At 73.5% G+C, this 57,111-nt stretch carries 45 protein-coding genes and 1 tRNA gene (2 of these 46 cut by a window edge); 18 read left to right on the top strand and 28 right to left on the bottom strand.

Annotated features, from left to right (window positions below; translation table 11 throughout):
- Positions 1-172 carry the 5' portion of a SurA N-terminal domain-containing protein gene (locus ACZ4WZ_RS12755; protein ID WP_467888939.1) on the bottom strand. Its footprint begins 455 nt before the window's first position, so the window shows 172 of its 627 coding nt (coding positions 1-172); it begins with the start codon at positions 170-172; its stop codon lies off the left edge, out of view.
- A 177-nt stretch (positions 173-349) separates the two neighbouring features.
- On the opposite strand from ACZ4WZ_RS12755, the gene ACZ4WZ_RS12750 reads away from it, so the two are divergent.
- Positions 350-2,752, top strand: a complete 2,403-nt coding sequence (locus ACZ4WZ_RS12750; protein WP_467888937.1) for a YfhO family protein — start codon at positions 350-352, stop codon at positions 2,750-2,752.
- Between the two features lie 40 nt (positions 2,753-2,792).
- Here ACZ4WZ_RS12750 and ACZ4WZ_RS12745 read toward each other — a convergent pair whose 3' ends face one another.
- Together ACZ4WZ_RS12745 and ACZ4WZ_RS12740 are read right to left on the bottom strand one after the other, a co-directional pair.
- Positions 2,793-4,307 (bottom strand): protein kinase domain-containing protein, encoded by a 1,515-nt coding sequence (locus tag ACZ4WZ_RS12745; protein WP_467888934.1) that lies wholly within the window; start codon positions 4,305-4,307, stop codon positions 2,793-2,795.
- Positions 4,304-4,951 (bottom strand): hypothetical protein, encoded by a 648-nt coding sequence (locus ACZ4WZ_RS12740; protein WP_467888932.1) that lies wholly within the window; start codon positions 4,949-4,951, stop codon positions 4,304-4,306. Before ACZ4WZ_RS12740 ends, ACZ4WZ_RS12745 begins: the two co-directional genes overlap by 4 nt.
- A gap of 285 nt (positions 4,952-5,236) precedes the next feature.
- Here ACZ4WZ_RS12740 and ACZ4WZ_RS12735 point away from each other — a divergent pair, with 285 nt between their 5' ends.
- Positions 5,237-5,980 carry a hypothetical protein gene (locus ACZ4WZ_RS12735; RefSeq protein WP_467888929.1) on the top strand — a complete coding sequence of 248 codons (744 nt, stop codon included), beginning with the start codon at positions 5,237-5,239 and terminating at the stop codon, positions 5,978-5,980.
- A 25-nt stretch (positions 5,981-6,005) separates the two neighbouring features.
- Positions 6,006-6,875, top strand: a complete 870-nt coding sequence (locus tag ACZ4WZ_RS12730; RefSeq protein WP_467888927.1) for a hypothetical protein — start codon at positions 6,006-6,008, stop codon at positions 6,873-6,875.
- Between the two features lie 14 nt (positions 6,876-6,889).
- Here the strand turns inward: ACZ4WZ_RS12730 and ACZ4WZ_RS12725 are convergent, their stop codons facing one another.
- Together ACZ4WZ_RS12725 and mfd are read right to left on the bottom strand one after the other, a co-directional pair.
- On the bottom strand, positions 6,890-7,444 hold the full coding sequence (locus tag ACZ4WZ_RS12725) for a GNAT family N-acetyltransferase (RefSeq protein WP_467888924.1): 555 nt from the start codon (positions 7,442-7,444) through the stop codon (positions 6,890-6,892).
- A 166-nt stretch (positions 7,445-7,610) separates the two neighbouring features.
- Positions 7,611-11,171 carry a transcription-repair coupling factor gene (mfd, locus tag ACZ4WZ_RS12720; RefSeq protein ID WP_467888922.1) on the bottom strand — a complete coding sequence of 1,187 codons (3,561 nt, stop codon included), beginning with the start codon at positions 11,169-11,171 and terminating at the stop codon, positions 7,611-7,613.
- A gap of 254 nt (positions 11,172-11,425) precedes the next feature.
- On the opposite strand from mfd, the gene ACZ4WZ_RS12715 reads away from it, so the two are divergent.
- Positions 11,426-12,823 (top strand): DUF2079 domain-containing protein, encoded by a 1,398-nt coding sequence (locus ACZ4WZ_RS12715; protein ID WP_467888919.1) that lies wholly within the window; start codon positions 11,426-11,428, stop codon positions 12,821-12,823.
- A gap of 99 nt (positions 12,824-12,922) precedes the next feature.
- Here ACZ4WZ_RS12715 and ACZ4WZ_RS12710 read toward each other — a convergent pair whose 3' ends face one another.
- Together ACZ4WZ_RS12710 and ACZ4WZ_RS12705 are read right to left on the bottom strand one after the other, a co-directional pair.
- On the bottom strand, positions 12,923-15,496 hold the full coding sequence (locus tag ACZ4WZ_RS12710; RefSeq protein WP_467888917.1) for an ABC transporter permease: 2,574 nt from the start codon (positions 15,494-15,496) through the stop codon (positions 12,923-12,925).
- Complete coding sequence (locus ACZ4WZ_RS12705; RefSeq protein ID WP_388939220.1) at positions 15,493-16,269, bottom strand: ABC transporter ATP-binding protein; 777 nt, start codon at positions 16,267-16,269, stop codon at positions 15,493-15,495. The genes ACZ4WZ_RS12710 and ACZ4WZ_RS12705 overlap by 4 nt, the downstream gene beginning before the upstream one ends.
- A 390-nt stretch (positions 16,270-16,659) precedes the next feature.
- Between ACZ4WZ_RS12705 and ACZ4WZ_RS12700 the strand changes: the two genes are divergently transcribed.
- Positions 16,660-18,378 carry an MDR family MFS transporter gene (locus tag ACZ4WZ_RS12700; protein ID WP_467888914.1) on the top strand — a complete coding sequence of 573 codons (1,719 nt, stop codon included), beginning with the start codon at positions 16,660-16,662 and terminating at the stop codon, positions 18,376-18,378.
- Positions 18,379-18,441: 63 nt separating this feature from the next.
- A complete protein-coding gene (locus ACZ4WZ_RS12695) occupies positions 18,442-19,275 on the top strand; it encodes a hypothetical protein (protein WP_467888912.1) in 834 nt (277 codons plus the stop codon).
- Between the two features lie 48 nt (positions 19,276-19,323).
- Here ACZ4WZ_RS12695 and ACZ4WZ_RS12690 read toward each other — a convergent pair whose 3' ends face one another.
- The 4 genes from ACZ4WZ_RS12690 to ACZ4WZ_RS12675 all read right to left on the bottom strand — a co-directional run bounded on the left by ACZ4WZ_RS12690 (position 19,324) and on the right by ACZ4WZ_RS12675 (position 25,076).
- The gene (locus ACZ4WZ_RS12690; protein ID WP_467888909.1) at positions 19,324-19,791 is read right to left on the bottom strand and encodes a hypothetical protein; all 468 of its coding nucleotides are present in this window, start codon (positions 19,789-19,791) and stop codon (positions 19,324-19,326) included.
- Between the two features lie 698 nt (positions 19,792-20,489).
- Positions 20,490-21,362 carry a cellulose-binding protein gene (locus ACZ4WZ_RS12685; protein ID WP_467888907.1) on the bottom strand — a complete coding sequence of 291 codons (873 nt, stop codon included), beginning with the start codon at positions 21,360-21,362 and terminating at the stop codon, positions 20,490-20,492.
- A 124-nt stretch (positions 21,363-21,486) separates the two neighbouring features.
- Positions 21,487-24,072, bottom strand: a complete 2,586-nt coding sequence (locus ACZ4WZ_RS12680; protein WP_467888905.1) for an SUKH-4 family immunity protein — start codon at positions 24,070-24,072, stop codon at positions 21,487-21,489.
- An 8-nt stretch (positions 24,073-24,080) separates the two neighbouring features.
- Positions 24,081-25,076, bottom strand: coding sequence for an SMI1/KNR4 family protein (locus ACZ4WZ_RS12675; protein WP_388939230.1), 996 nt, complete (start codon positions 25,074-25,076; stop codon positions 24,081-24,083).
- Between the two features lie 228 nt (positions 25,077-25,304).
- On the opposite strand from ACZ4WZ_RS12675, the gene ACZ4WZ_RS12670 reads away from it, so the two are divergent.
- Both ACZ4WZ_RS12670 and ACZ4WZ_RS12665 read left to right on the top strand, forming a co-directional pair.
- The gene (locus ACZ4WZ_RS12670) at positions 25,305-25,868 is read left to right on the top strand and encodes a YwqJ-related putative deaminase (protein WP_467888901.1); all 564 of its coding nucleotides are present in this window, start codon (positions 25,305-25,307) and stop codon (positions 25,866-25,868) included.
- A 5-nt stretch (positions 25,869-25,873) separates the two neighbouring features.
- A complete protein-coding gene (locus ACZ4WZ_RS12665) occupies positions 25,874-26,383 on the top strand; it encodes an SUKH-3 domain-containing protein (RefSeq protein WP_388939233.1) in 510 nt (169 codons plus the stop codon).
- 46 nt (positions 26,384-26,429) lie between these two features.
- Here the strand turns inward: ACZ4WZ_RS12665 and ACZ4WZ_RS12660 are convergent, their stop codons facing one another.
- Positions 26,430-27,683 (bottom strand): histidine kinase, encoded by a 1,254-nt coding sequence (locus ACZ4WZ_RS12660; protein ID WP_467888897.1) that lies wholly within the window; start codon positions 27,681-27,683, stop codon positions 26,430-26,432.
- A 239-nt stretch (positions 27,684-27,922) separates the two neighbouring features.
- On the opposite strand from ACZ4WZ_RS12660, the gene ACZ4WZ_RS12655 reads away from it, so the two are divergent.
- The 5 genes from ACZ4WZ_RS12655 (at position 27,923) to pth (ending at position 32,135) form a co-directional block, all read left to right on the top strand.
- A tRNA-Gln gene (locus ACZ4WZ_RS12655) sits at positions 27,923-27,994 on the top strand.
- 108 nt (positions 27,995-28,102) lie between these two features.
- Complete coding sequence (glmU, locus tag ACZ4WZ_RS12650; RefSeq protein ID WP_467888895.1) at positions 28,103-29,551, top strand: bifunctional UDP-N-acetylglucosamine diphosphorylase/glucosamine-1-phosphate N-acetyltransferase GlmU; 1,449 nt, start codon at positions 28,103-28,105, stop codon at positions 29,549-29,551.
- A gap of 133 nt (positions 29,552-29,684) precedes the next feature.
- Positions 29,685-30,662: a ribose-phosphate diphosphokinase gene (locus ACZ4WZ_RS12645; protein WP_361600702.1), complete on the top strand. Its 978-nt coding sequence runs from the start codon at positions 29,685-29,687 to the stop codon at positions 30,660-30,662.
- 198 nt (positions 30,663-30,860) lie between these two features.
- A complete protein-coding gene (locus tag ACZ4WZ_RS12640) occupies positions 30,861-31,445 on the top strand; it encodes a 50S ribosomal protein L25/general stress protein Ctc (RefSeq protein WP_467888891.1) in 585 nt (194 codons plus the stop codon).
- A gap of 99 nt (positions 31,446-31,544) precedes the next feature.
- A complete protein-coding gene (gene pth, locus ACZ4WZ_RS12635; protein WP_467888889.1) occupies positions 31,545-32,135 on the top strand; it encodes an aminoacyl-tRNA hydrolase in 591 nt (196 codons plus the stop codon).
- A 91-nt stretch (positions 32,136-32,226) separates the two neighbouring features.
- On the opposite strand, the gene ppc is transcribed toward pth, so the two are convergent.
- Positions 32,227-34,920: a phosphoenolpyruvate carboxylase gene (ppc, locus tag ACZ4WZ_RS12630; protein WP_467889111.1), complete on the bottom strand. Its 2,694-nt coding sequence runs from the start codon at positions 34,918-34,920 to the stop codon at positions 32,227-32,229.
- 396 nt (positions 34,921-35,316) lie between these two features.
- Here ppc and ACZ4WZ_RS12625 point away from each other — a divergent pair, with 396 nt between their 5' ends.
- Positions 35,317-36,288: an acyl-CoA desaturase gene (locus tag ACZ4WZ_RS12625; protein ID WP_467888887.1), complete on the top strand. Its 972-nt coding sequence runs from the start codon at positions 35,317-35,319 to the stop codon at positions 36,286-36,288.
- Complete coding sequence (locus tag ACZ4WZ_RS12620) at positions 36,285-36,959, top strand: TetR family transcriptional regulator (protein WP_467888884.1); 675 nt, start codon at positions 36,285-36,287, stop codon at positions 36,957-36,959. Before ACZ4WZ_RS12625 ends, ACZ4WZ_RS12620 begins: the two co-directional genes overlap by 4 nt.
- Positions 36,960-37,133: 174 nt before the next feature.
- On the opposite strand, the gene ACZ4WZ_RS12615 is transcribed toward ACZ4WZ_RS12620, so the two are convergent.
- Both ACZ4WZ_RS12615 and ACZ4WZ_RS12610 read right to left on the bottom strand, forming a co-directional pair.
- A complete protein-coding gene (locus tag ACZ4WZ_RS12615) occupies positions 37,134-37,529 on the bottom strand; it encodes a VOC family protein (protein WP_467888881.1) in 396 nt (131 codons plus the stop codon).
- Positions 37,526-38,383, bottom strand: coding sequence for a trans-aconitate 2-methyltransferase (locus ACZ4WZ_RS12610; RefSeq protein ID WP_467888878.1), 858 nt, complete (start codon positions 38,381-38,383; stop codon positions 37,526-37,528). The genes ACZ4WZ_RS12615 and ACZ4WZ_RS12610 overlap by 4 nt, the downstream gene beginning before the upstream one ends.
- A 146-nt stretch (positions 38,384-38,529) precedes the next feature.
- Between ACZ4WZ_RS12610 and ACZ4WZ_RS12605 the strand changes: the two genes are divergently transcribed.
- Positions 38,530-39,027, top strand: coding sequence for a MarR family winged helix-turn-helix transcriptional regulator (locus tag ACZ4WZ_RS12605; protein ID WP_125603002.1), 498 nt, complete (start codon positions 38,530-38,532; stop codon positions 39,025-39,027).
- Here the strand turns inward: ACZ4WZ_RS12605 and ACZ4WZ_RS12600 are convergent.
- The 13 genes from ACZ4WZ_RS12600 to rsmI form a co-directional block, all read right to left on the bottom strand.
- Positions 38,986-39,759 carry a LuxR C-terminal-related transcriptional regulator gene (locus tag ACZ4WZ_RS12600; RefSeq protein WP_467888877.1) on the bottom strand — a complete coding sequence of 258 codons (774 nt, stop codon included), beginning with the start codon at positions 39,757-39,759 and terminating at the stop codon, positions 38,986-38,988. The two genes, ACZ4WZ_RS12605 and ACZ4WZ_RS12600, sit on opposite strands and share 42 nt — an antisense overlap.
- Before the next feature lie 461 nt (positions 39,760-40,220).
- Positions 40,221-41,180: a UDP-glucose 4-epimerase GalE gene (galE, locus tag ACZ4WZ_RS12595; RefSeq protein WP_467888875.1), complete on the bottom strand. Its 960-nt coding sequence runs from the start codon at positions 41,178-41,180 to the stop codon at positions 40,221-40,223.
- A gap of 262 nt (positions 41,181-41,442) precedes the next feature.
- Positions 41,443-42,153, bottom strand: coding sequence for a response regulator transcription factor (locus tag ACZ4WZ_RS12590; protein ID WP_388939565.1), 711 nt, complete (start codon positions 42,151-42,153; stop codon positions 41,443-41,445).
- A 133-nt stretch (positions 42,154-42,286) separates the two neighbouring features.
- Positions 42,287-43,948: an outer membrane protein assembly factor BamB family protein gene (locus ACZ4WZ_RS12585; protein ID WP_467888873.1), complete on the bottom strand. Its 1,662-nt coding sequence runs from the start codon at positions 43,946-43,948 to the stop codon at positions 42,287-42,289.
- A gap of 41 nt (positions 43,949-43,989) precedes the next feature.
- On the bottom strand, positions 43,990-45,627 hold the full coding sequence (locus ACZ4WZ_RS12580; RefSeq protein ID WP_467888872.1) for a PQQ-binding-like beta-propeller repeat protein: 1,638 nt from the start codon (positions 45,625-45,627) through the stop codon (positions 43,990-43,992).
- Between the two features lie 189 nt (positions 45,628-45,816).
- Entirely contained in the window at positions 45,817-47,616 is a 1,800-nt protein-coding gene (locus ACZ4WZ_RS12575) for an ABC-F family ATP-binding cassette domain-containing protein (RefSeq protein ID WP_467888870.1), read from the bottom strand.
- Positions 47,617-47,644: 28 nt separating this feature from the next.
- Positions 47,645-48,967 (bottom strand): acyltransferase family protein, encoded by a 1,323-nt coding sequence (locus ACZ4WZ_RS12570; RefSeq protein ID WP_467888868.1) that lies wholly within the window; start codon positions 48,965-48,967, stop codon positions 47,645-47,647.
- A 101-nt stretch (positions 48,968-49,068) separates the two neighbouring features.
- A complete protein-coding gene (locus ACZ4WZ_RS12565) occupies positions 49,069-49,971 on the bottom strand; it encodes a 4-(cytidine 5'-diphospho)-2-C-methyl-D-erythritol kinase (protein ID WP_467888867.1) in 903 nt (300 codons plus the stop codon).
- Positions 49,968-50,879 (bottom strand): 16S rRNA (adenine(1518)-N(6)/adenine(1519)-N(6))-dimethyltransferase RsmA, encoded by a 912-nt coding sequence (rsmA, locus tag ACZ4WZ_RS12560; protein ID WP_467888866.1) that lies wholly within the window; start codon positions 50,877-50,879, stop codon positions 49,968-49,970. Before rsmA ends, ACZ4WZ_RS12565 begins: the two co-directional genes overlap by 4 nt.
- Entirely contained in the window at positions 50,876-52,351 is a 1,476-nt protein-coding gene (locus ACZ4WZ_RS12555) for a ubiquitin-like domain-containing protein (RefSeq protein ID WP_467888865.1), read from the bottom strand. Before ACZ4WZ_RS12555 ends, rsmA begins: the two co-directional genes overlap by 4 nt.
- Before the next feature lie 163 nt (positions 52,352-52,514).
- Positions 52,515-53,450: a TatD family hydrolase gene (locus ACZ4WZ_RS12550; RefSeq protein ID WP_467888864.1), complete on the bottom strand. Its 936-nt coding sequence runs from the start codon at positions 53,448-53,450 to the stop codon at positions 52,515-52,517.
- Positions 53,451-53,459: 9 nt separating this feature from the next.
- Positions 53,460-53,951, bottom strand: coding sequence for a hypothetical protein (locus ACZ4WZ_RS12545; protein WP_467888863.1), 492 nt, complete (start codon positions 53,949-53,951; stop codon positions 53,460-53,462).
- A 161-nt stretch (positions 53,952-54,112) separates the two neighbouring features.
- Positions 54,113-55,009: a 16S rRNA (cytidine(1402)-2'-O)-methyltransferase gene (gene rsmI / locus ACZ4WZ_RS12540; RefSeq protein ID WP_467888861.1), complete on the bottom strand. Its 897-nt coding sequence runs from the start codon at positions 55,007-55,009 to the stop codon at positions 54,113-54,115.
- A 68-nt stretch (positions 55,010-55,077) separates the two neighbouring features.
- On the opposite strand from rsmI, the gene ACZ4WZ_RS12535 reads away from it, so the two are divergent.
- Entirely contained in the window at positions 55,078-56,844 is a 1,767-nt protein-coding gene (locus ACZ4WZ_RS12535; protein ID WP_467888859.1) for a dolichyl-phosphate-mannose--protein mannosyltransferase, read from the top strand.
- A gap of 79 nt (positions 56,845-56,923) precedes the next feature.
- Positions 56,924-57,111: the beginning of a penicillin-binding transpeptidase domain-containing protein gene (locus tag ACZ4WZ_RS12530; protein ID WP_467888856.1), read on the top strand. It continues 1,450 nt past the right edge of the window; the window shows 188 of its 1,638 coding nt (coding positions 1-188); the start codon lies at positions 56,924-56,926; its stop codon lies beyond the right edge, outside the window.

Raw genomic sequence — 57,111 nt, 5'->3', positions numbered from 1 at the left:
GGTTCTGGGCGGTGCGCACGTCGGCGACCTGGGCCTGGAGGGCCGAGGTGCTGATGCGCTCACCCCCGACGACGGCCGCGGTGCCGGGCCGGGTCCCGTCCGAGCAGGCGGTGAGCAGGGGAGCCGCCACGAGCAGGGCGGCGGAGACGGAGAGCGCTGTGCGACGGTGCAAAGGAGCCTCCAGGGCCGGGAGATTGTGCGTCGGTGCACAAGGGCCGTGCGGTGATCGATGGTATGCAGTCAGGGTGGCCCGAGCCACCGGTTCGACCAACGATTCCGGTGGTGTTGGGGTGCGAGTTCACCCCCCGGTCGCCGCGGGGCCCGCCCTTCCTGAGATCGTCGGAGCACCATGCCGACATCGCAGCTCGCCCAGCCCCGGATCCCGTACCGTCCCGATGCGCAGGCGCCGCGGCGCGCCGGGCGCGGGCCGGGGGTGCTCGGGGCGGTGGTGGCCTCGCTCGTCACGGCGGTGGCCGTGTGCGGCGGGGACGCCGTCGCGCGGGTGTTCCCGTACGGACCGCGCCACCGCAGCGTCAACGACCTCGGGAACCAGTTCGTGCCGTTCCACGCGCACCTGTGGGACCTGCTGCACGGCCGGGCCGAGGGCGGTCTCCTCCTCAACTGGCAGTCCGGCTACGGCACCAGCTTCCTGCCCGACTTCGGCACGTACCTGACGAGCCCGTTCGCCGTGCTGGTGGCGCTGTTCCCGCGCGAGGACATCGACCTCGCGGTGTACGTGGTGACCGTGCTCAAGACGGCGGTCGCGGCGGCGGCCATGGCCTGGCTGCTGCGCACCCAGCGGAGCGGGCCCTGGTGGGCGGCGGGGCTGCTGGGCGCCTCGTACGCGCTGTGCGGCTGGTCGGTGATCGAGGCCGCGTACAACCCGATGTGGCTGGACGGGCTGGTGGCCTTCCCGCTGCTGTGCCTGACCGGCGAGTGGGCGCTGCGTTCGCGGCGCCCGGTGCTGGCCGTGCTGGTCGTGGCGGTGAGCTGGACGGCCAACTTCTACACCGCGTACATGGCCACGCTGGGCGCGGCGCTGGTGCTGGTGGTGCGGGTGGTGCTGACCCGGGAGGGGCCGCGCGAGCGGGCCCTGGCGGTCGGGCGGGCGGTGGTGACCACCGTGCTCGGGATCGGCCTCGCGGCGCCGGTGCTGCTCCCGCTGTTCCTCAGCTCGAAGCAGGCGTACCCGGGCTGGTCCAGGGAGTTCGGGCCGGTGCCGTGGCCGGACCTGTTCGCGCGGCTGCTGCCGGCGACGTACTCCTTCAACTCCCCCGCCGTGTTCGTGGGCACCGGGACGCTGCTGCTCCTGGCGGCCCTGCCCTTCCACCGGGCGCTGCCGGCCCGCACCCGCTGGTGGTGGGCGGGGCTGGTGACGGCGGTGGCGCTGTCCCTCCAGTGGGAGCCGACCCATCTGGCCTGGCACCTCTTCGCGACCCCGAACGGCAGCGCGTACCGGCAGACCTTCGTGCTGGCCGGGATCGCGGTGATCGCCGCCTGGACGGGTCTCGCCGCGGGCGTGCCCGGTGTACGGGCGCTCGCGGCGGGCGCCGGCCTGCTGACGGCGGCCGCGCTGTGGGCGAGCGGCAGCGCCCTGCCGACGGCGTGGGGGTACGCGCTCTTCGCGGGCGGGCTGGCGCTGAGCGCCTGGGCCTGGCGGGCGCTCGGCCACCGGCGGCTGCTGCCGGTGGCGGCGGGCCTGCTCACGGCGGTGCTGGTGGCGCAGGCCGCGGCGACGACGGCGTACGGCGACCGGCGCAAGCTGGCCGGGCTGGACGACTACCCCTCCTGGGACCGGGCGCACACCGCGCGCGCCCGCGCCCTGGCCGGTGCCGGGGGCTGGCCGGCGTACCGGACCGACGCGGGCCGGCCGGCGCTGACGGGCAACGACCCGATGCTGCTGGGCGGGGAGGGCGGCGCGTACTACAGCAGCCACACCCCGGACGTGTTCACGCGCACGATGACGGCGCTCGGCGCGGGCTGGACCTCGCGCGGGCGCAGCGTGCAGAGCCTCGACAACCCGGTGACGGACGCGGTGTTCGCGGTCGGCGCGCGGCTCGCGCCGGACGGCACCGTCACCCGCCCCGAGGCCCTGCCGCTGGTCACCGTCCGCCCGGCGGAAGCGCCCGTGGCGTACGGCGAGTCCCCCTTCGCCAACCAGGAACTGCTGCTGGGCGCGCGGGTGTACGAGGACCCGGTCGCGCCCGGGATCTGCCGGGCCGGCACCGAGGCCTTCCTGTGGGCGCCGGAGTACAACGCCACGGCCCGCCTCGCCGGCGGCCGCCCCTTCAAGCTGAACGGCAATCCCCCGAAGAACCGGGCGGCGCTCCAGTCCCTCGGGCTCTCGCGCGGGCCCGCCTCGAAGCTCGTCTTCGACCGGCCCGCGCCCGCCCGCTGGGCGCTGTCCTGCCTGGACGGGGCCCGGCTGGGGGCGGCGGTCTCCGCTCTGCGGGCGAAGGCCGCCACCGGTGTACGGGTCTCCTCCGCCGGGCTGAGCGCCACCCTGCCCCCGGGCAGCGCCGGGACGGCGGTGGTCGCGGTCCCGGCGATCGCCGGCTGGAGCTGCGACGGGCGCCCGGCGCGGGCCCGCCTCGGCCTGCTCGCGGTCCCGCTGGACGGCCGCACCACCACCGTGAGCTGCGAGTTCAGCCCGCCGGGGCTGGCGGCGGGGGCGGGTGTCGCGGGGGTGTCCGTCCTGGTGGTGCTGGGGGCGGCGGTGCTCCGGCGCCGTCAGCGGGGCGCCGCGGTGTAGCTCCTCCCCCGCTCCCGGCCCGGCGTGCCGCTCGCGGCGGTCAGCGCACCTGGCCCAGCCATTGCAGGGTGCGCCGGATCTCCACCGGCAGGGGGTGCGCCGGGCCGTGGATGCGGTCCGCGTCGTAGAGCAGGCGGACCAGGGTGTCGTGGGCCGCCGGCCGGTCGCCGAGGGAGAGCAGCAGGTGCGCTATCCGGCGGCGGACCTCCAGCGGCAGGCCCGGGTCCGGGTTGGCGTAGTGGTTCTCGAACAGGGGCAGCAGCGAGCGGTACTCCGCCAGGGCCGCCGCCGGTTCGCCCAGCTGCTCCAGGCACTGCGCGGCGTCGTAGCGGAAGCGCAGCGACTGCGGGTCCCCGGCCGGGAACTGGCCGGCCAGGCGGCGCAGTTCCGGCAGGGCCCGGCGGTACTGGCCGTCGTCCATCAGCGTGGCCGCGTACTGCTTGCGCAGGCTGCGGACCACCGGGGAGTGCTCGCCGTGCTCGGCGGCGGCCGCCGGGAGGATGTCGCCGAGGATGTCCACGGCCTGGGTGAGCCGGCCCTGGTCCAGCAGCTTGCGGGCCTCGTCCACCGCGCCCGGGACGTCGGGGCGGGGCGGCGCCGGGGGCGCGGTCGGGCGCGGCGGGACGGCGGCCGCCCGGTCGGGCCAGGGGGCCTGGGGGCGCAGGAAGGGACGGGTGGGGTCGAGGGGGCCGGCCGGGAGGCGGCTGCCGGGGACCGGGAGCAGCGGCGCGAGGGCCTCGTAGACCTCCTGCGCGGAGCCGGGGCGGTCCTGCGGGTCCTTGGCGAGGAGGCGCAGCAGGACCGCCTCCAGCTCGGCGGGGATCTCGGGGCGCAGCGGGCGCACCGGCGCCGGGGGCTCGTAGAGGTGCCGGTGCAGGACGCCGAGGGCGGTGGTCCCGGCGAAGGGGACGCCGCCGCTGAGGAGTTCGTACAGCAGCACGCCGAGGGCGTACAGGTCGGTGTACGGGCCGACGGCGCCGCCCATGGCCTGTTCGGGGGCCATGTAGGCGGGGCTGCCGATCGGGGTTCCGGTGCTGGTGAGGCGGGTGGTGTCGGTGTCCATCACGGAGGCGACGCCGAGGTCGAGGACGAGGACCGTCCCGTCCGGGCGGACCATCACGTTGCGCGGCTTCAGGTCGCGGTGGACGATCGGCACCGCGTGCACGGCGGAGAGCACCGCGCACAGCTGCGCCACCACCGCGACCGCCCAGGGCCAGGGGTAGGGGTCGTGTGCGGCGAGGTGGTCGGCGAGGTCGGAGCCCTCGACGTAGCCCATGACCAGGTACAGCTCGTCGCCGTCGTTGCCCGCGTCGTGGACGGTGACCAGGCCGGGGTGGTCGACCTGGGCGGTGACCCGGCACTCGCGCACGAAGCGGCGGCGCAGCTCCTCGGCGACGGTGCCGGGTCCGGCCACCTTGTCGGGCCGCAGCAGCTTGACGGCGACGCGGCGGTCCAGGCGGCGGTCGTAGGCCGTCCATACCTGGCCCATGCCGCCCTGGCCGAGGACGGTGGCGAGCTGGTAGCGCTCGCCGATGAGGCGTTCGGGCTCGGTCACTGCTGGGGGTCCTGGATCGCCGTGGTGTTCGGGTCCTGATAGGGGCCGCCGGGCTGCGGGGGCCGGGCCGGGGTCTGCTTGCGCAGCAGCTCGCTGAGCTCGTCGAGTTCGGCGCGGACCTGTCCGATGCGGGGCGGCGCGGGCTGCTGCGGGGGCACCGGCGGCCGGGCTCCGGGGGGCCCGTCCGGCGGGTAGCCGTAGCCCGGGGTGGTCTGGTGCGGCGGCTGGGGCTGGTGGTGCTGTGCGTACGGGGGCTGCGGCGCGGGCGGGTACCAGGGCGCCGGAGCCAGTGCCCTGGCCTCGTGGTGCCTGATGTCGGCGACGACGTAGTAGACGCAGACCGCGAAGCCGGTGAAGATCGAGCCACCCGCGCCGAGGTCGCTCTGCCAGCCGCTGGTGTCGGCCGTCGGGTCGAGCCCGATGAAGGTGATCCACACGACCGACAGCACCAGGGTGAGCACCAGCAGCGCCCAGTCGCGGGGCTTGCGGGTGAGGATCGCGAGCCGCAGCAGCGCACCCCAGGCGAAGAAACCGCAGCTGAGTACGGGGAGCGCCGTGAACAGCACGCGCAGCGTCATCGCGGCCCCGGAAGTGGGCCGGTGGCCGTGGGGGCCTTGCTGCGGCGGGATGCCGGGGCCGTGCATCGGTGCTCCTGACGGGCCGTGCGGAAAGGGGACGGCTCGAAGCGTATACAGCGTTTCCGGCCGCCCGTGAGGGGATGGACCCAACCGTTGCAGGGTCGCAGCACGGTCGTCCGGGCCGGACGCCGCCGTCCGGCGGCCCGCCGTGCGGACCCCGTACGCGCCGCTCCCCCGGGCGTCCCGCCCACGGCCGCGGTCACGGGCCGCGCGACCTGGAAGAAGTCCCGGCTCCAGCGCGGCCGGATAGCGTCCGGGCTCCTTGAACGCCGATCCCGGGGGGACCGACCCATGCGCACCACCTTGCCCGCGGCCGCGGCCGCACTCGCCTGCGCGGCCCTGCTGACCGTCACCGGCTGCGTCCCGGGGTCCGGCGCGGCGGAGGCGTCGCCTCCCCCCGCACCCGATCCGCTCGCGGGCAGGGATCCGGCCGCCGTCCTGCGCGCCGCGTACGAGGAGACCGGCAGGACCGGCACCAAGAACGCGCTCGTCACGCGCACGGCCGGCGACCGCCGGATCGGCGCGGAGCTGACCTTCGAGGGTGATGGCGGGTGCTGGGGCAAGGTCACGGTCACCGGGGCCGGGTCGGGGGAGATCCTGATGGCGGACGGCAGGCTCTCCTTCAGGGGTGACGCCGGCTTCCTCCGCGACCAGTTCAGGGACGGACCCGTCAAGTCGCCGGACGGCGACCAGGGCTGGATCGACGTCAGACCGGCGGACCCCTCGGTCGCGCACCTCGTCGCCCTGTGCGAGGCGGCCCGGCCCGAGGAGGCGTTCCCGGCGGAGCCGGCCGGCATCCGCCGCGAGCAGGACACCCGGCAGAACGGCAAACCGGTCGCGGTCTTCACGTCGAAGGGGCCCGGCGGGACCGAGATCACCGACCACGTGCTGCTGGACGCCGTGCCGTACCTCGTCAAGCACGCGCAGGGCGGTCCGGACTCCGGGTCGGTCGAGTACACCGGCGTGCGCCGGCCCGCCACGGCCCCGTCGGGTGCCGTGTCACAGGCACCGCCTAGGCTCGGACCCGAGTCCTAGTCACCGCTCCACGGGGGGAACCAAGATGCGCAGCCCGAGTCACGGCCGTGGCCGTACGAAGACCACCGCGTCGGCGCTCGCCGCGGCGGCCCTGATCGGCGGCGGGCTGACGGCGTGCGTGCCCGGCGAGGGCCGCGCCTCCGACATCGCCGGCCGGGCCCGCGCCGCGCAGGCGCCCTCCCCGTCCGCCACCGCCTCGCCCTCGGGCCCGGCGGGCGCCCAGGGCGGGCCCGCGCTCACCGAACTGGCGGGCTCCGAGATCCTCACCCGGGCCGGCGAGGCCACGCGCAAGGCGGAGGCGCTGCACGTCGCGGCCAACGTGCAGTACCAGGGCAAGCCGATGCGGATCGACCTCTCCCTCGACAAGAAGGGCAACTGCAACGGCGCCGTACGCCTCGACGGCATGGGCAAGCTGGACATCATCAAGTCCGCCGAGCTCGTCCACTTCCGCGGCGACGCCACCTACTGGCGGGGCGCGGCCAAGCAGAAGCACGCCCCGCAGAAGCAGACGGACCAGATGGTCAGCATGCTCGCCGACCGCTGGGTGAAGATCCCCGCCTCCGACCCCCGCGCCGCCTCCATGACCAACAGCTGCGACCTCGCCAAGCTGACGGGCGACCTCGGCAAGTCCAGCCCCCTCGCCCGCAAGGGCCAGACCGGCACCATAGGCGGCAAGCCCGCGCTGGCGATCGCCTTCCCGTCCCGGCAGGGCACCCAGACGGACTGGGTCGCCACGCAGGGCACGCCGTACATCCTGAAGTCGACCGTCAGCGGCGACAGCACCGCCGAGGCCCTGTTCTCGGCCTTCGACGTCCCGGTCGACACCACGTCCCCGAAGGACTCCGACGTCCTGGACCTCTCCAAGGTCGGCGGCCCGGCGGGCGAAGCGGTCTGACGGCCGCCCGCACGTCAGGCCCGCGCAGGCCGGACGTGCAGGTGGCCGTTGAGCGGGTACTCGGGCGGGGCCGCCGGGAGGGTGGCGCGAAAGAGGTAGCCGCACTTGCGCGCGACGCGGCAGGAGGCCTCGTTGTCCTCCTGGTGCAGGAGGTCGAGGCGCTCCAGTCCGCGGCCCGCGAAGGTCTCGAACGCCCAGTCGGTCAGGGCCCCCAGCGCGCGGGGGGCGACGCCCCGGCCCCGGGCGTGGGCGGCGGTCCAGTAGCCGACCTCGGCCGAAGGGCCGCCGGGCACGGGCCGTTTGAGGACGACGCCGCCCGCCAGGGGGCCCGTCTCGCCCTCCAGTACCGCGAAGCCGAACCGCAGGCCCGCCTCCCAGTCCCGGCGCCGGCCCTCCACCCAGCGGCGCCCGTCCCCCTCCCCGTCGACCGGGTCGGCGGTCCGGTGCCGCAGGACGGGATCGGCGTACGCCTCCACGAACGCGGGGACGTCCTCCTGCCGCCAGGGGCGCAGGAACAGGGCGGGGAAGTCCGCCGTCGCGGCGGCCCGGAGGGCTGTCGGCGTGATCACCGGTCGATGATATGCGCGGCTCCAGGAACCGGCATACCGTCACAAAAAGGGCAGAGAAGGCTTGCGGCCCGCTCCCCCGCCCCACCGGGAGCCGGAAGACACGTGACCGCCCGCGCACGGCGCGCGGGCGGTCACGTGCGACAACCGCCGGATCCCGGCCGCCGGGCTACGACCCGAGGATGGTGGTGAGGAACTCCCCGGTCCAGGCGAGCAGTTCACGGCCGACCAGCGGCTTGCCGCCGACCCTCGCCGTCTTCGGGCGCGGAACCAGCACCTGGGAGGTGGCCGGCTTGAGGACCGTCCCCGGGTAAAGGCGCTTGAGGCGCAGCTCCTGCGACTCGCGCAACTCCACCGGTCCGAAGCGGATGTTCGGGCCCTGGAGGGTGATGTCCCCGACCCCGCAGGCGCGCGCCAGCATCCGCAGGCCCGCCACCAGCAGGAGGTTCTCCACCGGCTCCGGCAGCTTGCCGTAGCGGTCGGTGAGTTCCTCCCGTACGGCCTTGATGTCGGCCTCGGAGTTCGCCGCCGCGATGGACCGGTAGGCCTGGAGGCGCAGCCGCTCGCCGGGTGCGTAGTCGTGCGGGACGTGCGCGTCGACCGGCAGCTCGATCTTCACCTCCAGCGGCGGCTCCTCCTCGGCCCCGCCGCCCTCGACGGCCGCCCGGTAGTCGGCCACCGCCTCGCCGACCATCCGGATGTACAGGTCGAAACCGACGCCCGCGATGTGCCCGGACTGCTCGCCTCCGAGCAGGTTGCCCGCCCCGCGGATCTCCAGGTCCTTCATCGCCACGTACATGCCGGCGCCCATCTCGGTGTGCTGGGCGATGGTGGCCAGACGCTCGTGGGCCGTCTCCGTCAGCGGCTTCTCCGGCGGGTACAGGAAGTACGCGTACCCGCGCTCGCGGCCTCGTCCCACACGGCCGCGCAGCTGGTGCAGCTGGGAGAGGCCGAAGTTGTCGCCGCGCTCCACGATGAGGGTGTTGGCGTTGGAGATGTCGATGCCGGATTCGACGATCGTGGTGGAGACCAGGACGTCGAACTTCTTCTCCCAGAAGTCCACCACCACCTGCTCCAGGGCCTGTTCCGACATCTGGCCGTGGGCCGTGGCGATCCGCGCCTCGGGCACGATCTCCCTCAGCTTCGCGGCCGCCCGGTCGATGGACTCGACCCGGTTGTGGATGTAGAAGCACTGCCCCTCGCGCAGCAGCTCGCGCCGGATGGCCGCGCCGATCTGCTTCTCCTCGTACGGGCCGACGAAGGTGAGGACCGGGTGGCGCTCCTCCGGCGGGGTGGTGATCGTCGACATCTCGCGGATGCCGGTCACCGCCATCTCCAGGGTGCGCGGGATCGGGGTCGCGGACATGGTCAGCACGTCCACGTTGGCGCGCAGCTTCTTCAGCTGCTCCTTGTGCTCGACGCCGAACCGCTGCTCCTCGTCGACGATGACCAGGCCCAGGTCCTTGAACTTCGTCTCCTGCGAGAACAGCCGGTGCGTTCCGATGACCACGTCCACCGAGCCCTCCTTGAGCCCCTCCAGGGTGGCCTTTGACTCGGTGTCGGACTGGAAGCGGGACAGCGCCTTCACCTTGACCGGGAACTGGCTGTAGCGCTCGGAGAAGGTGCCGAAGTGCTGCTGCACGAGCAGGGTGGTGGGGACCAGGACCGCCACCTGCTTGCCGTCCTGCACCGCCTTGAAGGCCGCCCGGACCGCGATCTCCGTCTTGCCGTATCCGACGTCGCCGCAGATCAGGCGGTCCATGGGAACGGACTTCTCCATGTCCTCCTTGACCTCGGCGATGGTGGTGAGCTGGTCGGGCGTCTCCGCGTACGGGAAGGCGTCCTCCAGCTCGCGCTGCCAGGGGGTGTCGGGGCCGAAGGTGTGGCCCGGGGCCGCCATGCGCGCGCTGTACAGCTTGATGAGGTCGGCGGCGATCTCCTTGACCGCCTTCTTCGCCCGCGCCTTGGTCTTCGTCCAGTCGGCGCCGCCGAGCCGGTGCAGGGTCGGGGCCTCGCCGCCCACGTACTTGGTGACCTGCTCCAGCTGGTCGGTGGGGATGTACAGGCGGTCGCCGGGCTGGCCGCGCTTGGCCGGCGCGTACTCGACGAGCAGGTACTCGCGGGTGGCTCCCTGCACCGTGCGCTGCACCATCTCGAGGTAGCGGCCGACACCGTGCTGTTCGTGCACGATGTAGTCGCCGACCTCCAGGGTCAGGGGGTCGATGGACTTGCGGCGCCGGGTCGGCATCCTGCCGAGGTCCTTGGTGGCGGTGCGCTGACCGGTCAGGTCGGTCTCGGTGAGGACGGCCAGCTTCAGCGCCGGGTCGACGAAGCCGTTGTCGAGGGAACCGCAGGCGACGTGGACGATCGAGGGCTCCAGCGCCGGCAGCCGCGCCTCCAGCCGGGCCGCGATCCCCTCTCCGCCGAGCACCTCGACGGTACGGGCGGCCGGGCCGTGGCCCTCGGTGAGGTAGACGGTGCGCCAGCCGTCGGCGATCCAGCCCTTGGTGTCGGCGAGCGCGCGGGCGGTGTCGCCCCGGTAGGCCTCGGGGGCGCGCATGCCCAGCTTGAGCACGTCACCGCCCACCCCCGCCGCGTCAGCGGCATGTGTCAGCGTCTCGTCGGCCGCGAAGGGGGACACCGACCACCACATCATGCCGAGCTCGCGCGCGTGCTCGCGTACGTCCGCGATCCCGCGCAGCGAGGCCGCGCCGACGTCGATGGGGGCCTCGCCGCCGCCGGCGGTGGCCGCCCACGAGGCCATCAGGAACTCCTGCGAGGTCGCCACCAGGTCGGCGGCACGGGTGCGGACCCGCTCCGGGTCGCAGACCACGGCCATCGCCCCGGCCGGCAGGACGTCGATCAGCAGCTCCATGTCGTCGACGAGGACGGGGGCGAGGGACTCCATGCCCTCGACCGCGATCCCCTCGGCGATCTTGTTGAGCAGCTCGCCCAGCTCGGGGTGCTCCTCGGCCAGCGCCGCGGCCCGCTCGCGCACCTCGGGGGTGAGCAGCAGCTCCCGGCAGGGCGGGGCCCACAGGCCGTGCTCGGCGATCTCCAGGGAGCGCTGGTCGGCGACCTTGAAGTAACGGATCTCCTCGACCTCGTCGCCCCAGAACTCCACGCGCAGCGGGTGCTCCTCGGTGGGCGGGAACACGTCGAGGATGCCGCCGCGGACGGCGAACTCGCCGCGCTTCTCGACCAGCTCGACACGGGCGTACGCGGCCGCCGCGAGGGCCTCGGTGACCCCGCCGAGGTCGGTGGTGTCCCCCTGCCGCAGGCTCACCGGCACCAGGTCCCCGAGCCCCTTGACCTGCGGCTGGAGCACGGAGCGGATGGGAGCCACGACCACCGAGACGGGCCCGGCCGCCGGGTCGTCCTTGCTCGGGTGCGCGAGCCGGCGCAGCACCGCGATCCGGCGGCCGACGGTGTCGCTGCGCGGACTGAGCCGTTCGTGCGGCAGCGTCTCCCAGGCCGGGTAGTCGACGACCTCGTCGGGGGGCAGCAGGGAGCGCAGCGCGGCGGCGAGGTCCTCCGCCTCCCGCCCGGTGGCGGTGACCGCGAGCACGGTCCGTTCGGTACGGGCGGCCAGGGCGGCGATCGCGAAGGGCCGGGCGGCGGGCGGGCCGACGAGGTCCACGTGCATGCGGTTGCCGTCCCCGGCCGCGGTGACCGCCTCGGCGAGGGCGGGGTCCCGGGTGACGGCGTCGAGCAGTCCGTGCAGGCTCATGAGACAGGCTTTCCATCCGGTGGGAGGCGAGGGGCCTCGGGGGGCAACGCGAAGGGCCCGACACGTGAACGGGCCGGGGGTTCCCACCCTATGACGCCGCCCCCTCGGCCGCGCGGGGCATTCCGGCCCCGCACGGGTGAGGGGCCGGGACGGAGCCGCCCGCGCCGGGGGCCGGAGCGGCGGGGCGGAGTCGCACGGTCCCGGGGGCCGGGGGCGGAGGGAGGCATTCCGGCCGGGGATGAGAATCTGTCCGGATGCCGATATCCGGAAGCATCCCGGGCGCCGGCGGGCCGGCCGGGCGGGCCGCGCCCCGGGCGCCGTACGCGCTCACCGCCGCCCTGTTCCTCGCGTACTGCGTGCTCTCGGTGACCCGCTACCGGCGCATGGAGGAGGCCTCCTGGGACCTCGGGATATTCGAACAGGCAGTCAGGGGCTACGCCTGGCTCCAGGCGCCCGTGGTGGACCTGAAGGGCCCGGGCTTCCACGTCCTCGGCGACCACTTCAGCCCCGTCATCGCCCTGATCGCCCCGCTCTACCGGCTCTTCCCGACCCCCCTCACCCTCCTGGTCGTCCAGGCGGCCCTGCTCGCGCTGTCCGCGCTGCCCGTCACCCGCGCCTCGGCGAAGCTCCTCGGGCGGGCGCGCGGGCTCGCGCTCGGGGCGGCGTACGGACTGTCCTGGGGGATCCAGCGGGCCGTCGAGTTCGACTTCCACGAGATCTGCTTCGCCGTACCGCTGCTGGCCTTCGCCCTGGAGGCGCTGCTCGCGCGCCGCTGGCGGGCCGCCCTCGGCTGGGGGCTGCCGCTGCTGCTGGTCAAGGAGGACCTCGGCGTCACCCTGGCGGCCCTGGCCCTGGTCGTCGCCTGGCGGGCCCGGCGCGCCGACCCGCGGGCCGCGCGCCTCGCGGCGGCCGTCGCCGCGGCGGGGGTGGCCGCCGCGGCCCTGGTCTTCACCGTGGTGATCCCCGCCTTCGCCACCGACGGCTACGCCTACTGGGAGAAGCTCGGGGAGGACGGCGGCGGCCCGCTGCGCGGCCTCGGCACGAAGCTGACCACCCTCGGCTGGGTCCTGGTCCCCACCACCGGGCTCCTCGCGCTGCGCTCCCCGCTGCTGCTGGTGGCCGTACCGACCCTGGGCTGGCGGTTCCTGTCGGGGGACCCGCACTACTGGTCCACCGGCTACCACTACAGCGCGGTCCTGATGCCGGTCCTCGCCCTGGCCCTGGCCGACGCCCTCGACATCGCCCGGCACAGCGGCCGCCCGCGGGTGCGCGCGTACGCCGCCCAGCTCCCCGGCGCCGTGCTCGCTGCCGCCCTGGCGCTGAGCGCGACCAGCATGCCGCTGGCCCGGCTCGGTGAGCGCTCCGCGTACGAGAAGCCCGAGCGGGTGGCCGCCGTCGAGCGGCTGCTGGCGAAGATCCCGGACGGGGTGCGGGTGGAGGCGGACAACGGACCGCTGACCCGGCTGACCTCGCGCTGCCAGGTGTTCTGGATCGGCAACACCAAGGGGGTGCTGCCGGCCTTCCTGGTCTTCGACAACTCCTCCGGCTGGGCCGGCGACCCCGTCGCCTACGCCGAGTGGCTCCATCCGGGGTCGCGCTTCGCGCCGGCGGGCGAGGCGGGCGGGTACGTACTGCTCCAGCGGATCCTCTGAGCCCCCCCCCCGGAAGCACGACGCCGGCCCCGGAACGTCCCCTCGGACGGTCCGGGGCCGGCGCGTTCCCCCGTACTGCTCCCCCGTACGACCGCCCGGCTACTCGCTGGCGATCGCGTTCAGAACGTTCATCCGCCCCGCCCGGAAGGCCGGGACCAGTGCGGCGAACAGGCCCACCAGGGCCGAGCCGGCGAACACGCCGATGATGGTCGGCCACGGGATCTCCAGCACCTTCAGCCCCTGGAGGGCGAGGAGCTGCTGGGCGGTGGCGCCCCAGCCCATGCCCAGTCCGAGGCCCAGCAGGGCACCGAAGAGGGCGATGACCACCGACTCCAGGCGGATCATGCGGCGCAGCTGGCGGCGGGAGAGGCCGATGGCGCGCATCAGGCCGATCTCGCGGGTCCGCTCGACCACCGAGAGGGCCAGGGTGTTCACGACACCCAGGACCGCGACGATGATCGCGAGGGCGAGCAGCCCGTAGACCATGTTGAGCAGCTGCCCGACCTGGTCCTTGAGGTCCTGCTTGTAGTCGGTCTGGTTGAGCACCTTGTACTGCGGATACTCGGCCATGGCCGCCTTGAGCGCGGTGTACGCGCTGTCGGCCTGCCCCTTCTCCGCCTTTGCCAGCAGCATGAACGGGCGTGCCAGCCGGTCGGCCGGGACGTTGGCCTCGGCGGTCGCGGTGCTGATGTACTTGACGCCCTTGTCGAGGTTGCCCTCGTCCAGGGTGATCGCGGCGACCTTCAGCCGGACGGTCTTGCCGCCGTCGAAGGCGACGGTCAGCTCGTCGCCGACCTTGACGCGGTGCTTGTCGGCGTATGCCGAGCCGACCGCCATGGAACCGGGCGCGTACGCGTCCTTGTGCTCGCCCGCGGTCGTCTTGCGGCGCACGTCCTGGGCGTACGTCGGGTCGGTGGCGCTGAGACGGTCCCGGGCGGAGGTGCCGTCCGGAGCGGTGATCTTCGCCTCGACCTCGCGGTACGCGGTGACGTGGCCCAGGCCCTTGGTGGCCCGCATCGCCTGCTCGGCCTGCGGCATCATCGGCTGGCCGGTCTGCGAGGCGACGATGTAGTCGGCGCCGACGGTACGGTCGAGCTCGTCGGTGGCGGAGGCCACCATGGAGGAGCCGACCACCGACAGACAGGCGACCAGCGCCAGTCCGATCATCAGCGCGGCGGCCGTGGCACCGGTACGGCGCGGGTTGCGCAGCGCGTTGCGCTCGGCGAGCCGGCCGACGGAGCCGAAGGGCCGCAGCACGGGCGCGGCGAGCGCCCGGACCACCACGCCGGCCAGCAGCGGGCCGATCACGATGAAGCCGATGAGGCTGAACAGCACTCCGACGGCCAGCCACAGCGAGCCCTCGGAGGCCTTCTCGGCGGCCGCGGCGAGGAAGAGCGCCGCCGCGCCGGTCCCGGTGAGGACCAGGCCGAGGACGGCGCGGACCACACCGGCCTTCTTGTCGCCGGGGGTGCCGGCGTCGCGCAGGGCGGCCATCGGGGAGACCTTGCCGGCCCGGCGGGCCGGGACGTAGGCGGCGACCACGGTGACGACGGTGCCCAGCACCAGGCCGACCACGGGGGTCGTCCACTTGACCGTCAGGTCGGCGGTGGACAGCTGCATGCCCAGCGCGCCCATGAGCTTCATCAGGCCCACGGCCAGGCCCACGCCGGCCGCGACGCCGGTGAGGGAGCCGATGACGCCCAGCAGGAAGGCCTCGAGGAGGACGGAACGGTTGATCTGGCCGCGGTCGGAGCCGATGGCGCGCATCAGGCCGATCTCGCGGGTGCGCTGGGCCACCAGCATGGAGAAGGTGTTGAAGATCAGGAAGATGCCGACGAGGAAGGCGATGCCGGCGAAGCCGAGCATCACGTACTTCATGACGTCGAGGAAGCCCATGTCCTTCTTGCCTGCGGCGGTGGCCTCCTTGGCGGTCTGCAGCTTGTAGGTGTCCGCGCCGACGGCGGCCGCCACGTTCTTCTTCAGCTGCTCGTGGCTCACGCCGTCCTTGGCGGTGACGTTGATGTGGGTGAAGGTGCCCGGGGCGCCGAGCAGCTTCTCCTGGGCGGTGGCGGTGTCGAAGTAGACGACGGCCGCGCCCGGGTTGGTCACGGTGAAGGTGGCGATACCGCTGATCTTCGCCCGGATGTCACCGGTGACGGCGATGGTGCGCAGCTCGTCCCCGAGCTTCAGGTGGTGCTTGTCGGCGGTGTCGGCGTCGACCATCACCTCGGTGGGGCCACGGGGGGCGTGGCCGGAGGTGATCTTCATCGACTTGAGCTCGTTGTCGTTCCAGCTGGCCGCGATGGTCGGGGCTCCGGTCGTCGACCCCATGTTCTCGTTCTTGGAGTTCACGACCGTGACGGCCAGCGAGACGACGCTGCCCTCGGCGGACTTGACGCCCTCGGCGCCGCGCGCCTTCTCCAGCGCCGAGCCGGGCAGCCCCTCCGGCTTGCCGCGGCTGGAGATCTCCTCCCCCTCCTCGTCTCCCTTGGGGGTGACGGTGACGTCGGAGCTGGTGACGGCGAACAGCTTGTCGAAGGTGGTGTTCATGGTGTCCGTGAACACCAGGGTGCCGCAGACGAAGGCCACCGAGAGCAGCACGGCGACGGCGGAGAGCGCCATCCGGCCCTTGTGCGCGAAGAAGTTGCGCCGCGCGGTCTTCATGACGGTCACGAGGTCCGCCCGCGCGCGTCGAAGTCCTTCATCCGGTCCAGGACCTGGTCGGCGGTGGGCGCGTACATCTCGTCGACGATGCGGCCGTCGGCCAGGAAGATGACGCGGTCCGCGTAGGAGGCGGCGACCGGGTCGTGGGTGACCATCACGATGGTCTGGCCCAGCTGGTCGACCGACTGGCGCAGGAAGCCCAGCACCTCGGCGCCGGCGCGGGAGTCCAGGTTTCCGGTCGGCTCGTCGCCGAAGATGATCGCGGGGCGGGCGGCGAGGGCGCGGGCGACCGCGACGCGCTGCTGCTGACCGCCGGAGAGCTCGGTCGGGCGGTGCTTGAGGCGGCCCGCGAGGCCGACCGTCTGGACGACCCGGTCCAGCCACTGCGGGTCCGGCTTGCGGCCCGCGATGTCCATGGGGAGGGTGATGTTCTCCAGCGCGTTGAGCGTCGGCAGCAGGTTGAAGGCCTGGAAGATGAAGCCGATCTTGTCGCGCCGCAGCTGCGTGAGCTTCTTGTCCTTGAGGCCGGTGATCTCGGTGTCCTCGAGGTGGATGTGCCCGCTGGTCACCGTGTCCAGCCCCGCGAGGCAGTGCATCAGCGTGGACTTGCCGGAGCCGGAGGGACCCATGATCGCGGTGAACTGGCCGCGGTGGATGTCCACGTCCACCCGGTCGAGGGCGACGACGCGGGTCTCGCCGGAGCCGTAGGCCTTGACGACCTGGCGCGCCCGGGCCGCGACGGAGTTCTGTCCCCCGCCGCTCCCCTGCCTGGTCTCGGTCATCGCCGTAGTCACGGTGCTGTCTCCCCTGTTGGTGTTCGTGCGCTCCGCGTGTGCGGTGCGGTGGCGCTTCTTCCGCGCGTTCGCGCATCTGCGCTGGTGGGCGCGGAGTCGTCGTCGCAGTCTGCTGTGCGGGAGGTGTCCGGCGCGCTGGTGCCCATCGCCGTATCCGCCGGGGGGTTAACCCCACCCCGCCCCCCGGCGGCCCCGCTCGTATGAACCAGTTAAGGGCCTCGCGGGACCTTCGTCCTCCTCCGCCGGGACGAACGTCCCGTGGACCCAAATGCTGAGCTACCCCTAGGGGTTGTCCACCCTGCGGCGGACCCGGGGTAGGGGACACCGACGGATCCGGCGGCCTCGAGACGGGGATACCGTCCGGCGCGGCCCGGTGAGATGGTGTTCCCCGCAGACGAGGGGAACGTGGTGGAAGCAGGAGAAAACGGCGCGGAAGCCGCCGCGGAAGGGGCGGCGGAGCCCACCGGCCCGACCAGAGGAAAGGTTTCCGCAGGCCGTCCCGGCCCCGGACCGGCCTCGGGGCGGGCCTCGGGGCGGACCTCGGGGCGGTCCTCGGGGAAGGGCGTGCCGGCCGGCTCCCCGGAGGGCTCCGGACCCGACGGCGGCGTGCGCGGGCGGCCGCCCGCCCGGGTGGTGGTCTCGCTGATGCTGAGCATGGCCCTGGTCGCGCTCGACAGCACCATCGTCTCCACCGCCGTCCCGCAGATCGTCGGGGACCTCGGCGGGTTCTCCCTCTTCTCCTGGCTGTTCTCCGGCTACCTCCTCGCCGTCACCGTCACCCTCCCCCTCTACGGCAGGCTCAGCGACACCTTCGGCCGCAAGCCCGTCCTGCTCTTCGGCATCGCCCTGTTCCTCGCCGGCTCCCTGCTGTGCGCGTCCGCCTGGAACATGGCCGCCCTCATCGCCTTCCGGATCGTCCAGGGGCTGGGCGGCGGAGCCCTGCAGAGCACCGTGCAGACCCTGGCCGCCGACCTCTACCCGCTGCGCGACCGCCCCCGCATCCAGGCCCGGATGACCACCGTGTGGGCGAGCTCCGCCCTGCTCGGCCCGGCCCTCGGCGGGATGCTGGCCGCGTACGCGGGCTGGCGCTGGACCTTCCTGATCAACGTGCCGCTGGCCGGGCTGGCCCTCTGGCTGACCGCCCGCCACCTCGTGGAACCCGTACGCTCCCCCGGCCGCCGGGGCCCGGTGGACTGGGCCGGGGCGCTCGCCGTCTTCGCCTGCGGCGGGCTGCTGCTCTTCGCGCTGGTGCAGGGCGGAGTGGCCTGGCCCTGGCTGTCGGCACCCTCACTGGCACTGCTGGGCGCGAGCGCGGCCCTGGCCGCCGTGGTGGTCCGGGTGGAGCGCCGGGCCGAGGAACCGATCCTGCCCGGCTGGGTGTGGCGCCGGCGCACCATCGCAGCGGTGAACCTGGCGATGGGGGCGCTGGGGCTGCTGATGGTCGCCCCGATGGTGTTCATGCCGACGTACGCGCAGTCCGTACTCGGGCTCGGGCCGGTCGGAGCCGGGCTCCTGACCGCCCTGATGACCCTGAGCTGGCCGCTGTCGGCCGCCTTCTGCCAGCACGTGTACCGGCGCCTCGGCTTCCGCGACACCGCCGCCCTGGGGATGGGGCTGGCCTCGGTGATCCTGTTCGCCTTCACCCTGCTCCCGTACCCCGCGCGGCCGTGGCAGCCCGCGCTGCTCATGCTGCTGCTGGGCGCCGCCCTCGGGCTCTTCCAGCTCCCGCTGGTGGTCGGGGTGCAGTCGACGGTGGGCTGGGCCGAGCGGGGGACCACGACCGCCTCGGTGCTGTTCTGCCGCACCGTCGGGCAGAGCGTGGGGGCCGCGCTGCTGGGTGCGGTGGCCAACGCGACCGTCGCCGCCCGGCTGGCGCACACGCCGCTGCCGGGACTGCCGGAGCGCCTCGACGACGTGTCTCGGGCCCTGGCGGAGCCGGGCGGCCTGGCGCCGGCCGCATCGGAACACCTGCGGGGGGCGGTGGCGGCCGCGGTGGAGCACATCTTCCTCGGCGCGACGGCCGCCGGGGTGGCGGCGCTGCTGGTGCTGCTGCTGGTGGCACCGCGCAGGTTCCCGGTCCTGCCCGAGCACGAGTAGAGCTTGTCATGTTCGGTCCCAGTGGGTGACCCTCTTGCCCAGGACCGTTTCCGGGGGGACGACATGACATCCGCACTCTTCGCGCTCGCCTTACTGGCCGCCCTGACCGTCCCGGTGGCCCTGCGCCTGCGCCGCCGGCCGGGCTTCATCACCGGCCGCGACGGCCGGCTCTCCACCTCCACCACCCTGGCGCTCGCCTGGACGGTGATCCTGGTCTGGCTGCTGCTCGCGGTCCTCGCGTACGGGCTGACGGCCGGCGGCGGCATCGCGTACTTCCGCGGCACCGGCTCCGACGGCCCGCTGTCCCCGTTGACCTCGGTGTACCTGCCGCTGCTCGGAGGCCCGTACGTGGCCCTGATCGCCGCCAAGGCGGTCGTCGGCCTCCGGGTGGAGAACGGCAGCCTGGCCAAGCCGGCCCCCCGGCCCACCCCCGGAGGCCGGCGCCCGCTGCGGGACCTGATCGCGAACGACAGCGGCCGGACCGACCTCATGGACCTGCAGTACGTGGCCCTGAGCGCGGTCACGATGCTCTACGTCGTCCTCTTCTTCCTCGCCGACGTCGGCGGCGGGCTCCCCGGACTGCCCTCCGAGGTCTGGGCCCTGACCGGTGCTCCGGCGGGGGCCTACCTGGTGAACAAGATGGCCATCCGCCCCAACCCGGTGATCACCGACGTCACCGTCTCCGCCGGCGGGCTGCTCAGCGTCGAGGGCGGCGGCTTCACCGAACCCCGCCTCACGGTGGACGACACCCCGCTCCAGGTGACCCGGGATCCGGCGACGGGCGCCCTGACGGCGCCGCTCCCGGCGACGGCGAAGCCCCCGTTCACCGTGGTGGCCGTCTCGCGCGGCCTGCGGAGCGACCCGTACCGCTACGAGGCCCCCGTCCCGGGGGCATGACGGGGGCCCGGCACCCTCGGGTGCCGGGCCCCTCGTTCGCCGGGGAGATCAGCCCAGCCGGCGGAAGGTGGACTCGATGTAGTCGTCCTCCTCGTCACCGGCTTCGCTCTCCTCGCTCTCGGCCGGCGCCTGAGCGGGGGCCTCGGCGGCGTCCTCGCGCTTGTGGTCCTGCTCCTGCTCGACTGCCTCGAAGCGGACGGCCACGGCCTTGAAGTCGCCCGCCATCTCCCCGGGGCCCGCCGTCACGACCGGCTGGCCCTTGCAGACCGCGTTGTCGAAGAGCAGGGCCACCTTGTCGGTCTCGTTGACGACCTCCTCGATCGAGGCGCCATCGGTCACGGCCAGCACGTGGCAGCCTTCGGACAGGTCGCTCACCTGACCGCTCGTGCTGGCGCCGTCCTGGACGAAGGTGTAGTTGAAGGCCCCGCCGCCGTCGTCCGCGAGCGCGGAGGCGGCGGTCGGCAGGACGAGGGTGAGGGCTCCGACGAGGGCTACGGCGGTGGTGCGAAGACGCATGAGGGGTTTCCGTTCTTCTCTTCCACGGGTGGATGCGGGTCCGGTGGCATCCGGGAGGGAGCGTAAAAGCGCGACGCGGTGGAGAAACCTTTCCTCAACCGCAGCGCGCCCCGAGGTTCACCCACCCTGCCCCCCATCACGGACAACGAGCCGCCGCCGGCGTCGATCCTCACAGCGCTTCGTACGCGGTGGGCGCGCCGCGCTCGACCTCGGTGTCGAACCGGTCGTCGTCACGCGCGAGGTCGTCGGCGGGCCTGGACCGACGAGACGGCCGGCCGGCCGACGGACGCAAGGGGGCGGGGACGGGGAGGGGTGTCGTCCGGGGCTAGAACGAGATGAACTCGGCGCGCGGTACCGCTCTACAGGACACACCCGGAACAGGCGCCGAACATCGAAGCCCGCCCCGCACGACACCCCACCCCGGCACCGACCCCGACCCCGACCCGAAGCCACTGCCACCCCACCCGAACCCCGCCCACGAGGCAACCACCCGACAGGGCAACGCCCCACCCGCACCCCGCCCGACCAGGGCAACCGCCCGACACGGCACCCCCGCCCACCCAGAACCGCCCGCAGGGCACCGCCCGACCGGGGCAACTCCCCCACTCCGGCACCGCCCGACACGGCACCCCGCCCACCCGGAACCGCCCGGCCAGGGCACCGGACCGGCCAGGGCAACCGCCCGGACAGGGCACCGGCTACCCCTCCGCCGCCGCCCGCCCCGTCAGCGCCGCCAGGCTGGACCGGACGTGGCTCATGTGGGCCCGCATCTCCTCCTCCGCCTCCGCGTGCTCCCGCAGGATCCGCTCCGTCTCCCGCCCCGTCCGCTCCTCGGCGACCCGCGCCTGCGCGACCAGCTCCTCCGCCCGCGCCTCCGCGTCCTCCTGCCCGTGCCGCGCCGACTCCTCCGCCTCCGCGTACCCCCGCCGCGCCTCCGCCAGCCGCGCCTCCGCGTTCCGCTCCAGCTCCGCGTACCGCGCGTCCAGTTCCTCCGCCCGCGCCGCCAGCTCCCGCCCCGCCGCGTCCCACCGCTCCGCCTGCTCCTGTTCGAGCTCCGCGAGCAACGCCTGCGCCCGGCGAGCCGCCTCCGTCAGCGCGGCCTGCGCCTCGGCCCGCCACCCCGCCGCGTCGTCCCGCGCCTCCGCACGGATCGCGTCCGCCTCCCGTTGCGCCCGCAGCAGCCCCTGCCGCGCCCGCACCTCGGTCTGTTCTCGCACCGCCTCCGCGTCGTGCCGCGCCAGCTCCGCCACCCGGTCGGCATGCGCCTCGGCCGCGCCCGCCGCCTCCAGCGCGTCCGCCCGCGCGTCCTCCCGCAGGGCCCGCGCCTCCTCCTGCGCCAACTGCAGGATCCGCCGCGCGCGCTCGCTCAGCTCGTCGTACGTCTGCGGCGCCAGCGCGGCCACGGCCGCGCGCAACCGCTCGGCCTCCGCCTCCATCTGACGGGCCAGCACGGTCAGCCGCGCCACCCGCTCCCAGGCCTCGTCCCGGCTGCCGGACAGCCGCGCCAGATACCGGTCGACCTCGTCCGTCCGGTAGCCGCGACCGCGCACGATCGCAAAGGGTGCAGTCATCCTGGAGCGCCTCTCTCGCGGGGATTGCTGTCAAGGATGCGTCATTTGCTCGCAGAAGCCGGAATGGCCGGGCCGGGTCCCCCGCACGAGGGGACCCGGCCCGGCCACGCCTGCCGTCATCCGGTCAGAGCAGTCCGTCCCACATCTGCTCCAGCAGCACCGACCACCAGCTCTCCGGCGAGGCCAGCGCCGCGCTGTCGAGACCGGCCAGGTTCGCCTGGAAATCGACGGTCCAGCGCCCGGCCTGCTCAGGCGTCAGATGCTGGCGCAGCCGCCACATGTGACCCAGCATCGCCAGCGACCGCGCGAACTGCGGCAGGCTCGAGTTCACGAACTGCGGCGGCACGGGCGCCCCGCCGGGGCCGGCCTCGACCGGCACCGCCACTATGTGCGCGGTCCCGTACTGCACGCACAGCGCCTTGCCGAAGTCACTGCCCACGACCAGGTACGAGCCCGCGTCCGACGCCGGCTGCACCCCCCGCTGCGCGGCCATCTCGGCGAGCGTCGGCACCGGCTGGCCGGGCACCGCCTGGGCCCAGAAGAACGGCCCGAAATCGATCGGCAGACCCGCCCACATCAGGGTCTGCGCCACGATCTCCGGTACGCCCTGCCGGGACACCGCCCGCTGGTCGAAACGGAACACCCCCTGCGGCCCGAAGGCCCCCGCCAGCTCCTGCGCGATCGCGTCCATCGGGATCGCCGGCTGGAGCGGGACCTGCGGCAGCGGCGCCCGGACCGGCGCGGGGCGCGCGGGTCCGTCCGCCACCTGGTGCAGCTCACCCTGATGGGTGAGCAGGTGGCGCATGCCCTGCTGACGGCCCGCGTGGTCGGTGCCGTACGGGGCCACGCTCGTGATCCGCACCTGCGGCCAGGTCTCCCTGATCATCCGGGCGCAGTAACCGCCCGGCAGCTCACAGGAGGCCAGCTCGGTGTGCAGCTCCAGCACCTGCTGCGGCGGCACGTTCATCGCGCGCAGCTCGTAGAGGATCTGCCACTCGGGGTGCGGGGTACCGGGCGCCGAGCGGCGGATCAACTGCTGCTCGGAGCCGTCGGGCGCACGGTAGCGCAGCACCGCCTGGTAGCCGGGGCCGACCGTGGGCGCGCCGGACGGGGCCTGCGGCTGCCCCGCCGGACCGGGCGGCGGGCCGGGAGGCGTGCCGGGCGGACCGGGCGGCTGCGGCACACCGGGACCGGCCAGCATGGTGGCGGCCTGGTGCGCCCCGCCGCCGGGAGCACCAGGAGCACCAGGAGCACCCGGGGCACCCGGAGCGCCGGGCGGAGCCGGCGGACCGGGCGGCTGTACGACGGCGGGACCGGCCAGCATCGTGGCGGCGTGGTCCAGCCCCGCGCCCGGCGAACCCGGCGCACCCGGAGCCGCGGGAGCACCCGGAGCCCCAGGGGCACCGGGCGGACCGGGAGGCGCGGGCGTACCGGGCGCCGGCACCACACCGGGCGCCGCCAGCATGGTCGCGGCCTGGTGCGCCCCGCCCCCGGGAGCACCGGGGGGCGCGGGAGGCGCGGGCGGAGTCGGCGCTCCCGGCGGACCAGGAGGCGCCGGCGGGCCCGGCGGCTGCACGACGGCCGGACCGGCCAGCATCGTGGCGGCGTGGTCCAGCCCCCCGCCCAGCGAACCCGGCGCACCCGGAGCCGCGGGAGCACCCGGCGGACCGGGAGGCGCCGGCGGCGTCCCCGGAGGAGCCGGCGGCCCACCGGGCGCGGCCAGCATCGTGGCGGCGTACTGCGCCCCGCCGCCGGGCGCACCGGGCGCACCAGGGACCCCGGGCGCCCCGACCGGAGGCGCCGGCGGGGCCTGCGGCGGCTGCGGTTGCTGCGGCGCCGGCGGCTGCGGCGCCGCGACCCCGCCCGGCGCGGAGACACGGGCCCTGCTCGTAGGCGCGTCGGCGATGTCCGCGGCCGACGCCGGAACCGCCAGCGCCGGGGCCACGGTCGTCTTGGGCAGCTGGCTGCCGCCCGCCATCAGCGTGGTCTTGGCCTCCGGGGCCACCCTGGGGGCCGAGGGCGCGTCGTCCAGGTCGGATCCCGACAGCGGCGGCGCGAACACCGTCGCGGGCAGCGGTACGGAGCCCTCGTCGGCACCGGAGTTGACATCGGTCCCCGCCCACGGCGTGGACCCGGCCGGCACCCCGTCGTTCGCGGTCGGCTCGTAGGGCACCTCGCCGCCACGGCTCAGCGGAACCGGTGCCTCGGCAGCCGCGGCACCCGGATGGGAAGCACCCGCCCCGGAGGCACCCGAAGCGGACCCCGGACCCGGAGCCCCCGCATCCGAAGCCGCAGCCGCAGCCGCACCCGAAGCGCCCGCACCCGCCGGCGGAATCCCCGCCCGGTCCGCCGCCTCCTGCAGCCACTGCGGCGGGGTCAGCATGAACGAGGTCTGCTCCGAGTCGATCCGCGGCGGCGGAACCGAAGCCTCCGCAGCCGTCGACGCGGCAGCGGCCCCGTACTCCTCCTCGTACCGCCGGATCACCTCGCCCACCGGCAGCCCCGGCCACAGCGTCACCTCACCGCTGTCCCGCGCGATGACCAGCCGCTGCCGCCCACCACCGGACACCGGCCCGGCCGCCCGGTCCTCGGCCCACACCACGAACCCGAGCCCGAACTCCCGTACGCGCACCTCACGGTGCTGGTACGCGGGCACGTCCCCGTTGATCCACTCCTCGGCGCGCTCCTGCGCCTGCGCGAACGTCACCACGGCGCCCCTCACCCCTCACCCATACCGGCGCCGGACACTGCAACCGAACGCGCGAATCCGCCGTCCACCATCAGACCGGCCACCGTCTCCAGCTCCGGCGGATTGCCCGCCAAGCGCTCCAGGAAGGCATCGAAATCGGCACCGCACGGAAGCAGCAGACGCTCCACCCGCTCCTGCACCGACCAGCCGTCCCGGTCCCGCGCGTCGTCGTACGGGGAGAACCAGACGGAGCCCACGCCCTCGCCCTTCACCTTCACCGCGAGCAGCCCGCCCTGCACGAAGGCCACGCACAGGTAGTCCTTCGTCAGGTGGTCCCGCAGACACTTGTTCACGTACACCAGGTCGTTGACCGCCGCCTCCTCACGCACCGTGAAGAACGGCTGGTCCACCAGCAGCCCCAGCTCCACCAGCAGCCCCGCGCCCACGGGTGCGCAGCCGCCCGCCGCCTTCAGGAACGAGCGGTAGGCCTCCGGGAGCCGGTAGCCGAGGTCCTCCTCGACCCCCTGCACCTGCGACTCCGACACCGAGACCAGGGCCTTCGGCAGCCCCAGGTGCGCCGGACGCGCCTCCTGCAGCGGCCGCGCGCCGCGCTTGTCGTGGTCGACGGGAGCCGTCGCCAGACCCGCGTGGTGCCTCAGCAGCGCCTTCACCTCGACCGGGACCAGCTCCATCCGGCGGGAGCCGGCCACGTGGTGCCAGGTCCAGCCGTGCGGGGTCGCCACCGGACCCACCGTGTCCCACAGCGGATGGCCCGCCGCGCGCATCGCCGCGTTCGCGGACACGACGTCCGTGAGGCGCAGCTCGTCCACGCCGAAGCCCTCCGGGGGCTCGGCGATCTCCACGGCGGCGCGCGCGTAGCGCGAGAAGTCGGGATGACCGTTGCCATCCATCCGCACCCCGTGGGGATGCCGAGCGGCCCGGACCGGGTCCGGGAAATGCACGACCTGCCCCGAGTAAGCGGCGTTGGGTGGCGCGGCCTGCTGCCCGAGCCGACCTGTCGTCATGGCGGTAGCCCCCTGCTGGATCTGGCTGGTTCACCACAGCCTATGTGCTCCGGCAAGACCCTCACCCGCCCCCGAGCCACGCACGCGCCCGGGGGGCGGGAACATCCGAATTGATACGAATATTCGACCCCGCTTCCGTGCGACAGGTGACATTTGACAGGCTGTCCCGCAGCACGGGGGCGTGCGCGACAGCGACCAGCACCGCCGCCACGGGAGGGAAGAGCAACCATGCAGACCGCGACCACACAGACCGCGACCGCACAAAACGCGGTACCCCGCACGGGCCGCCCGCAGCCGGCCGAGGCCGGCCCCGTCGGCGATCCCCGGCTGCGCTGGAGCAGCGCGGGCGGCACCCACACCCCGCCCGTGCTCCGCTTCCGCCGCGACGGCATCCTGCCCACCGTCGCCGCCGCGCTCTCCGTCCGCGGGGAAACCCTCACCGGCACCGCCGCCAAGGGCGACCGGCCGCCCGCCCTCCACCCCCTCGTCCAGGACTTCCTCGACACCCTCACCAGCGGCCAGCGGGAACGCTTCACCGGCCGCTGCCCCGAAGCCATCCTGCTCTCCCGCCACCTCGCCGCCGTCGAGGGCGCCCGCAGCAAGCGCGCCTCCCGCAAGCCCCTCTCGGCGAGCGAAGCCCGCCGCTCCCTCAAGCACGCCCGCATCACCGCCCGCCGCATCCGCGAGGACGGCGACCCCCTCCACGGCACCTACGCACCGCCCTGCCGCTCCTGCGACGCACTCCTCAGCCACTTCGGCGTACGCCCCGTCGACCTCACCCACCCCGAGTAGCCGCCATGACCGCGTCCTCCGCCTCCTACGACCGCTCCTCGGCCACCCGGTTCCCCGGCCCCGTGGACTCCGCCCTGCGCACCGCCGGATGGGAACCCGGCCGCTGGGACATCAAGCAGGCCGAATACTGGGCCGACTCCCTGCGCGACCACACCACCCCGGCCGGCCACCGGCACACCGTCTTCCCCGCCGCCGTCGAGGCCTGGGCCGAATTCGGCGGCCTCACCCTCACCGCCCCGGGCCCCGGCCGGCAGATAGCGCCCACCCCCGTGCACGTGGACCCGCTGACCGGCCTCCACCTCGCCCGCACCTTCGCCGACCTCGGACGCGCCCTGTCCACCGAACTGTGCCCGCTCGGCGCCGGCACCGACGGCGGCTCCCACCTCGCCATCGACCGCGAGGGCCGCGTCTACCTCATCGACCACACCGGTGACTGGTACCTCGGCGCCGGGCTCGACGAGGCCCTCACCCTCCTGCTCACCGGTCTCCAGCCCGCCCGCCTCACCACCGGCTGACCCGCCCGGCCGCCGGGCGCCGCCCGCCGGGCGCCGCCCGCCACGGCTAGCGGGCCGGCAGCACCGCCGACACCCTGAACCCGCCCCCGTCCGTCGGCCCGGACACGAACACCCCGCCCAGCCCCAGCACCCGTTCCCGCATGCCGATCAGGCCGTTCCCCCCACTGGGCAGATCGGCGCCCCGCGCCTCCCCCTCGCACGGCCCGTTCTCCACCTGCATCGCGACCTCGCCCTCCCGGTGCGCCAGCCGTACGACGACCCGCGCGCCCGGAGCGTGCTTGTGGCAGTTGGTCAGCGCCTCCTGCACCACCCGGTAGGCCGTCTGCTCCACCTCCGGGCGGTAACCGGCCCCCTCACCCCGCACCTCGACCTCCACCACCATCCCGGCCGCCCGGGACTGCCCCACCAGCGCCTCCAGCTCCCCCAGCGAAGGCCCCTCCTCCGCACCGCCCGCCGGCAGCCCCGGCCGCGGCTCGGGCACCGGCCGCTGCTTCTCCGGAGCCCGCAGCACCCCGAGCATCTCCCGCAGCTCCGTCAACGCCTGGCGCCCCATGTCACCCACCAGCGCCGCGTTGCGCACCGCCTTCACGGGATCCTTCGCCGCCACCGCCTGGAGCGCCGCCGCGTGCACCACCATCAGCGACACCCGGTGCGCCACCACGTCGTGCATCTCCCGCGCGATGCGGGTCCGTTCCTCCTGGCGCGCCCACTCGGCCCGCTCCTCGGCCCGGTCCGCCAGCAGCGACAGCTCCCGCTCCAGCGAGTCCGCCCGCTCCTGCAGGCTCTCCATCAACCGTCGCCGCGCCCCGACGTACAGCCCGAGCAGGACCGGCGGCACGGTCAGCGCCACCGCCATGAACACGGACAGCACGATCACGAGCGTGCCGTCGGCCTCCACGTCCCGGCGCGTCTGCACGTACGTCACCACGAACGTCCCGGCCAGCGACATCGCGGCCAGCGTCGCGAGGATCCGCCGCGGCACCTCGCAGGCGGCCAGCGTGTACAGCCCCACCACGCCCAGCAGGAAGCCCATCGTGGCCGGCGTGACGGCGATCCCGACCAGCACCACCGCGATCGGCCAGCGCCTGCGCAGCACCAGCGCGGATCCCGCCAGCGCCCCGAACAGCACCCCGGCCCACATCGGCACCCCGGCCTCGCGGGCCGTGGGCACCCCCTCGAAGGCGCATTCGACGGCCGACGCCACCCCCAGCCCCACGTCGAGCACGGCCGCCCGCCGCCGCTTCCACCACCAGGGCCCGTCCCGGCCCGTCCCCTCGCGCTCTTCCCCCGTACTGGTCATGCGGTCCAGCGTACGCAGCGGCCGCAGCATGCCGCCGGTCGAAAATCAAGAAGCGCGGCCCCCGGACCACTCGGAAGAATCGCCGGAAGAACACGGAGAGGAACTACCGAGGCTGCCGGGTGATTTACGGCGACCGAAGCGCCGGTATCCACCGTCGCGTCGAGGGGGCCCGGTGCGGCATAGTAGGGGCGTCCCACCCGAACCGGGAAGATCGAATGTCCGGTTTGAGTGATTAGCTATCCCCTGTGGTGTAATCGGCAGCACTGAGGTTTTTGGTACCTTAAGACCGGGTTCGAGTCCTGGCAGGGGAGCACATCACGTACGGGTCCCGGCCCAGCGGTCGGGACCCGGCCTCGTTTCCGGGCCGTGACCCCCCGCTATCCTTCACGGGTCCACCCCCGAAGCCGAAGGGCCCACCCGTGAGCGCAACCCGCCCGGCAGCCGTCGTCGTACTCGCAGCGGGTGAGGGCACCCGCATGAAGTCGGCCACACCCAAGGTTCTGCACGAGATCTGCGGGCGCTCGCTCGTCGGTCACGTGGTCGCGGCCTCCCGCGAACTGGACCCGACCCACCTCGTGGTCGTCGTGGGTCACGCCCGCGAGCAGGTCACCGCGCACCTGGCCGGCGCCGACGCCGGCGTCCGCACCGCCGTCCAGTACGAACAGAACGGCACCGGCCACGCCGTCCGCATGGCCCTCGAGGAGCTCGGCGGAACGGTCGACGGGACCGTCATCGTCGTCTGCGGCGACACCCCCCTGCTCACCGGGGAGACGCTGCGCGCCCTCGCCGCCACGCACGAGGCCGACGGCAACGCCGTCACCGTGCTCACCGCCGAGGTCCCCGACTCCACCGGCTACGGCCGCATCGTCCGCGACCCGGCCACCGGCGCCGTGACGGCGATCGTCGAGCACAAGGACGCCACCGACGCGCAGCGCGCGATCCGGGAGATCAACTCCGGGGTCTTCGCCTTCGACGGCGCGCTCCTCGCGGACGCTCTCGGCAAGGTCCGCACCGACAACAGCCAGGGCGAGGAGTACCTCACCGACGTGCTCGGCATCCTGCGCGAGGCGGGGCACCGGGTCGGCGCGGCGGTCGGCAGCGACCACCGCCAGATCCTCGGGATCAACAACCGGGTGCAGCTGGCCGAGGCGCGGGCGCTGCTGAACGCGCGCCTGCTGGAGCGGGCGATGCTCGCGGGCGTGACGGTCGTGGACCCGGCCGGCACGTTCGTGGACGTGACGGTGACGTTCGGGCAGGACGCCCTGATCCACCCGGGTACGCAGCTGCTCGGCGCGACGCACATCGGCGAGGGGGCCGAGGTCGGCCCGAACACCCGCCTGAAGGACACCCGCGTGGGCGCGGGCGCGCGGGTCGACAACACGGTGGCCGACGGCGCGGTGATCGGCGACGGGGCGACGGTCGGTCCGTTCGCGTACCTGCGTCCGGGTACGGATCTCGGCCGGAAGGCGAAGGCCGGTACGTACGTGGAGATGAAGAACGCGACGATCGGCGAGGGCACGAAGGTGCCGCACCTCTCGTACGTGGGTGACGCGACGATCGGCGAGTACACGAACATCGGCGCGGCGAGCGTGTTCGTGAACTACGACGGTGAGCACAAGCACCACACCACGGTGGGCTCACACTGCAAGACGGGTTCGGACAACATGTTTGTGGCTCCCGTCACCATCGGGGACGGCGCCTACACGGCCGCCGGCTCCGTGATCACGAAGGACGTGCCGCCCGGCGCGCTGGCCGTGGCCCGTGGCCAGCAGCGGAATATCGAGGGTTGGGTGGCCCGCAAGCGTCCCGGCAGCGCGGCCGCGAGCGCCGCGCAGTCGTCGGCGGAGAAGGACTCCGGCAGCCATTGAGGTGAACTGACCGGAAACAGGTACGTCCGGGACGGCGTACCGTGATAGGTGCACGCAATTCGGCTGGCTCACCGTGTGCGGGACGGACGCACACGGGGGCGAGCAGCTTTCACACGTCTGAGGAGACAGTGCTGTGACCGGGATCAAGACGACCGGCGAGAAGAAGCTCATGCTCTTCTCCGGCCGCGCCCACCCCGAGCTGGCCGAGGAGGTCGCGCACCAGCTCGGTGTCGGCCTCGTGCCGACCAAGGCTTTCGACTTCGCGAACGGCGAGATCTACGTCCGTTTCCAGGAGTCGGCTCGTGGCGCGGACTGCTTCCTGATCCAGAGCCACACGGCTCCGATCAATAAGTGGATCATGGAGCAGCTGATCATGATCGACGCGCTGAAGCGCGCGTCGGCACGCTCCATCACCGTGATCATCCCGTCCTACGGGTACGCCCGCCAGGACAAGAAGCACAAGGGGCGCGAGCCGATCTCGGCGCGCCTGGTCGCGGACCTGCTGAAGACCGCGGGCGCGGACCGGATCCTGACGGTGGATCTGCACACCGACCAGATCCAGGGCTTCTTCGACGGCCCCGTGGACCACCTGTCGGCCCTGCCGGTCCTCGCGGACTACGTGGGCGCGAAGGTGGACCGCACCAAGCTGACGATCGTCTCCCCGGACGCCGGCCGCGTGCGCGTGGCCGACCGCTGGTGCGACCGTCTGGACGCGCCGCTGGCGATCGTGCACAAGCGCCGCGACAAGGACGTCGCCAACCAGGTGACCGTCCACGAGGTCGTGGGCGAGGTCAAGGGCCGTGTCTGCGTGCTGGTCGACGACATGATCGACACCGGTGGCACGATCTGCGCCGCGGCCGAGGCGCTCTTCGCGCACGGCGCGGAGGACGTCATCGTGACGGCGACGCACGGCATCCTGTCGGGTCCGGCGGCCGACCGCCTGAAGAACTCGAAGGTGAGCGAGTTCATCTTCACCAACACGCTGCCGGACCCCTCGGACCTGGAGCTCGACAAGATCACGGTCCTGTCGATCGCCCCGATGGTGGCGCGCGCGGTGCGCGAGGTCTTCGAGGACGGCTCCGTGACCAGCCTGTTCGAGGAGCAGCAGTAGGCCTGACGGTCCTGCTCCGACCTCCCGCTAGATCCTTTTGGGCACGGCCTCCCCGCCGGGTACACTCGACGAGTTGCTCGGCGAGGGAGGCCGTATCCGTTTATCGGTACGGACGCTCCGTTATCGACGCGCTCTTCGTAGCAGGCCGTTTCGGCCGGGTGACCTCTGTCCGTTTTCGTCACCCCACGAGGAGTGAACATGTCCGAGATCAAGCTTTCCGCGAAGCTCCGCGACACCTTCGGCAAGGGCTCTGCCCGCCAGTCCCGCCGTGACGCCCTGACCCCGGGCGTCATCTACGGCCACGGCACCGCCCCGAAGCACGTCGGCGTCGAGGCCCACGCGCTGATGATGGCCCTCAAGACCCCGAACGCGCTGCTCTCCCTGGACATCGAGGGTGCCGGCAGCGAGCTGGTCATCCCCAAGGCCGTCCAGCGTCACCCGCTGCGCCGCAACATCCAGCACGTCGACTTCCTGATCGTCCAGAAGGGCGAGAAGGTCACGGTCGAGGTCGCCGTGGTGACCGAGGGCGACCTGGCCCCCGGCGGCAACCTGCTGGAGACCCTGCTGTCGACCATCACGGTCGAGGCCGAGGCCACCCACATCCCGACCGAGGTCACCGTCTCCATCCAGGGCCTCGAGGCCGGTGCCTCCATCCACGCCAAGGACCTGGTCCTGCCGGCCGGCACCACGCTGGCCGTCGACGGTGAGACCGCCGTCCTGCAGGTCGTCTCCCCGCAGGCCGAGGAGCCGGCCGCCGAGGCCGCCGAGGGCACCGAGGCCTGAGTCTCGCCCCACCCCCTCAGCAGTTGCTGACCGACCGCCGTCCGGCTCCACTGGAGCGGGACGGCGGTCGTTCTCGTTCACGGGCTTAAGGAGTTTTTGATGTCGGACGACGCGGCGCCGTGGCTGATCGTCGGTCTCGGTAACCCGGGGGCGGAGTACGCCGGCAACCGCCACAACATCGGTTTCATGGTGGCGGACCTGCTGGCGGAGCGGATCGGCGGGAAGTTCAAGGCGCACAAGGCGCGGGCGCAGGTGGTCGAGGGCCGGATGGGTCCGCCGGGACCGCTGAACCGGCGGGTGGTCATCGCGAAGCCGATGTCGTTCATGAACCTGTCCGGTGGCCCGGTGACGGCGCTGCGGGACTTCTACAAGGTTCCGCTGGAGCGGATCGTGGCGGTCCACGACGAGCTGGACATCGACTACGCGACGCTGCGGCTGAAGCTGGGCGGCGGGGACAACGGCCACAACGGGCTGAAGTCGATGACGAAGGCGATGGGCGCGGACTACCACCGGGTGCGGTGCGGCATCGGGCGCCCGCCGGGCCGGATGCAGGTCGCGGACTTCGTGCTGAAGGACTTCTCCTCGACGGAGCGCAAGGAGCTGGGCTGGTTCGTGGACCGGTCGGCGGACGCGGTGGAGTGCCTGGTCCAGGAGGGCCTGGAGCGCGCCCAGTCGGCCTACAACTCCTGAACTCCCGGTCCGGCGGTCTCCTGATCGCTTCCCGTGACACGGAGGAAGCCCCCGCCGGACCGGCGGGGGCTTCCTGCGCGTACGGGGCCGGTCAGCCGGTGTTGCGCAGGCCGGCGGCGACGCCGTTGACGGTGAGCAGCAGGGCCCGGGCGAGCAGCGGGTCGGGCTCCTCGCCCCGGGCCGCGGCCTGGCGCTGGCGGGCCAGCAGGGAGACCTGGAGGTAGGAGATGGGGTCCAGGTAGGCGTCGCGGACGGCGAAGGTCTGCTGGAGGACGGGCTGGGAGTCCAGGAGCTTCTCCCCGCCCGTGACGCGCAGGACCTCGCGGACGGTGAGTTCGTGCTCGGCCTCGATGCGGTCGAAGACGTGCTTGAGCTCGTCCGGGACGAGGGTGTCCACGTAGTGGCGGGCGATCCGCAGGTCGGTCTTGGCCAGCGTCATCTCGACGTTGGAGAGGAAGTTGCGGAAGAAGTGCCAGCGCTCGCCCATCTCGGTGAGGACGGTGTCCTGGCCGGCTTCGCGCAGGGCCTTGAGGCCGGAGCCGACGCCGTACCAGCCGGGGACGATCTGGCGGGACTGGGTCCAGCCGAAGACCCACGGGATGGCGCGCAGGCCGTCGAGGCCGGCGCCGGAGTCGGGGCGGCGGGAGGGCCGGGAGCCCAGGTGGAGGTCGGCGAGCTGGTCGACGGGGGTGGCCGCGAAGAAGTACGCGGGCAGGTCGGGGTCCTCGACGAGTGCGCGGTAGGCGGAGTGGGCGGCGTCCGAGACGATGTCCATGGCCGCGTCCCAGCGGGCGAGGGCGTCGTCGGACTGGCGGGGGGCGGTGTGGAGGGCGGAGGCCTGGAGGGTGGCCGCGACGGTCAGCTCCAGGTTCTCGCGGGCCAGGGACGGGACGAGGTACTTGTCGGAGATGACCTCGCCCTGCTCGGTGACCTTGATCTCGCCCTCGAGGGTGCCCCAGGGCTGGGCGAGGATCGCGTCGTGCGAGGGGCCGCCGCCGCGGCCGACGGTGCCGCCGCGGCCGTGGAAGAGGCGCAGGCGGACGCCGTGGCGGTGGGCCACGTCGCGCAGCCGGCGCTGGGCGCGGTGGATCTCCCACTGGCTGGTGGTGATGCCGCCGAACTTGCTGGAGTCGGAGTAGCCGAGCATGACCTCCTGGACGTCGCCGCGCAGGGAGACGAGGCGCCGGTAGGAGGGGTCGGCGAGCATCTCGTCGAGGATGACGTCGGCGGCGCGCAGCTCGTCGGTGGTCTCCAGGAGCGGGACGATGCCGATCTTGGCCCAGCCGGCGTGGAGGTCGAGGAGGCCCGCCTCACGGGCGAGGACGGCGGCGGCGAAGACGTCGTCGGCGCCCTGGCACATCGAGATGATGTAGGACTCGATGACCTCGGGGCCGAACTTCTCGAAGGCGTCCTTGATGGCGGTGAAGACGCCGAGGGTCTTCTGTCCGGCCGCGTCCAGGGGGGCCGGGGTGGGCGCGAGGGGGCGGCGGGAGCGCAGTTCCTTGGCGAGGAGCTTCTGCCGGTAGTCGCGCGGCATGTCGGCGTAGCGCCAGGACTCCTCGCCGAGGCGGTCGAAGAGCTGGCCGAGGGCGTGGTGGTGGGCGTCCGCGTGCTCGCGTACGTCCATGGTGGCGAGCTGGAGGCCGAAGGCGGCCAGGGTGCGGATGGTGCGGTCCATGCGGCCGTCGGCGAAGAGGGCGCCGCGGTGTTCGCGCAGGGAGGTCTGGATGAGGGTGAGATCGGCGAGGAGCTCGGCGGTGCCGAGGTAGTCGCGGCCTTCCTCGTGGGGGATGCCCTTGGCGAGGCGCTCGCGGGTGTTGAGCAGCTTCTGGCGGATGCAGGTGGCCTTGAGGCGGTACGGCTCCTCGGCGTTCAGCCGCTTGTAGCGGGGGCTGATCTCGGGGAGGCGTTCCAGGTCGGCCTGGAGGGAGGTGAGGAGTTCCTCGGTGGCTCCGGTGTAGCGGATGGAGTTGGAGAGGAGTCCGCGCAGGAAGTCGACGAGTTCGAGGGCGTCGGTGATGCCGTGCTCGTGCTGGAGGATCAGCACGTCGCGGGTGACGTCGGGGGTGACGTTGGGGTTGCCGTCGCGGTCGCCGCCGATCCAGGTGCCGAAGGTGAGCGGGCGGGTGCCGGCGGGCAGCTCGACGCCGACGCGCTGGAGCTCGGCGGCGAGGTCCTCGAGGACGTCGCCGACGGCGCCGGCGTGGAGCTCGTCGAGGTAGTAGATGGCGTTGCGGGCCTCGTCCGCGGGCTCGGGGCGCACGACGCGCAGCTCGTCGGTCTGCCAGACGAGGTCGATGTTCTCGGCGAGCCGCAGGTCGTGGCGGCGGCGGTCGCCGGCGCCGGTGACGGGCTCCTCGAGGAGGGCGGCGATGCGGCGGAGCTTGTTCAGCACGCTGCGGCGGGCGGCCTCGGTGGGGTGGGCGGTGAAGACGGGGCGGACGTTGAGGTTCTTGACCGTCTCGCGCAGGTGCTCGGGGTCGGCGTCCTTGAGCATGTCCGCGGTACGGGCGAGGAGCCCGCCCTCGGCGGCGCGGTGGGCGCGCAGCTCCTTGCCGCGGTGCACCTGCTCGGTGACGTTGGCGAGGTGGAAGTAGGTGGAGAAGGCGCGCACCAGCTTGGCGGCGGTCTCCAGGTCCGTGTCGCCGAGGAGGGCCGCCGCGGCCTCGCCGTCGGTGCGCGTCAGGGCGCGGACCCGTTCGACGAGGTCGAGGAGTTCCCGGCCCTCCTGGCGGACGAGGGTCTCGCCGAGGAGGTCGCCGAGGCGGCGGATGTCCGCGCGCAGCTCCGCGTTCGCCGTCTCCGCCGTCCGTGTCGCGGCGGCGGGGGCGGCGGGCTGGGTGACGGGGGCCTGGGCGGCCTGGTCAGCACTGCTCACAGGTGCGGCTCCTTGCAGTGTTCGAGCGCTACTGGGCTGTGGGCTCCCGGGGGTGCGCGGCCGTGCCGGTCGTGCTGCGCAGCCCGGGCTGCCCGTGCGGACCGCGCTGTCCGACGACACCAGGATAGGTGTCCCGTCCCTGTGCCCGGGCAGAGTGCCCGCCCTTTGGGCAGGCCGGGGGCCCGGCGCGCGGGTCCTGTTGCCGGGCGCGCCGCATTTGCCATACTTACGTTGCCGTAGGTTACGGCTCCGTAGGTCAGGCGCGCGCCTTACCTGCCGACTTCTCACCCCCCAGGGGACCCCATGACTCTCAGTCCCGAACTGATCGAGGACTCCTCGGCGCCTTCCGCGCCCTCCGCGACGCGCGGGGGCGAACGGAAGCGCTCCGCGGAGCAGATCGCACTGCTTCTCTTCATCACCGTGCCGTTCCTGGCGCTGCTCGCGGCGGTGCCGCTGGCCTGGGGCTGGGGGGTGACGTGGCTCGACCTGGGCCTGATGGTGTTCATGTACTTCCTGGCGTGCCACGGGATCACCATCGGCTTCCACCGGTACTTCACGCACGGTTCCTTCAAGGCGAAGCGGCCGCTGCGGATCGCGCTGGCCGTGATGGGTTCGATGGCGGTGGAGGGGCCGCTGGTGCGGTGGGTGGCCGATCACCGCAAGCACCACAAGTACTCCGACCACGAGGGCGACCCGCATTCGCCGTGGCGGTTCGGCGAGACGGTGCCGGCGCTGATGAAGGGCCTGTGGTGGGCGCACATCGGCTGGCTGTTCGACGAGGAGCAGACCGATCAGCAGAAGTACGCCCCCGACCTGGTGAAGGACCCGGCGATCCGGCGGATCAGCCGCGACTTCGTCTTCTGGACGGTGGTGTCGCTGGCGATCCCGCCGCTGGTGGGCGGTCTGGTGACGATGTCCTGGTGGGGCGCTTTCACGGCGTTCTTCTGGGGTTCGCTGGTGCGCGTGGCGCTGCTGCACCACGTGACGTGGTCGATCAACTCGATCTGTCACGCGGTGGGCAAGCGGCCGTTCAAGTCGCGGGACCGCTCGGGCAACGTGTGGTGGCTGGCGGTGCTGTCGTGCGGGGAGTCCTGGCACAACCTGCACCACGCCGACCCGACGTCGGCGCGGCACGGCGTGCTGCGCGGTCAGGTGGATTCCAGTGCGCGGCTGATCCGCTGGTTCGAGCTGCTGGGGTGGGCCTCCGACGTGCGGTGGCCGTCCGGGGCGAGGATCGACGCCCGGCGCAAGGAAGAGACGCCGAACCCGGCATGATGGGGGACGTGGCGATCGACGGCAGCAGTTCCAGCAGCGACAAACCCAGGCGAGGACGCCGGGTCCGGATGACGGGCGCCGAGCGGCGTCAGCAACTGCTGGACATCGGCCGCACCCTGTTCGCCTCGAAGGGTTTCGAAGGCACGTCGGTGGAGGAGATCGCGGCCAAGGCCGGGGTGTCCAAGCCGGTGGTGTACGAGCACTTCGGGGGCAAGGAGGGGCTGTACGCGGTCGTCGTGGACCGCGAGATGCGCCAGCTGCTGGACGGGGTGACGGGCGCGCTGACGGCCGGGCATCCGCGGGAGCTGCTGGAGCAGGCGGCGTTCGCGCTGCTGGACTACATCGAGAACTACACGGACGGTTTCCGGATCCTGGTGCGGGATTCGCCCGTGGCGCAGTCGACGGGCACCTTCGCGTCGCTGATCAGTGACATCGCCACGCAGGTGGAGGACATCCTGGGGCTGGAGTTCAAGGCCCGGGGCTTCGATCCGAAGCTGGCCCCGCTGTACGCGCAGGCGCTGGTCGGGATGGTGGCGCTGACGGGCCAGTGGTGGCTGGAGACGCGGCGGCCCAAGAAGGCCGAGGTGGCGGCGCACCTGGTGAACCTGGCCTGGCACGGGCTGGAGAACCTGGAGGCGAAGCCGCGGCTGGTGGGGCACCGCAAGAGCTGAGCGCGTACGGGCGGCCCGCGACGGCGCCCCGTCACCGGATGTTCCCGGTGACGGGGCGCCGTCGCGTCGTGCGGTCCGCGGCCGTGCGGGGCGGTGCAAGCCCGTGCCGTGCGGCGTGCGGGCCGTGCGGGTCCGGGGCGGCGGGCGGCCCGCCGGTCTTCGGCCCGCCGGCCGTCAGCCCGCCGGCGGCCCGCCGGCCCCGGGGGCGTGCGGTTCCAGGAACTCCAGCCGGTTGCCGACCGGGTCGTGGGAGTAGAAGCGGCGGTGGCCCGGCAGGTCGTCGTCCCAGACGACGTCTGCGCCGCGCTCGCGGAGTCTGTCCGCGTACTCCTCGATACCGGTCACCCTCAGCCCGGGGTGGGCCTTGCGGGCGGGCCGGAAGTCGTCCTCCACGCCGAGGTGCAGCTGGACGCCTCCGGCCGCGAACCAGCAGCCCCCGCGCGCGGCGAGGACGGGCGGTTTGGAGATCTCCCGCATGCCGAGGACGTCTTGGTAGTACGCGCGCAGCGTGTCCTCGGATCCGGGTGGGGCGGCGAGCTGTACGTGGTCGACGGCGGTCAGCACGGTCATGCCTCCTTGTGGGCGACGGCGAAGATCCGGCGGAACGGGAAGACGGTGCCCCGGGGGCCCGGCGGGTAGGCGGCGCGCAGGATCTCGCGGTACTCGGCGAGGAAGCGGTCGACGGCCTCGCGGTCGTCGCCGAGGGCGGTGAGGACGGGCCGCAGCGCGGTGCCCTTGACCCAGGCGAGGACGGGGTCGGTGCCCTGGAGGAGCTGGGAGTACGTGGTCTCCCAGACGTCGACGGCGCAGCCGAGCTCGGTGAACCGGGCGAGGTACTCGGCGGGTTCGAGCAGGTGGATGTAGCGCGCCCCGAGCCCGGCGAGGCGGTCGTGCCAGCGCGGGGTGTCGCACAGTTCGGCGAGCAGCCGGTGGCTGGGGGCGGTGAAGTTGCCGGGGATCTGGAAGGCGAAGGTGCCGCCGGGGCGCAGACCGTTGATCCAGGCGGCGAAGGAGCCGGGGTGGCTGGGCACCCACTGGAGGGCCGCGTTGGACACGATCAGGTCATAGGTCTCCTCGGGCATCCAGTCCGCGAGGTCGGCGGGGCGGAAGTCGATCCGGCCGCCGCCGGGGGTGGGGCCCGCGTAGTCGGCGGAGGCCCGCTGGAGCATCTGCGGGGAAAGGTCGAAACCGGTGATGCGGGCCTCGGGCCAGCGGTCGGCGAGGAGGGCGGTGACGTTGCCGGGGCCGCAGCCGAGGTCGGCGATGCGGGGGGCGCTGGTGGGGAGCTCGGGTATGCGGTTCATCAGGTCGAGGAAAGGGCGCGTGCGGTGGCCGGCGTGGTGGAGGTACTGCTGGGGGTCCCAGACGGGTGCGGAGCCGTCGCGGGGGTGGGTGCGCACGGCCGGCGCGATATCGGAATGCATGTTCGAGCCTCCCTACTCGTGGGGCGATCGGAAGCGGAAGCCGTTCCGGCCACGTCCATGCCCCATGCTTGGCCGGACTATATCTCGATGTCAAGATTCTTGATCCGAAGAGACTTCACGTCGACAGACCCCGTACACTGATCGGCATGGAGGACGAGGTCGACCGACTGGTCGCGGCATGGCGGCGAGAGCGCCCTGACCTCGACGTGGAACCGCTCGAAGTGCTCAGCCGCGTCAGCCGGCTCGCGCGCCACCTCGACCGGGCCCGCAGGCTCGCCTTCTCCGAGCACGGCCTGGAACCGTGGGAGTTCGACGTGCTCACCTCGCTGCGGCGCGCGGGCGCGCCGTACCAGCTCTCCCCCGGACAGTTGCTGACGCAGACGCTCGTCACCTCCGGCACCATGACCAACCGCATCGACCGGCTCGCCAAGAAGGGCCTCGTCGAGCGGCTGCCCGACCCCAGCGACCGGCGGGGAGTGCTGGTCCGGCTGACCCCCGAAGGACGCGACCGCGCCGACCAGTCCCTGGCGGGACTGCTGGCCCAGGAACGCGCCATCCTGGCCCAGCTCTCCACGACGCAGCGGGGCGAGCTCGCCGGTCTGCTACGCCAGTTGACCGCTCCGTTCGACAACATCCCCGGCTAGCTCCGCGGGACGTACGCCGGCCCGCCGGGCCAGCGCCACGGCGGCCAGGGTGGAGTGCACCCCGAGCTTGCCCAGCACGTTCTGCATGTGGGTGCGCACGGTGTGCGGGGACAGGAACAGCCGCGCGGCCACGTCCTTGCGGCCCAGGCCCGCGACCATGCAGCGCAGCACCTCGTGCTCGCGCGGGGTGAGGGACTCCACGAGCCGCTCGCTGTCCGTACGGTGCTTGCGGGCGGCCGTCAGCTCCCGCAGCACCCCGGTGAGCAGCGCGGGCGGCAGGTGGGTCTCCTCGCGCAGCACCCCCCGGATCACGGCCAGCAGGCGCGAGAGCGAGCAGTCCTTCGCCACCCACCCCGACGCCCCCGCCTGCAGGGCGAGCGCGGCCCGGCGCGGATCGTCGCGTTCGGCGAGGACCACGGTGCGCACGCCGGGGTGCGCGCCCCGTACCCCGGCGACGAGGGCGATCCCGTCGGCCGGCGGGGCCGGGCCCGAGCCCGCTTCGCGCTGGCCCGGCAGGGCCTGCGGCGCGGCCGCGCCGGCGCCGAGGTCGGCGTCGACGAGCAGTACGTCGTAGCGGCGGCCTTCGGCCACCGCGCGCTCGAGGCAACGCGAGGCCGCCGGACCGCTGCCGGCCGCGGACACGTCCACGTCCGGCTCGGCCGCGAGCGCGGCCGCCAGAGACTCGGCGAAGATGCGGTGGCCATCGACCACCAGGACCCGGATGCGAACCACAAAACCCCCAAGGGTCGGGGAACGGACGACTACGGGTACGGCGCCCGGCCGGGTGGGCCACACGCCCGCGGCCGCCGCCGCGACATCTGTGCACTACCCCGGACCGAACGCCGTACCCGGCGTGTCTCGACCCCTGAAACAACGCCGGCCCCCACCGGTGTCACGCATCAGCGTAGAGGGGGCGGCGTCCTGCGGTTGGCCGAATAGCAGAAGTTTTTCGCCCCGTTTTCCAGCGGGGCGGTCCGCAACCGCCTTCGCGGTGGCTTGTTTTCGTCTGTCCGGAGGGCTCGGGAGGCGGATTTTCCGACCGGCGCGTGCCGCGGGCAGTTGCACGGGGTGCATTTCACCCGGCGTACGCACGCCGGGCGCCCGCGTGCGGCGCCTGCGGCCCGCGCCCGGCCCTTACGCGTGCGCCCCCCGCGCCGTCGGGCTGCGGGGGGCGCACGGGAGGAGCCGGAGCGTCAGGAGCGCTGCTCGCGGGCGAAGTTCCAGGCGTCGGTCACGATGTTGGTGAGGTCCGAGCGGGTGGGGGTCCAGCCGAGGCGCTCGTGCGCCGTGCGGGCGGAGGCGACGAGGACCGCGGGGTCTCCGGCGCGGCGCGGGGCGACCACCTCGGGGATCTCCCGGCCGGTGACCTTGCGGACCGTCTCGATCACCTCGCGGACCGAGAAGCCGCTGCCGTTGCCGAGGTTGCAGACCAGGTGCTCGCCCTCGGCCGCGACGCGCAGCGCCGACAGGTGGGCCTCCGCCAGGTCGGCGACGTGGATGTAGTCGCGGACGCAGGTCCCGTCGGGGGTCGGGTAGTCGTCGCCGAACACCGAGATGGCCTCGCGCTCGCCGAGGGCGACCTGGAGCACCAGCGGGATGAGGTGCGTCTCGGGGTCGTGGCGCTCGCCGAACTCCCGGTAGGCGCCGGCCACGTTGAAGTAGCGCAGCGAGACCGCCGCGAGGCCGTGCGCCGCGCACTCCCCCGCGATCATGTGGTCGACGGCCAGCTTCGAGGCCCCGTACGGGTTGGTCGGCGCGGTCACCGAGGTCTCCGTCAGCACCCCGCCGGCCGGCTCGCCGTAGGTGGCGGCGGTGGAGGAGAAGACGAGCCGGCGCACCCCGGCCTCGCGCATCGCGGTCAGCAGGGCGAGGGTGCCGCCGACGTTGTTGTCCCAGTACTTGCCGGGGTTCACGACGGACTCGCCGACCTGCGAGGAGGCCGCGAAGTGCAGCACCGCGTCGTAGGAGGCGTCCAGGTGGTCGGCGGCGTCCTGGATCCGGCCGTTGATCAGGGTGGCGCCGGCGGGGACGCCCTCGGCGAAGCCGGTGGAGAGGTTGTCGAGGATGGCCACCTCGTGTCCGGCCTCCAGCAGATGGGCGGCCACGACGCTGCCCACGTATCCGGCACCGCCGGTGACCAGGTACTTGCTCACTCGCACTCCTACATCTCGCGGAAGCACGCGGATGCGCGTGCCCTGGTGACTGGCTTACCGGATTCCGCGCTTCCGGGGAAATCGCGGCCGTTCGAATACCGTACCCGGACGGCCGGGACCGGCCCGCGTCCGGCCGGGCGGGGCCGGGAGGGCCGGGGGAACCCCGTCGCGCCGGGCTCGGGCCGCGGGCGGCCCGGGCGAAGGCCCCCGGAGGGCCAGGGACGGCCCCCGGGAGCCGGGCGGCGGCCACCGCGCGGCGGGCTCAGCCCTCGGACGGCTCCCCGGGCCCCTGCGGCCGCTGCCGCGCGGGCAGCGCGGCCCGGTCCAGCAGCCCGGTACGGGCGGCCAGCGCGGCGGCCTCCAGCCGCGAGCCCACGCCGAGCTTCATCAGGACCCGCTGCACGTGCGTACGGGCCGTGCTCGGCGCGATGGCCATGCCGGCGGCGATGAGCCGGGTGTCCTCGCCCTCCGCGACCCGGACCAGTACCTCCGCCTCGCGCGGGGTCAGCAGCCGCAGCAGCCGGCCGGCCTCGTCGTCGGGCTGCGCGGCGGGGTTGAGGAGCTCCGCGAAGGCGCCCTGGAGCAGTTGCGGGGCGATCGCGACCTCCCCGGACCGGGCCTTCGCCAGGGCCCGCTCGACGCCTTCGATGCGCTCGTCCTGGCGGACGTACCCCGAGGCCCCGGCGGCGAAGGCGGCGGCTATCCCGCGCGGGCTCGGGACGGGGCCCAGGACCACCACGGCGATCTGCGGGCGCTCGCGCTTGATCCGCACCACCGGCTCGAAGACGCCGGGCTCCGCCGGGGTGGCGGTGCCGAACAGGCACACCTCCGGGGCGCGGCCGATGACCAGCTCGGCGGCGCCGGCCGCCGGTGCCGCCGCCGCGAGCACGCGGTGCCCGCGCAGTTTCAGGGCCGAGGCGAGCGCCTCGGCCAGCAGCCGGTGCTCGTCGACCACCACGACCCGTACGCCCATCAAGGCTCCCACCCCAGATCCATCTGACCCGGCAAGCTACACGCTTGTTCGACGGGGCGTGCCGGTTACCGTGCGAAAGCCCCCGATCGGTGGGTACCGTCCGGGGGCTTTCGGCGGGGGGCGGGGCCCGGTGTCAGTTCGCCGCGAAGGAGACGAAGAGGTACTCGGGGGTGGACTTCTCGGAGTACGGCTTGCGCACCGTGGTACGGGAGATGAACAGGCGCCCGTTGTGGTAGCGGTACTCGGAGTGGTCCTTCGAGAAGCCGGTCTCCATGCGCTGGCTCGCCTTCTCGACCGGGTTCTGCATCAGCAGGGTCTCCTTCATCGTCTTGCCGTCGATGCTGACGACCTGGCCGCCCCCGTCGTACGGGGGCACCTTGTAGGCGATGATGTTCGACCCGTCCATGCGCAGCGGGAACATGGTGTACCGCTCGCCCGCGTCGGCGCGGTCGCTGGTGGCCTTGCCGGTCTCCAGGTCGAAGGAGACGATCTCGTTGGTGCGGCCGACGGAAGCCGAGCCCTGGTGCTCGTACGACGGCAGGTAGACCTTGCCGTTGCCGACGACCATGCTCGAGCACTGCTCGACCTCGGTGGCGGGGCACTTGGGTGCGTAGCTGCCGGCGGCGAGGCCGATACGGGTCTTGAGCTGGCCCGCGTCGTCGACGACGAAGAGGTCGCTGACGTTGGTGGCGTTCTTGGCGGTGTTGCCGACGTTGGCGGCGACGATGAGCGGCTTGGTGGAGATGATGCCGGCCCACTCGATGCCGGCGGACAGCTTGTACTGGTACTTCGGCGCGCCGGTGGCGGGGTCGAGGGCCTGCGCGTACAGGGTCGGGCTGGAGCCGCGGCCGCACTTGCGCAGGGCGGCGAGGGCCTCGCCGCCGGCGTAGCCGAGGTCGTAGCAGCCTTCGCCGTCGGTCTTCGGGGTCCACAGGGACTTGCCGTCGGTGAGGTTCCAGGCGGCGCCGCCGTACAGGCCGCCCGCGGCGACGGTCTGGCCGCTGATGGTGACCTCGCTGAAGGCGACCGGCTTGTCGCCGCCGGTGGCGGACTTGGCGGTGGCGGACCAGAGGAGCTTGCCGGTGTTCAGGTCGAGGACGCCGACCTGGGTGCACTGGGGGTACTTCTTCTCGTTGGTCGCCATGCCCTCCTCGAAGAGGATGGCGGTCTTGTTGTCGCTGATGTGCTTGGTGGCGCCGCAGACGTTGGCGGGGAGCGGGAGTTCCCACTTCTTGCCGCCGTCGACCAGGTTGTAGCCGACGACCTTGGCGACGTCGGACTTGGCGTAGGTGGTGTCGGTCAGCCAGGAGCCGTCGACGGAGACCACGTCGGCCGGGGCCGGGCTGGGGACGTTGACCAGCGACTTCGACTTCGGGTTGGAGGGGACCTTCTCGCTGCCGGGTGTGCCCGCGGGGCCGCCCTTGTCGCCTTCGGGCGAGCCGCTGGCGCCGTTCGCGGTGGGCTGGGCCCCGCCGTCGTCGCCGGAGACGTACCAGAAGCCGCCGCCGATGATGAGGGCCATGGCCAGTACGGCCGCGCCGACGATCGCCAGCTGGTTGCGCTTGTCGTTGCCGCCGCCGGGGGCGGCGTACTGCGGCTGGGCCGGGGCCTGGAGCGTGTTCGGCTGCTGCGGGTAGCCGTAGCCCTGCTGGGCCTGGGGCTGCGGGTAGCCGTAGCCAGCCTGGGGGGCCGGGACCGTGGGCGGCTGGGCCGGGGGCTGCGGGGGGCCGGGCGGCGGCGGGGGGCCGCCGAAACCGCCGGAGGGCGGCTGGCTGGGGGGCGGCGGGGTACTCATCGCTTGCTACTGCCTCTCGGTGGGACGCTCGGTGGACTCGTTCACTTGCCGAAGACCATCAGGAGCCTCTCCTCCTGGCCGTTGCCGGTCAGCGAGGCGGCGGAGGTGATGAACCGGCCGTCCTCGAAGGCCCGCCGCCCGTTGGAGAGGAAGGAGCCCTCGACCTTCGCGGCGGGACCGGACGGCATGCGCAGCAGCACCTTGGGCTCGCCGCCGGCGGCGGGCACGGAGAGGATCTCACCGGGCTCGTCGCGCAGGCCGGCGCGGTAGACGGTCAGCTGTCCGTTCGCGGCCTTGAGCGGGTGGAAGACGCGCTTGTCACCGGCCGCGCGGCGCCACTTGGCCTTGCCGGTCGCGAGGTCGAAGGCGACGACCTCGTTGTTGGTGCCCTTGTCCGTCAGCGTGTTCAGGTAGAGCGTGTCGCCGTCGACGGCGGAGGCTCCGCAGCCCTGGAGGTTGTCGCTGCTGCCGGCGCCGCAGTTGACCTGGAAGTTCCCCTCGGCGGCCATGCTGGAGCGCTTCTTGCCGTCCGGGGTCAGGGCGATGACGGCCCGCTCCTTGGTCTCGCGGTTGCCGATGTCGAGGACGATCGGGGAGACGGAGTAGACGCCGGTGACCCGCCAGCCCTTGGGCAGCCGGTAGGACCAGGTCTTCTTGCCGGTGACCGGGTCGGCGTCCTGCACCTCGATGGTCTTGTCGGCGTCCATGCACAGGGCGATGCCGAGCATCTTGCCGTTGCCGGCGGCGTACTGGCTGGGCTGGCAGCCCTCGGGGCCGCTGCCGGCGAAGAGCTTCTCGCCGGTGCTGACGCGGTAGGCGCTGGTGGCGGCCATCCGGTTGACGGCGACGGTGTCGCCGGTGAGGGCCAGCCCGACGTCGACGCCGCCCCCGTCGAAGAGGTTCTCCTTGTCGACCGGCTTCGTCCAGCCCTCCTTGCCCGCCTTGAGGTCGATCAGCTTCATCTGGTTGCAGTCGGCGTTGGACCCGTCGCCGTCCTTGACGACGACGACGGTCTTGCCGTCGGCGGTGGTCTGGTCGGTGAGCCCGCAGATCTCGGCGCGGACGTCGACCTTCCACTTCTCCTTGCCGTCGGTGACGGCATAGCCCACGACGGACTTGTCGATCGTCTTGACGACGGTGTCGCCCACGACCCACTGCCCCTGCGTCGGGATGCCGGCCCCGGGACCGGTGAGCTTGGCCGTCTTGAACCACATGACCTTGTCCTCGCCGGGCTTGCGGCCCGCGTTGAGGTCGGTCTGGTCGGCGCCGCCGTTGCCGCTGCCGTCGCCCTTGTCCACGGACGGGGAGCCCGAGGGCTTGGGGTCGGCGGGCGTCGAGCCCTGCGCGACGGGCGTCTTGGGGCCGTCGTCACCGCCCAGGAAGGCGAAGTAGGCGCCGGTGCCCAGGACGAGGACACCCGCGACCGCCGCCGCGACGACGACCGCGCCCTTGCGCCGGCCCGGTCCGCCCGGTGCCGGCGGGCCGGGGGGCATGCCCGGCCCGGGCGGGAAGCCGTACCCGCCGTGCTGGGCCAGCGGCTGCGGCACCGTCGGCGGCTGCTGCGCGTACGGGTTGGCGCCCTGCGGCGGGTAGCCGTAGCCCTGCTGCGGCGGCCCGGGCAGGTGACCGTAACCGGAAGGGGACGGCGGCTGGTTCGGCGGCTGGGGCGGCTCGGTCATCAGCGCATACCTTCGGGTTCGGGCGGTGGGGGCGGTCCGGGGGACCGACGAAGAACCGACCCTTTCTATCACCCGTGGCCGACACGCAACGGGCCGGTCGCACCCCTGTTCCCAAGGGAGGACCGGCCCGTGACACGGCCGTTATCCGTCCGGACGGCGTTTTCCGGGGGCCGCGGGGCGGCGCCGGACTCAGGCCTCTTCGGCCAGTTCCAGCCAGCGCATCTCCAAGTCGTCGCGCTCGGAGATCAGTTCCCGCAGCTCCGCGTCGAGCTTGGCGACCTTGTCGTAGTCGGTGGAGTGCTCGGCGATCTGCGCGTGCAGGCTCGTCTCGCGGTCCGACATCTTGTTGAGCTGGCGCTCGATCTTCTGGAGCTCCTTCTTCGCGGCGCGCGAGTCGCCCGAGGCCGTCGACTTGACGGCGGCGGCCGGGGCCGGCGCCGGGGCGGCGGCCTCGATCATCCGCCGGCGGCGCTCCAGGTACTCGTCCAGGCCGCGCGGCAGCATCCGCAGGCTCGCGTCACCGAGCAGGGCCATCACCGTGTCGGTGGTGCGCTCGATGAAGAACCGGTCGTGGGAGATCACGATCATCGAGCCGGGCCAGCCGTCGAGGAGGTCCTCCAGCTGGGTGAGGGTCTCGATGTCGAGGTCGTTGGTGGGCTCGTCGAGGAAGAGGACGTTCGGCTCGTCCATCAGCAGGCGCAGGATCTGCAGCCGGCGCCGCTCACCGCCGGAGAGGTCGCCGACCGGCGTCCACTGCTTCTCCTTGGTGAACCCGAACTGCTCGCACAGCTGCCCCGCCGTCATCTCGCGGCCCTTGCCGAGGTCGACGCGGTCGCGGACGCGCTGGACGGCCTCCAGGACGCGCAGCGAGGGGTCGAGCTCGCCGACCTCCTGGGAGAGGTAGGCCAGGCGCACCGTCTTGCCGACCGTGACGGAGCCCTCGGCGGGCTGCACCTCGCCCTGGGTGCGGGCGGCCTCGGCCAGGGCCCGCAGCAGGGAGGTCTTGCCGGCGCCGTTGACGCCGACCAGACCGACGCGGTCGCCCGGGCCCAGGTGCCAGGTGAGGTGCTCGAGCAGGGTCTTGGGACCGGCCTTGACGGTGACGTTCTCCAGGTCGAAGACCGTCTTGCCGAGGCGGGCGTTGGCGAACTTCATCAGCTCGGACTTGTCGCGCGGCGGCGGCACGTCGGCGATCAGCTCGTTGGCGGCCTCGATGCGGTAGCGGGGCTTGGAGGTCCGGGCGGGGGCGCCGCGGCGCAGCCAGGCCAGCTCCTTGCGCATCAGGTTCTGCCGCTTGGCCTCCTCGGTGGCGGCGATCCGGTCGCGCTCGGCGCGGGCGAAGACGTAGTCGCTGTAGCCGCCCTCGTACTCGTAGACGGAACCGCGCTGCACGTCCCACATGCGGGTGCAGACCTGGTCGAGGAACCAGCGGTCGTGGGTGACGCAGACGAGGGCGGAGCGGCGGGCCTGGAGGTGGCCGGCCAGCCAGGAGATGCCCTCGACGTCGAGGTGGTTGGTGGGCTCGTCGAGGACGAGGAGGTCCTGGTCGGCGATGAGCAGCTTGGCGAGCGCGATGCGGCGGCGCTCGCCGCCGGAGAGCGGGCCGATGACGGTGTCGAGGCCCTGGCCGAAGCCGGGCAGGTCGAGGCCGCCGAAGAGCCCGGTGAGGACGTCGCGGATCTTGGCGTTGCCGGCCCACTCGTGGTCGGCCATGTCACCGATGATCTCGTGGCGGACGGTGGCGGACGGGTCGAGGGAGTCGTGCTGGGTGAGCACGCCCATCTGCAGGCCGCTGTTCTGGGTGACCCGGCCGGAGTCGGGCTCCTCCAGCTTGGCCAGCATCCGGATGAGGGTGGTCTTGCCGTCGCCGTTGCGGCCGACGACGCCGATCCGGTCTCCCTCGGACACGCCGAGGGAGATGCCGTCGAGCAGGGTACGGGTGCCGTACACCTTGCTGACTGCCTCGACATTGACCAGATTGACGGCCATCAGACGCGCTCCAGGGAAAGGGTGTGGATCAGCCCCTCAGCCTAACCCTCCGGACGGACGCGGAACGTTCCACCAGCCAGGCGCCCCCCACTGCCATGCCGATGGCGGCGGGCGCGGTGACCGGCAGGGCGATCAGGGTGGCGCTGTGCCCCTCCAGGAGGCCACCGAGGCCGGTCGTGGACAGGCCCAGGACGCCGAGCAGGCACAGGGTGGTGCCCAGGGCGGCGGCGGGCCCGCTGCCGGGGGCGGCGGACGGGGGCCGCGGCGCCTCGAAGCGGCGGAAGCAGGCCACGAGCGCGGCCGTGAGGGCGGCCGCCAGGAGGATCCGCGGCGGCACCTGCGCCCACCAGGCGGCGGTGGCCGGCTCGGGCAGCGGCAGACCCAGGGCGAGCTGGGCGGCGTACACGGCCAGCATGGCGGTGAGGTGCCAGAGGAAGGCGGTCATGGCGACGCCGTTGGCGGCGACGACCCCGCGCCAGACCCGCGGCCGGGCGAGCCAGGCCGTCGCGGGCCGCGCGAGCAGCTGGACGGCGCCGACCAGCCACATGCCGTGGCAGAGCAGGGCGAGGGTGGGCGGGGCCATGTTGGACACCTTCTCCCCGGGCATCCCGACCATGGACAGCGGGTACGGTCCGGCCGCGACGAGCAGCACCGCCCCGGCGAGCCCGGCGGCGCCGAGGAGGGCGGGCCGGGTGATGCGGCCGTCGGCGCGCAGGAAGCCGAGCTGGTGCACGGCGAGCCAGACGAAGGCGAAGTTCAGGAACTCCGCGTACGGGACGCCGAGCGCGAAGCGCAGTACGTCGACCAGGGCCGCGGCGCCGGCGAGGGCGGCGAAGGCGGCCCAGCCCCAGCGGGCGTGCAGCTTCAGCAGCGGCGGGGTGAAGGCCACCATCGCCAGGTAGATCCCGATGAACCACAGCGGCTGCGTCACCATCCGCAGCGCGGCGCCGGCCAGCCGGCCGCCGTCCGCGCCCGCGAGCTGCACGAGCAGGGCGAGCGCGGCCCAGACGAGGACGAAGACCAGGGTGGGCCGCAGCAGCCGCTGGAGACGGGCGCGCAGGAAGGCGGCGTAGACGGGCCGGCCCTCGGCGCGGCGCTCCAGCGAGCGGTACGACAGGGCGTGCGAGAACCCGCCGACGAAGAAGAACACCGGCATGATCTGCAGCCCCCAGGTGAGCGCCTGGAGCGGGGGCACGAGCGCGAGGAGGTTCCCTATGCCGTCGGTGCTGACGGCGGCCATCAGCCAGTGCCCGAACACGACGGTGGCGAGGGAGGCGACCCGGAGCAGGTCCACGTACCGGTCGCGGGAGGCGGGCGTGGCGGCGGCCGTGCCGCGTGCGCTGACTGTCATGCCCCCCACGGTCGCGGCCGCGCCCCGCCCTCCGACAGGGCGCGGGTACTCATCCCGCGCCTAGGTAGCCCCGGGCGGCCCCGCGGCCTCCCGGTCGCCGCTCAGGCGGATACGGCCGTCGCTCCGGGGGCCGGGGAGGAGGTGACCCGGGTGGCACGGCAGGTGCCGGAGGCCTCCAGCGCGGCGGCGACCTTGGCGGCGGACTCCGCGTCCCGCACCAGGAAGGCCGTCGTCGGCCCCGACCCGGAGACCAGTCCGGCCAGGGCCCCGGCCGCGACGCCCGCCGCGAGGGTGGCGGCGAGCTGCGGGCGCAGCGACAGGGCGGCGTCCTGGAGGCCGTTGGACCCGGGCAGGACGGCGGCCAGCGCGTCGGCGTCGCCCGAGGCGAGGGCTTCGAGCAGCGCCGGGGACGCCTCGGGCGCCGGCACGTCCGTACCGGCGGTCAGCCGGTCGAACTCCCGGAACACCGCCGGGGTGGACAGGCCCCCCTCGGCGACCGCGAACACCCAGTGGAACCGCCCGGCGGCCACCGGGGTGAGGAACTCGCCGCGCCCGGTGCCCAGCGCGGCGCCCCCGACGAGGCTGAAGGGGACGTCGCTGCCCAGCTCCGCACAGAGGTCCAGCAGCTCCTCGCGGGGGGTGTCCAGCTTCCACAGCAGGTCGCACGCCAGCAGCGCGCCCGCCCCGTCGGCACTGCCGCCGGCCATCCCGCCGGCCACGGGGATGTTCTTGGCGATGTGGAGGTGGACGGCGGGCTCGATGCCGGCGCGGGCCGCGAGGAGTTCGGCGGCGCGCGCCGCGAGGTTGGTGCGGTCCAGCGGCACCTGGTCGGAGTCGGGGCCCTCGCAGGTCACCGTCAGCCCGTCGGCCGGGGTGGCGGTGACCTCGTCGAACAGGGAGACGGCCAGGAAGACGTTGGCGAGGTCGTGGAAGCCGTCGGGGCGGGCGGCGCCCACCGCCAGCTGGACGTTGACCTTCGCGGGGACGCGTACCGTCACGCTCACAGCGCGGGCCTCCCGACGGCCGGCTTGTGCTCGGCGATCGACGCGAACTCCTCCACCGTCAGGGACTCGCCGCGCGCCAGCGGGGGGATGCCGGCGGCGACCAGCGCCTCCTCGGCGGCGGCGGCCGACCCGGCCCAGCCGGCGAGCGCGGCGCGCAGGCCCTTGCGCCGCTGCGCGAAGGCGGCGTCGACGACCGCGAAGACCTCCGCCTTGGAGGCGGTGGTCTTCACCGGCTCGGAGCGCCGTACGAGGGAGACGAGCCCGGAGTCGACGTTCGGCGCGGGCCAGAAGACGTTGCGGCCGATGGCTCCGGCGCGCTTGACGTCCGCGTACCAGGCGGCCTTGACGGAGGGGACTCCGTAGACCTTGTTGCCGGGGCGGGCGGCGAGCCGGTCGGCGACCTCGGACTGGACCATGACGAGGGTCCGCTCGATGCTCGGGAAGCGGTCGAGCATGGTCAGCAGGACCGGCACGGCCACGTTGTAGGGCAGGTTCGCGACGAGCGCGGTCGGCGCCGGGCCGGGGAGCTCGGTGACGAGCATCGCGTCGGAGTGGACCAGCGCGAAACGGTCCTTCCGGTGCGGCATCCGCGCCTCGATGGTGGCGGGCAGCGCGGCGGCCAGGACGTCGTCGATCTCGACGGCCGTCACCCGGTCGGCGGCCTCCAGCAGGGCGAGCGTCAGCGAACCCAGGCCCGGGCCGACCTCCACGACCACGTCGTCCGGACGCACCCCGGCGGTGCGCACGATCCGGCGCACCGTGTTGGCGTCGATGACGAAGTTCTGGCCCTTCTGCTTCGTCGGGCGTACGCCGAGGACGGCGGCCAGCTCTCGGATGTCGGCCGGCCCGAGGAGGGCGTCGGAAGGGACCTCGGAGGTCTCGTGGGGCTGCTGCTCTGCGGTGCTCACCGCTCAAGCCTACGGCCGCAGTGCGGCCACGGACTCGCCCCCCGCTGCACGTAGAGCTTCTTCGCCCGGTACGTCTGCTCCGAGGCCGGTGCGTCCTGCGGGCGGCCGCTGCCGCCGAGGGCCCGCCAGGTGCTCACGTCGAACTGGTAGAGGCCGCCGTAGGTGCCCGAGGGGTCGGTGGCGGAGGGGCGGCCGCCGGATTCGCACTGGGCCAGGGCGGCCCAGTTGAGGCCGTCGGCCCCGGCGACGGAGGTGGGCAGCGGCTTCGTGCCGACGAGCACCCGCTGGGTGACGGGCTCCCGGACGACCTCCTCGGCGATCTTCCTGGGCTGCTGGCGGACCCCGTTGACGGTGCGCAGGGCGTAGGTGACCCGGCGCGCCCCGGGCCGTCCGACGCGTTCGACGACCTCGGTGCCGGCGAAGAGCCCGGGGTCCTCGACGCGTTCGGTGTCGTACGGGATGCGTTCCTCGCGGACCTCGCGGGTGCCGGTGATGCGCAGCACGGTGACGGTCTGGCCGTCGCGGGGGAAGGAGTCCGGGGGGACGGAGGTGGTGTCCTGGCCGTGGAGGGTGATGCCGGCCTGGTCGAGGGCCTCCTTGACGGTGGCGGCGTTGGTGCGGATGGTGCGTTCGCGGCCGTCGGCCATGAAGGTGACGCCGCGTTCGGTGCGCACGCCGAGGGTGAGGCCGGTGCGGGGGACGGGTGCGGTGCGGGGGGTGGAGAGGTAGGCGCCCTCGACGCGGACCCCGAGCTGGCGCAGGGCCGCGTCCACGGTGCGGGCGGTGGTCCACGTCTGGCGGGTGGTGCCGTCGAGGGTGAGCCGCAGGGGGCGGCCGTAGCGGATGACGACCTGCTGGCCGTCGTCGAGGACGGAGCCGGGGGCGGGGGCGACGAGGTCGTGGGGGCCGACGCCGAGGCCTTCGGCTTCGAGGAGTTCGTCCACGCTCCCGGCGAAGGTGTGCAGGGTGCGCGGTACTCCGTCGACGGTGAGCCGGACGGCCTTGTCGGCGGCGACGAAGGCGGTGGTGCCGCCGGCCAGGAAGGCCACGACGAGGGCTTGGGGGACGATGCGCCGCCAGCTGTCGCGGGCGGTGGCCGCGCCCGGGCCGGCCTGGGCGGGGGCGGAGCGCCTGCGCCGGCCGGCCCGGGCGCCGGACGGGCGGGCGGCGGCGGGGTCGGCGTCCGGGGCGGCCGGGGGCGGCGGGGCCGGTTCCGCGGCGGTGCGGCGGCGGCTGCCCGTGGGCGCCCTGCGCCGGCCTCCGGGGCGGTCGGGGTCCGGGGGGAGCGGCGGGGCGGGCGGCGGGGTGTCGGCGGGGGCCGCCGCCGCACGGCGCCGGGCGGCCCGGCGGCCCTCGGCGCGGGGGGCGGGGACCTGGGGGTCGGGGTGGGCGTACGGGCCTTCGTACGGGCCGGGATCAGGCTGGGTCTCCGGCCAGGGGGCACGGCGGTGACTGCCCTGCGTCTCGCTCACGTCGCTCGCTCCACTGGTGTCGCTCGCTCCACTGGTCCCGCCCCCGCTGCTCGGGCACGGCACCCTAGCGGCAGGGGGCGTCACGCATCAAAGCCGTTCGACCACACAGCGTGTCGGCCGAACGGGTGCGCGAGGCGCGGCGGGGTGGTGGGGCGGCGGTCCGTCAGTAGTCGAAGGCGCGGGCCGTGTTGGCGGCCAGGGCGGTGGCCATGGCGTCCTCGTCGATGCCGCGCACCGCGGCCATGGCCCGTACCGTCAGCGGAATGAGGTACGGGGCGTTGGGCCGTCCGCGGTAGGGCGCGGGAGTGAGGTACGGGGCGTCGGTCTCGACCAGCACCAGTTCCAGCGGGGCGACGGCGAGGGCCTCGCGCAGCGGTGCGGCGTTCTTGAAGGTGACGGTGCCGGCGAAGGACATGTAATAGCCGGCGGCGGCGCACTCGCGGGCCATCGCGGCGTCGCCGGAGTAGCAGTGGAAGACGGTGCGTTCGGGGGCGCCCTCCTCCCGCAGGATCCGCAGGACGTCGGCGTGGGCGTCGCGGTCGTGGATGACGAGGGCCTTGCCCTGCCGCTTGGCGATCTCGATGTGGGCCCGGAAGGAACGCTCCTGCGCGGCCATCCCCTCGGGGCCGGTACGGAAGTGGTCGAGGCCGGTCTCGCCGACCGCCTTGACGTGGTCCAGCGCGGCCAGCGCCTCGATCTCGGCGAGCGCGTCGTCGAGCGCCGTCTGGCCGCCGCCCGGCCGGGCGCCCTGGCGGGACCAGTTGTCGGGGTCTCCGTGGACGATGCGGGGGGCCTCGTTCGGGTGGAGGGCCACGGCGGCGTGGACGTTGGCGTGGGCGGCCGCGGTCTCGGCCGCCCAGCGCGAGCCCTTCACGTCGCATCCCACCTGGACGACGGTGGTCACGCCCACGGACGCGGCCTTCGCGAGTCCCTCCTCGACCGTGCCGGACTGCATGTCGAGGTGGGTGTGGGAGTCGGCCACCGCCACCCGCAGCGGCTCGGGCAGCGGGGGCGGGACGTCCTTCGACGCGGCCTTCGGCGCGGCCTGGGACGCGGCCTTGTCGGCGGCGGCCGCGGAGGAGGAAGGGCTAGGGCTCATGAGCCGATCTTATGACCGCCCGAAGAACCCCCGGAGGCGGGAGAGCACGCCGCGGCGCCGCTCGGAGGCGTCGACGGCGACGGGGCCCGGGGAATCGTGCGCCGGGCCCCCGCGCGGCTTCGGGGGGCGCGGGGCGTTCTCACCGGCCGGGACGGGTCCGGCGATGCCGGGGGCGATGCGGTGGTGGTAGAGCCGGTCGATCGTGCCGAGCACCGTGGAGACCTGGCCCTCGCGCATGATCCGTACGACGTGTCCGCCGCAGTTGAGGCAGGTCGGGTTCGACAGCGGGGAGGGCACCCGCTCGCCGTTCACCGTGTACATGATGAACGGCTCGCCCCTGCCGTCGACGTGGTGCTCTATCGCGTAGGCCTGCTCCCAGCCGTAGCCGCACTTCATGCACGCGAAGGAGTACGCCTCGTGCACGGTCTGTACGCCGGAGGTGGGAACAGGGGCCGGTCCCGCGGCCGTGACGGATACCGGTGTGTCTGCGATCTCACTCATGCCAGCTCCTCTTGTTCCACTGGTGCCATTGCCAGTGGACGCCTCTTCGGGCGGGAGCGCATCAGGCCATGTCCACTTATGGACGGTCTTTGGCCCAGTCATGCCCAAAGACGCCGGGTGCGCGGTCTGAGCTTTGCTTTTCAGGTTAGCCCTTTACCGGTTCACGGCATCTTTTGTGGCGCGTTCTTTGCCGCCACGACCGCGTCGAAGACCTCGCGCTTGGGTACGCCGGCCTCCGCCGCGACCGCCGCGATGGCCTCCTTGCGGCGCTCGCCGGCCTCCTCGCGCACGCGCACGCGCCGCACCAGCTCCTCGTCGTCCACGTCGCCGGGCGCGGCCGCCGGGGCACCCTCCACGACGACGGTGATCTCACCGCGCACGCCCTCGGCGGCCCACTCGGCGAGCTCGCCGAGCCCGCCGCGCTTGACCTCCTCGTACGTCTTCGTCAGCTCGCGGCACACGGCGGCCCGCCGGCCGGCGCCGAACACCTCGGCCATGGCCGCCAGCGTGTCGTCGAGCCGGTGCGGCGCCTCGAAGTAGACGAGCGTGCGCCGCTCGCCCGCCACCTCGCGGAGCCGGCCGAGGCGCTCGCCCGCCTTGCGCGGCAGAAAGCCCTCGAAGCAGAAGCGGTCCACGGGCAGCCCGGACAGGGCGAGCGCGGTGAGCACGGCGGACGGGCCGGGCACGGCCGTGACCTTGATGTCCTTCTCGACGGCGGCGGCGACCAGCCGGTAGCCGGGGTCGGAGACCGAGGGCATTCCGGCGTCCGTCACCAGCAGCACCCGCCGGCCTGCCTCCAGCGCCTCGACCAGTTCGGGGGTGCGGGCGGACTCGTTGCCCTCGAAGTACGACAGGACGCGCCCGGTGGTGTGCACGCCGAGCCCCTGCGTGAGCCGGCGCAGCCGCCGGGTGTCCTCGGCGGCGATCACATCGGCCCGCTCCAGCTCGGCCGCGAGCCGGGGCGGGGCGTCGGCGAGATCGCCGATGGGGGTCCCGGCGAGGACGAGTACGCCGTGGGAGGGGGAGGCTTCGGCACCGCGGGGCTGGTCAGCTGTCACCGGCTCATCCTCTCATTGGGGCTCGTGGGGACTGGGGCTCGCACAGGGGCGTTCCCTACGATGACCCGGTGACCAGTACCGCGACGCCGCCGCCCAGCCCCGCGGGGGCCCCGCCCGTCCCCCCGGGCGGAGGCGACTCCGACTACGAGCCGCCCGTGTGGCTGCGCCGCCTGCGCGCGTTCGGCTACGCGCCGGCCGCGCCGGTGACCGATGTCCGCACCCGCCTCGTGCCCCCGTACGCACGCCCCTCCGCGCAGCTGTGGACGGCGCTCGGGATCCCCGAGGCGAGCCGGCGGACCTGGCGGCGGGTGATGGCCTGGGCGGGTCCGCTGCTGGTCACGCTGGTGGCGGGGGTGCTGCGGTTCACGCACCTGGGCAGCCCCAAGGCGGTGATATTCGACGAGACGTACTACGCCAAGGACGCGTGGGCCACCATCAAGCAGGGTTACGAAGCCAGCTGGCCCAAGGATGTCGACAAGTCGATTCTGTCGAATCCGGACGCCGTACCGCTCCCCCTGGACCCGGGCTACGTCGTGCACCCGCCCGTCGGCAAATGGGTGATCGGCCTCGGCGAGTGGATGTTCGGCTTCGAGCCCTTCGGCTGGCGCTTCATGACGGCGGTGCTCGGCACCCTGTCGGTACTGATGGTGTGCCGCATCGGCCGGCGCCTGTTCCGCTCCACCTTCCTCGGCTGTCTGGCGGGCGCGCTGCTGGCGGTCGACGGGCTGCACCTGGTGATGAGCCGGACCGCACTGCTCGACCTGGTGCTGATGTTCTTCGTCCTGGCGGCCTTCGGCGCGCTGGTCATCGACCGGGACAAGGCGCGCGCCCGGCTCGCGGCGGCCCTGCCGGTCGACGAGGAGGGCCGCGCCCACCCCGACGCGCGGGTCGCGGAGACCCTGCGGCTGGGCCTGCGCCCGTACCGGCTGCTGGCCGGCGTCTGCCTGGGCCTGGCCTTCGGCACCAAGTGGAACGGCCTCGTGGTGCTGGCCTTCTTCGGGATCCTCACCGTGCTGTGGGACGCGGCCGCGCGCCGCACCGCCGGCGCGGGCGCCCCGTACGCGGCGATGCTGCGCCGCGACGCGCTGCCCGGCTTCCTGTCGACGGTGCCGGTGGCGGTCGCCGTGTACGCGGCCTCCTGGACGGGCTGGATCCTCAGCCCGGACAACGGCAAGGGCGGCTACTTCCGCGACTGGGCCGCCAAGAACGACCAGGACAGCGCACTGTCCTTCCTCCCCGAGTGGCTGCGCAGCCTGTGGCACTACGAGACGGAGGTCTACCGGTTCCACGTGGGCCTGACCTCCGGCCACACCTACGAGTCGAACCCGTGGAGCTGGCTGGTCCTGGGCCGGCCCGTCTCCTACTTCTACGAGTCCCCCGCGCCCGGCACCGACGGCTGCCCCGCGTCCGAGGCGGGCAAGTGCGCGCGCGAGGTACTGGCCCTCGGCACGCCGCTGCTGTGGTGGGCGGGCTGCTTCGCGCTGCTGTACGTGCTGTACCGGTGGTTCTTCCGCCGGGACTGGCGCGCGGGAGCGATCGCGTGCGCGCTGGGCGCCGGCCTGCTGCCCTGGTTCAACTACCAGGAGCGGACCATCTTCTACTTCTACGCGGTGGTCTTCGTCCCGTACCTGTGCCTGGCGGTGGCGATGATGATCGGCGCCATGCTGGGCCCGGCGGGTTCCTCGGAGCGCCGGCGGGCGGTGGGCGCGATCGGCGCGGGTGTCCTCGTCCTCCTCGTCATCTGGAACTTCATCTATTTCTGGCCGATCTACACCGGCCAGACCCTGCCCATGGACTCGTGGCGTGGCCGAATGTGGCTGGATACCTGGATCTGACCGATACCGACAGGTAAGGTCCCTTCCCTATGTTCTTTGAACACGTTCAGAGGACGGGGGCTCCTGGGGAGGGGACGCAGTGAACGGGGCGGCGAAAGGTGCCATCGTCGGCGGGGTGTTCCTCGCGATGGTCGGCGGAACGGCGTACGGGGTCTACACCCTGGTCGGGGAGAGCGGCGACGCGGGCGGCGGTACGCGGACCGGCGCGGCGCCCGCCGAGGCGGGGAGCGGGCCGGTCACCGGCAAGGAGGCCGCCGCCACCGCGCG

It is taken from the genome of Streptomyces sp. NPDC029122, assembly GCF_055569445.1.
The sequence above is the reverse complement of the archived record's forward strand: the minus strand, read 5'-3'. Positions and strand labels throughout refer to the sequence as shown.

What these genes read in the sequence shown, in the direction of transcription:
- ACZ4WZ_RS12740 (WP_467888932.1), bottom strand. Translation starts at nt 4,951, where the DNA reads ATGCACGGCCCCGGCATCCCGCCGCAGCAAGGCCCCCACGGCCACCGG.
- ACZ4WZ_RS12715 (WP_467888919.1), top strand. Translation starts at nt 11,426, where the DNA reads ATGCCGATATCCGGAAGCATCCCGGGCGCCGGCGGGCCGGCCGGGCGG.
- ACZ4WZ_RS12660 (WP_467888897.1), bottom strand. Translation starts at nt 27,683, where the DNA reads ATGACCAGTACGGGGGAAGAGCGCGAGGGGACGGGCCGGGACGGGCCC.
- ACZ4WZ_RS12665 (WP_388939233.1), top strand. Translation starts at nt 25,874, where the DNA reads ATGACCGCGTCCTCCGCCTCCTACGACCGCTCCTCGGCCACCCGGTTC.
- ACZ4WZ_RS12705 (WP_388939220.1), bottom strand. Translation starts at nt 16,269, where the DNA reads ATGACCGAGACCAGGCAGGGGAGCGGCGGGGGACAGAACTCCGTCGCG.
- ACZ4WZ_RS12685 (WP_467888907.1), bottom strand. Translation starts at nt 21,362, where the DNA reads ATGACTGCACCCTTTGCGATCGTGCGCGGTCGCGGCTACCGGACGGAC.
- ACZ4WZ_RS12730 (WP_467888927.1), top strand. Translation starts at nt 6,006, where the DNA reads ATGCGCAGCCCGAGTCACGGCCGTGGCCGTACGAAGACCACCGCGTCG.
- ACZ4WZ_RS12625 (WP_467888887.1), top strand. Translation starts at nt 35,317, where the DNA reads ATGACTCTCAGTCCCGAACTGATCGAGGACTCCTCGGCGCCTTCCGCG.
- ACZ4WZ_RS12590 (WP_388939565.1), bottom strand. Translation starts at nt 42,153, where the DNA reads ATGGGCGTACGGGTCGTGGTGGTCGACGAGCACCGGCTGCTGGCCGAG.
- ACZ4WZ_RS12585 (WP_467888873.1), bottom strand. Translation starts at nt 43,948, where the DNA reads ATGAGTACCCCGCCGCCCCCCAGCCAGCCGCCCTCCGGCGGTTTCGGC.
- ACZ4WZ_RS12620 (WP_467888884.1), top strand. Translation starts at nt 36,285, where the DNA reads ATGATGGGGGACGTGGCGATCGACGGCAGCAGTTCCAGCAGCGACAAA.
- ACZ4WZ_RS12670 (WP_467888901.1), top strand. Translation starts at nt 25,305, where the DNA reads ATGCAGACCGCGACCACACAGACCGCGACCGCACAAAACGCGGTACCC.
- ACZ4WZ_RS12575 (WP_467888870.1), bottom strand. Translation starts at nt 47,616, where the DNA reads ATGGCCGTCAATCTGGTCAATGTCGAGGCAGTCAGCAAGGTGTACGGC.
- ACZ4WZ_RS12735 (WP_467888929.1), top strand. Translation starts at nt 5,237, where the DNA reads ATGCGCACCACCTTGCCCGCGGCCGCGGCCGCACTCGCCTGCGCGGCC.
- ACZ4WZ_RS12580 (WP_467888872.1), bottom strand. Translation starts at nt 45,627, where the DNA reads ATGACCGAGCCGCCCCAGCCGCCGAACCAGCCGCCGTCCCCTTCCGGT.
- pth (WP_467888889.1), top strand. Translation starts at nt 31,545, where the DNA reads ATGTCGGACGACGCGGCGCCGTGGCTGATCGTCGGTCTCGGTAACCCG.
- ACZ4WZ_RS12695 (WP_467888912.1), top strand. Translation starts at nt 18,442, where the DNA reads ATGACATCCGCACTCTTCGCGCTCGCCTTACTGGCCGCCCTGACCGTC.
- ACZ4WZ_RS12605 (WP_125603002.1), top strand. Translation starts at nt 38,530, where the DNA reads ATGGAGGACGAGGTCGACCGACTGGTCGCGGCATGGCGGCGAGAGCGC.
- ACZ4WZ_RS12700 (WP_467888914.1), top strand. Translation starts at nt 16,660, where the DNA reads ATGGTGTTCCCCGCAGACGAGGGGAACGTGGTGGAAGCAGGAGAAAAC.
- ACZ4WZ_RS12570 (WP_467888868.1), bottom strand. Translation starts at nt 48,967, where the DNA reads ATGACAGTCAGCGCACGCGGCACGGCCGCCGCCACGCCCGCCTCCCGC.
- ACZ4WZ_RS12690 (WP_467888909.1), bottom strand. Translation starts at nt 19,791, where the DNA reads ATGCGTCTTCGCACCACCGCCGTAGCCCTCGTCGGAGCCCTCACCCTC.
- ACZ4WZ_RS12640 (WP_467888891.1), top strand. Translation starts at nt 30,861, where the DNA reads ATGTCCGAGATCAAGCTTTCCGCGAAGCTCCGCGACACCTTCGGCAAG.
- ACZ4WZ_RS12610 (WP_467888878.1), bottom strand. Translation starts at nt 38,383, where the DNA reads ATGCATTCCGATATCGCGCCGGCCGTGCGCACCCACCCCCGCGACGGC.
- ACZ4WZ_RS12545 (WP_467888863.1), bottom strand. Translation starts at nt 53,951, where the DNA reads ATGAGTGAGATCGCAGACACACCGGTATCCGTCACGGCCGCGGGACCG.
- ACZ4WZ_RS12675 (WP_388939230.1), bottom strand. Translation starts at nt 25,076, where the DNA reads ATGACGACAGGTCGGCTCGGGCAGCAGGCCGCGCCACCCAACGCCGCT.
- mfd (WP_467888922.1), bottom strand. Translation starts at nt 11,171, where the DNA reads ATGAGCCTGCACGGACTGCTCGACGCCGTCACCCGGGACCCCGCCCTC.
- ACZ4WZ_RS12615 (WP_467888881.1), bottom strand. Translation starts at nt 37,529, where the DNA reads ATGACCGTGCTGACCGCCGTCGACCACGTACAGCTCGCCGCCCCACCC.
- ACZ4WZ_RS12550 (WP_467888864.1), bottom strand. Translation starts at nt 53,450, where the DNA reads ATGAGCCCTAGCCCTTCCTCCTCCGCGGCCGCCGCCGACAAGGCCGCG.
- ACZ4WZ_RS12750 (WP_467888937.1), top strand. Translation starts at nt 350, where the DNA reads ATGCCGACATCGCAGCTCGCCCAGCCCCGGATCCCGTACCGTCCCGAT.